Genomic DNA, 55,411 nt, shown 5'->3' with positions numbered 1-55,411 from the left:
GATGGAAAGCGCGCCCGCGTGGCTAATAAGTCCCGAAAAGGGACATGTAGCCAGGGAAAGCGCGCATGCGAGGCCAACAAGTCCCGAAAAGGGACCTGTAGCCAGGAAAAGCGCGCCCGCGAGGCCGACAAGTCCCAAAAAGGGACCTGTAGCCAGGAAAAGCTCGCGTGCGGGCGAAACAAGTCCTCAAAAGGGACTTGTAGCCAGGAAAAGCTCGCGTGCGGGCGAAACAAGTCCTCAAAAGGGACTTGTAGCCAGGAAAAGCGCGCCCGCGGGCCAAACAAGTCCCGAAAAGGGACTTGCAGCAAGGAAAAGTGCGCATGCGGGCGAAACAAGTCCTCAAAAGGGACTTGTAGCCAGGAAAAGCGCGCATGCGGGCCAAACAAGCCCGAAAAGGGACTTGCACATCAATCCGGGACACACCTTGCCAGCCCTGGCCCGCTTGTCTAGATTCGCCCCTTATGCTCTAGGCGGTTGAACAATGAAAAACGGTAACTTTTCAATGCCGACCGATCTCGCGTAAGTAAACAATTGTCCCTTGTGGTGGATCTCATGGTCGACCATGTTGCCTAGCCAGACGGAGCCCGGGGCCACAAAGCCGTTAAAATCCAGCGGTTGCTCCAATTGGGCTTCCGTCAGTTCAGCAAAGCCTTTTTCCGTAGCATTGGTTGAGGCTTGAACGATCTCCCGGATATCGCTGATCGATTCGAAGCTTGTCGGGAACGTTGGCGGGGAGAAGGCCCCATGCTTGATCGATTGCAGGAACATATCGGAAGATGCAGCCATGTGGACTATCAATTTCCCTAATGTCATAGCATTCGGCCAAGGCTTATATTCCAGATGCTCGTCCCGTATTTCTTCAAGCAGCTGCTGCAGCACACCCCGATGGCGGAGCCATCGCTTTAACTGTTGTTCAGTTTCCATGTACATAAAAAGTCCCTCCTCATAATCGTCACAGTAGATTCGAACTGCTTCTGGTATTAACCTTGTTTGTCATATGGCCTGACTATGGCGCATGGGTGTAGTGGAGCAATAGTAAGTAAATTCGATAGTATGCATGAATATCCTTTATCTAGGCATGCTTAATAAGCATATAAAAGTGAAATGTCGAAAGGATGATTCCCCATCCTTGCCTGGACCTCGTTTTCTAGTTCAACTTAGCCCAATGGAAAATCATGAAAAATAACTGTTGCAATCGGACATTCTTTCGCATATACTGATTTCAGTTAGTAATTGGTCAATCAATAATAAAAATTAAAAATTAACTTCTGAAAGGAGTGATTCCGTATGCCGCGCGAAGCCTCCGCGAACCGACGTCAGGATATTGTTGCAGCAGCAATCGAGGTGTTTGCAGAGATCGGCTATTATCGTGCGACAACCGCACAGGTTGCCGAACGTGCAGCCATATCGCAGCCTTACGTGTACCGTTTTTTTACCAAGGAATCGCTGCTGGTTGAAGCGCTGGCCGTATCTTGGAAGCGGATTGTTCATGCCTTCCGTCAGGTGATTGATTCGGCACCGTCCCAGGAGCTCGAAGAGGGATTGATCCGTGCTTACGAGGAGATCATGCTTGCTCATCGTAGTGAAATCTTACTGCAGATGCAGGCACAGACGATCTCGGATGCACCTGTTCGAGCAGCGATGCAGCAGGGAATGGGAGAGGTAAAGGAGCTGGTGGAGAATGCCTTCATCCATGCCGGATTTCAGGATGCGGATGTGAGAGTCTCCAATTTCCTTGCAAGGGGAATGCTCTGTAATGCCGCAATGGCCATGGACATGCCGAGCATCATGCCGAAGCGTTAGGGGTTGCCGATGGCAGCGGGAGATGGTAAAGGTGAGTGCAGCCCAGCACTTTACACCATGGAGGCATCAAAGCATCGAGCCGTAAGGTCTGCCATAGTTGCTTGAGAGCAAGCTACATTCGCCGGGAATGCGCGCCCCGTACAGTGAGAGCACCAAGCTACGTTCGCCGGAAATGCGCGCCCCGTACAGTGAGAGCACCAAGCTACATTCACCGGGAATGCGCGCCCCGTACAGTGAGAGCACCAAGCTACGTTCGCCGGGAATGCGCGCCCCGTACAGTGAGAGCACCAAGCTACGTTCGCCGGGAATGCACACCCTGTACAGTGGGAGCACCAAGCTACATTCGCCGGGAATGCACACCCTGTACAGTGGGAGCACCAAGCTACATTCACGGGGATGCGCGCCCCGAACAGTGAGAGCACCAAGCTACGTCCACCGGGAATGCACACCCTGTACAGTGAGAGCACCAATCTTGCCTCGCCGCGACTGCCTGCCCCTTACCGGGAGGGGCGCCCCCGGATTGCCGCAACAGCTTATCGGAGAGCACAGCTAACGGCAGGTCACGTCTGCCCCACTGTAGTGTAAGAGCTCTGATTTTCCAGTCATTTGGAGTTAGGCATTATTTTTTTGAACATTAGTAATTGGTCAATCAATAACAAAAAACAAAGGAGATGTTTGATTATGAAAAAGGCGATTGTTCTGGGTGCAACGGGCGGAGTAGGAAATCCGCTGATGCCGAATTGGTGAGAAGAGGGATCGAAACGATTGCCTTCGGCAGATCGATGACCAAGTTAAATGCACTTGCCGAGGAGATTGGCAGCTCCCCATTGTTGAAGCTCCGGACCGGGGATGCCTTTAAACCGGAGGACATCGTTCATGCGGCCGAAGGGGCGGATGTCATTTTTCACAGCGCAAATATTCCGTATCACGAGATGGAATCACGGCTGCTTCCACTCGGGGAATCCGTAATGCAGGCCGCCCAGCGGATGAACGCAAGAGTAGTTGTCGTGGACGGCATATATCCCTATGGGCGACGCAGAATGGAGAAAGCGACGGAGGAGCACCCGAAAATGCCCCATACCCGAAAAGGCAAAACCAGGCTTGCCTATGAGGAGCTTCTGTTTTCGTCACGTTGGAAACCCCGCACCCGCCCGTTGATCGCCCGGTTACCGGATTATTACGGCCCCTCGGCTCAAGCATCTTATCTATCCGTGACGATGGAGGCTATCGCAGCAGGTAAGCCTACGGCCTTCATCGGAAATATGACGGTTCCCCGCGAATATGTCTACTTGCCGGATGCGGCCCGGATGATTTTGGATATCGCCGTTCAGGAGGAGGCTTACGGGCAAAACTGGCACATTCCCGGTCCTGGCGTCATCTCAGGTCGTGACTTGGTACGCATCGCTCAGGAGGCAAGCGGAAGCCGCAAAGCCGTCATACCGCTGGGACGCATCGGGTTATCCCTGATCGGCCTGTTCAATCCCGTAATGAAGGAGGTCGTGGAGATGCTGTATCTTACGGAAGAGCCGCTCGTGCTGAGCGGGGAAAAATACGAGCGTCTCATCGGACCGTTATCCTGGACGCCGCATGAAAAAGCGATTAAGGAGACCATTCAGAGGTTGATGAAGAAGCAGGGCGTGTGAACGGATTGTTCAAATAGCAAGCGTACAAGATACGCGCAACGTCTGCCCATTATTTTTTACTAATAGTAATTGGTCAATCAATAATACCTAATAAGGAGGTGATTCGATGGCCAAACTTCAATTGAAGTTTGTGGACGGCGTACTGGCCGTCATCATTCTGGTGTCAATGCTTAGCTGGTGGGATTAGTAAACGAGCTTTAAAGCGCATTGCTACAAATCATTGTTAGGGAGGTTTGGATCTATGAATGAAGGTTTACGTTCGGCCTGGGCATCGAAGCATACGCTTTGGCTCGGAATTGCCGCGGTCTTGTTGGTACTGTTCTCCATATGGGATTAGCGAAAAAAGCTTGCACGCTGGCCGAAAGGGCTGGCGTGTTTTTTTTTCAAAAATATTTAAATTCCATCCATCAGTTGCATTCGCTCAAACGTTATATTAACAAGAAAGACAAAACGGAAGATACGAGGTCGGCTATGGACGTAAATGATCTGTACGAAAATTTGAAGGAGGATGTCCGGCGCTACGCCCGGTCGGTCGCAAAGCACGCGTACGAAGCCGACGATCTGGTGCAGGATGCCTTCATCAAGGCGATGAAGGAGCCGCAGCTGGCACAGTGGCCGCTCCACAAGCAGAAGGCTTGGTTCTTCAGGGTCATCAAAAATCGGTTGATCGACATTACCCGGCGGGAAAAACGGCTGCTCCCCTGGGATGATGATCTGGATGCTACCTTGTTATCCGTGCCAGACCTCGAGATGGAGACCACGGAATGGCTGGGCCGCTTGCCCCAGTCCCAAAGCGATATTGTGTTTAAGCGCTACTGGCTCGGCATGTCCAGTCAGGAGATCGGGGACCAGCTTGGATTGCCGGCCGCCACGATCCGTTACAAGCTGCAGGCCGCCATCAAGAAATTAAGAACCTATTGGGAGGAAGATATGAAATGAGCAGAATCATTGGCAATGTGGGGATGCTGGATCTTACGGAGGCAACAGAGGAAAGCGTGAAAAGCATTGAACGGATCGACAATGTGGGCATGGTGCTGTACCGGGCGGAGACCGCCCATCTTCTGGCGCTGCTCACGAACGCCGGCAACATCGGCAAAACGCTGGAAATCCCCAGAGGCTACCGCTTTTTTAAAGGCACTTTGAGATTGAACGCCGAGTATTTTAGGCAGAAGCAGCCGGAGAATGTATTTACGTATGGCACGGTGGTCATAGATCAGGATGTAACCCTTGAAGCTTTTGAGCATAGCGGGCTGCACATGGTAGTGAGGGGCGAGGTGTATGTTCCAAAACATTTGGAGGGAGCCATAACCGCATCGCTGCTTAAAATGGAGGGAGCGGAAGCGAGCATCCAAGCCTATCAATCCGAGCTTCGGTTTGAGTCCGGGAAATTCCGTCTGACCAGCGCGTATTTGTCTTCGCTCAAGGAGCCCCGGTACTTGGTCGTGAATGGCGTCCTTGAATTGGAGAAGGATCTGGACATGGAACAATTCGCCGACCGGATTGAAAAGATCCATGTGAACGGCATCGCGATGATCCATGAGGAGCAGAGCCCCTATTTTTATGACAAAATGCAGTCGATCAACGGTCAGGTAAAGGTAATTCCTGCAGGGTTCGAGCATGTAACGAAAACGCTGAGACTGAACGCCCGAACGATTCGCCGATTTGCCGACCGTAAATTATATACCAAGCACCCCATTGTGCTTGATGCTGACGTGACAAGGGAGGCGTTCAGCCGCGCCATCGCCGGGATTCAATCGACCTCGATGGTGATCTGCAGCGAAGACATTGAGGATCTGGTCTGGGAACGCTGTCCGGACGTGAATACGGAGATCGTCAGCTATGAGCAGGCATTCGTATTCGTGGAAGGAGAGGAAGTATGGTCGAAGGACCAATTGCTTGCTTTAAAGGAGCCGGCCAGCTTCATTGTAGACGGAACATTGATCCTCGAAGACGACGTTACGGAGGATGTATTGGAGGCCAAGCTGCGTTCCTTGGATCTGTTCGGGAAAGTGATGGTCGCGGAAAAAAGAATTAAAGGTGTTTTATACCCTTACCTTCGGAGCATGAGCGGCAGTATTATAGTGAAGGGGACGGAGGAGAAGTTTGCAGGTATCGGTAATGTCGGAATGTTGTCGCTATAAAAGAAAAGAGGAAGGTAAAAATGAATATCAATAATGAAGATATTGCCAACCAGCATGTGAACGATCTCCGCCAGGAACTCGAACGATGCAGGTTGGCTCAACAAACGAAAGCCACCCGTAATGAAGCTGCAGATGCTGCCGCAGGCGGCGCGAAGACTGCAGGCAAATGGAAGGCTTTGCTGGATACCATCATGATGATGGGAAGACGATTACTATAATTAAAGTGCGTGTTCAAAAAGTCGGTTTTTCAGCACCGAGAAGGTTGGATGAAGGTAGGGACTGAGGAGCGGAGCGTACGTTTTGGGTACGTGCGCACCGGAAGGCCCGGCTGAATTCAAGATTCGATGCCGAGTTACTTCTTGACGCACTTCGTGATCAAAAGACGATTTTTTGAACAACCTCTTAAAGTCATCCATTGGATGGATCGCCGGTGCCAAGAAAGTGGCACCGGCGATTTTTAATTAGGGGGAGGCTGGACGCAGGCAACAGGCAAGGGCTAAGTAACGGCGCGAGCATTGGACTTGGAGACCTGGCACGCATAGCTACGAGAATCAAGCGTTGCGTTCATTCATTCGCTCATACAGAAAATCAACCACATGCTTGACTTCCATCGTTTCGCTGCAGCCGTGCTGTTCCACGCCCAGCTTCATCTGCAGCAGACAACCCGGATTGCTGGTCAGCAGGTATCTGGCTCCGGTGGCGTTGACGTTCTCCATCTTATGCTCCAGGATTTGACCCGCCATTTCCGGCTGCGTCACATTGTATATGCCTGCCGAGCCGCAGCAGCGGTCCGCTTCCCTCATCTCTTGGAAGCTGACGTTGGGCACCTGGCTTATGAGCTGCCTTGGTGCCGCCCCGCTGCGCATCACATTCCGCAAATGGCAGGAGTCCTGATAGGTCACAACGACAGGCTCGGTGGACGTCGCGGATTCACTGAATGCAGGCAGTCTGCCATGCTCCACGAGCAGCTTGCTGATGTCCACGACCCGGCTGGCGAACCAGGCGGCTTGTTCCTTCCAAGTCTCATCCTCATGAAGCAGATGGTCATACTCCACCAACAGGGCACCGCAGCCGCCGGCATTGGATACGATATAATCCACATCCAGCTCCTTGAACACCCTCACGTTGATCCTCGCCATATCTCTTGCCAGCTCCAGCTCGCCGCTGTGGGCATGGAGTGCGCCGCAGCAAACCTGCTCCGGCGGTATAACAACCTCGAAGCCCGCCTTCGACAGCAGCTTTACGGTATTGACGTTGGTGCCGGCGAACATGACATCCATGATGCAGCCTCTGAATAAAGCGACGCGAGCGATCGGAGTGCCTTTAGCCGGATACACCGTTCCCAGCTGTTCGACGACGCCATCCGCGGTGGCGTCCGGCAGAATCCGCTCCATGTCCCGCAGATGCTTGGGGAAGAGGCGCATGACGCCGGTTCCTCTCGCCACGCGCTGCAAGCCGGATTTTTGGTAAAATTTCAGCGTTCTTCCCAGCGTCTTCAGACGTTTGCGGTGCGGGAAGACGCCCTTGAAGAACAGCTTGCGCATTCCCTTCACAGGAATGGAATGCACCGGATGATCCTCAATGGCGTCTCGGGCCTGCTCAATGAGCTGACCGTATTTCACATCTGCCGGACATACCGGCTCGCAGGCTCGGCAGCCCAGGCAATGGTTCATCTGATCGCGGAAGCGATCATCCGGCTCCATCAGCCCGTCGGCCACGGCCTTCATTAAGGCAATGCGCCCGCGGGGAGATTCGGGCTCTACGCCCGTTTCCCTGAATGTAGGGCAGGCCGGGAGGCAAAACCCGCAGCGCATGCAGTTGGTCAATTGATCGTAATCGAGCTTTTCGAGCAAGGTACGGGCCAGGGGATTGGTATGGTTGATCTGGGGCTTTTTCCCGATATTCGCTTGGCTAGTCATGATGAATTACCACCCTTTTTCGTGATTCTTTGGCAAACACCTTGCCTGGATTCAACAAATTATCGGGATCGAATACCTGCTTGATCCCTTTCATGAGCGAGACGCCGGAAGCGCCGATCTTCCACTCAAGGAATGGTGCCTTCACCATGCCCACGCCGTGCTCGCCGGTAATGGTGCCGCCAAGCTCAAGGGCCGCCGCGAAAATCTCTTCAAAGGCTTGCTCCACCCGGTGAATTTCCTCCGCATCCCGGGCATCGGTCGTTGCCGTAGGATGCAGGTTGCCGTCGCCGGCATGGCCGAAGGTGGCAATCGTCACATTATACTTGGCTGAAATGTCATTGATCCGGCGGACCATATCGGCGATTTTGGACCGGGGAACAGTCGCGTCCTCCAGAATCGTGGTCGGACGAAGCCGCGCCAGCGCCGTAAAGGCGCTTCTTCGCGCTGTCAACAGCCGCTCCGCCTCTTCCCGGGTGGCAGCCACCTGAATGCTGTCGGCTTGCTCGCGCATGCAAATTTGGCGGATCTGCTCAATGTCCCTGGTTACAGTCTCGGGGTCACCGTCCTGCTCGATCAACAGGATCGCCTCCATGTCCAGCGGAAGGCCAAGCTTGGCAAAATCATCGACGACGCGGATCGTCGGATTATCCATGAATTCCAGCGTCGCCGGAATAATCTTGGATTCGATAATGGCGGAAACCGTCCGGGCCGCTCCGTATAGATCGCGGTACATGGCGAGCATCGTCATTTTGCTCTTCGGCGGGGGAATCAGCTTCAAGGTCGCTTCGGTAATAATCGCAAGCGTGCCTTCCGAGCCGACCAGCAGCTTGGTCAAATCATATCCCGCTACATCCTTCATCAGCTTTCCGCCGGTACGAATGATTTCGCCGCTGGCGAGCACGGCCTCGAGCCCGATCACATAATCCTTCGTCGTGCCGTATTTCAAACCGCGCAGACCGCCCGAGCATTCGGCGATATTGCCGCCGATCGTCGAGATGCGCATGCTGCTTGGGTCCGGGGGATAGAACAAGCCCAAGGATTCAATATGTTGAATGAAGTCGGCCGTAATGATCCCGGGCTGAACGGTGGCCGTCAAATTTTCCAGATCCAGCTCCAGAATTCGGTTCATCCGGTGCATCACCATGACGACGCCGCCTTGAATCGGAACGGTTCCTCCGCAGAGATTGGAGCCTGAGCCTCTGGACACGAGCGGGACTTTATAGGCTGATAACGCCTTCATAATGGCGGAAACCTGCTCCGTGTTGGCAGGATAGATTACAGCGTCAGGCAAAGCCTGCAGCATCGGAGTGCCGTCATAGGAATGCGCGATAAGCGCCTCTTGATCATCCCGGAAGTGGGCATCGCCAACGATGGAGCGAAGCTGTGCGGCGAGAGACGGGTCTAACATAAACGAGTTCCCTCCTAATTGATCAGGTCATCTGATGACTTTTGTTTTATTATATGACATGATTATAGTAATGAATAGTACAAAAAATGAGCAGGAGGCAAACGGACCATGCGAACGATCAAAGTGGAGAACCAGAAGGGGCATGAAATTGTGGGGGAGCATCTGCTTCAGCAGATCCGGGAGGGGCATCTCAAGCCGGGCCAGAAGCTCCCCTCCGTCGTTGAATTAGCGGCCGCATATGGCGTAGGAAGATCCACGATCCGTGAGGCGGTCAGCGCCCTCAAGGCCATGGGATGGGTCGATGTGCGTCAGGGAGGCGGGACATATGTGAAGACGGTTCTTCCCAGCGAGCCCCGAAGCGGCGCCGACTTATTGTTCCAAGGGGCCGAGTCCCTTATTGAGCTGCTTGAAGTCCGCAAGGTGTTGGAGTCCGGTACCGCCTCATTGGCTGCTGAACGGAGGACGGAGCAGGATCTTGTCCGAATGCGCGATGCCCTTTCGCAGATGGAGCATGGGCTGAAAGTAAACGATACGGGGGAAGGCGAGAGGGCGGATGTCGCTTTTCATATGGCGATTGCGGCAGCGTCAGGCAACACGCTGCTGATTCAGCTGATGGAGTCGCTATCCGACCGTTTAACGGACACCATTCAGAAGTCCAGGGAGCTGTGGTTCTACAAGGAACAATCAACCGCCGCCCGGTTATTGACGGAGCACCAAATGATATTTGATGCGATTGAGCGGCAGGATCAGGAGCAGGCCGGTGAGAGAATCGCAGCACATCTGACCAAGGTGGAGCAGGTGCTTCGATCAGGGCTGGCGTCGGAAAGCGGCAGACTGCCGGATTAACGCGTACATGGCTGAGGGAGGGGGAAGAACTCGATTTTTTTGCTGCCCTTGTACCCAAGGTAACCTGCAATCGACTTAAGGATGAGCCTTACACTTTACTTCGGGTCAGTGCCGCTTGGCACTGGCTTATTTCATTTTATTGTGCGGTCCGGTTTTCTACCTATCGTTAAAAAAAATTGACTTAACGGAGAGTTGTTCGCTATTATTTTACCTAACGATAGTTAAAAAAAGGTGGGCAACCAATGAAGAAACGTGATATGACTTCACAGCAGTTGATTGAAGCGGCCCTGCATTTATTTGCGCAGCACGGCATCGAGAAGACCAGCCTTGCAATGATCGCAGCGGCGGTAGGCATGACGAAGCCTTCGATTTATTATCATTTTGCTTCGAAGGATGAACTCATCGAGCGGGTCTTCGAATACATGTTCAGTGACTACCATTTCGACCATTACTTCTCGGTTTCGGAGCTGACTGCGGAGAATTTCGTCTTGAAGCTGTACGAGGGCGGGCTGCGTATGTTTCCAGAGGATGAGGAGCATTTTGCTCCGGTCTTCCGATTGTTGAACGAATTCATGCTGACTGCCGGCCGAAACGGACACTATGGCGAGCGAGTCATCGCCATGCAGCGGGAATTTCTGGACGGATTCGAGAAGGTCATGCAGCGGGGAGCCGAGTTAGGCGTAATCGAACCCGAGAACGTGACGGTTAAGGCCCATTTGCTGGCACTTCTCATTGACAATATCACCAGCTACATGATGATGGGCATGAAGCTGCCGTATCAGGAGTTATGGAAGGAAGCCGTCAACAGCGTCTTCCGGAAAGGGGAGGATCGTATTGGATAAACGAACGGAATGGACGGAGCTTGGATTATCGACAGTGGATAAAATGCTGATATGGGCGATTCCGCCGGTGCTTGGGGGCGTGCTCGGCTGGTTCCTTCCTGTCATCGCGGAATGGGCGTCCAGCCTGCCATGGGTGCCATTCCAGGGGCCGCTGGAGCTGGTTGCTTCGCTGCATGGACCGTGGGTTGCGCTGATTACGGCACTGCTCGGGCTCCTTGCGGGCATGTGGCTTTCCCATGCGGCCATACGTGAGAGCCTCCACGTACGAATATCCGACCGGGAACTGCAGCTATCCGTGAATGGTGCAGAGGCTAGTTACGCAAGAGAAGACATATTCGCCGCCTTCCTGGATGGCAAGGAGCTCGTCCTTGTCGGTCAGCAGGGTCAGGAGCTGTATAGACAGAAGATTGAAGGGAAAGCACGGCTGTTCACGGAGGAGTTTCTAAGGCACGGCTACCCGTGGCGGGAAGGAGATCCGTATGCGGATGAATACCGCAGGTGGGTCGCAAATTCCCCGGAATTGACCGCAGCCATGAACGCCCTGTTCGAGGCGAGGGAGAAGGCACTGCGAGAGGATGACAAGGATGATGCAGACGATCTGCGTCGGGAGCTCTCAAAGCTCGGGGTAACGGTCCGTGACGAAGGAAAGCGGCAGTACTGGCGTCTGCATGGATCGCGGCTTTAACGACTGTAGCGACCGTAATGGCAGCAACCTGCTCTTCCACTCTCAAACAAATGAACCCCTTCCATCTGACAAAAAGACACCCTACACCGCTCTCGCAAACAATTTTCCCTCTTGAGATAAGACATCCGGCGGTCCTTTCCTTCAAAGAGAAGCTTTACAATGAAAGCGATACCTCGAAAGCGATACCTCACTCGAAGGAGATGTCTTATGAATTTTGATCTGAATATCGTGCCTTTCAGCCGAAGAGAGTCCTTCTTGGCGATCTCCCTCCTGCCCGAGGCTAAGGAGCGGAGAAAGGGGCTTTACCTGCGTACAGTCCGCGGAGGAGACGACAAGTTTGGCGAGGCCTTTCTGATTGAGCTGCTGGACCGGAACAACGAGCCGGTTTCTTTTGACCCTATTGCATCACCCGAAAAACTCAGGCTGGAGACCACGCATTGGGCTGGCCACGCAGATATTTGCATATCCGACTCCCGGACCGTCAGGTTCCGGTCGAAAGGATGCGGTATACGCCTCACCTTTTTTCCCGCCGCATATGATTATGCTTATGAGACGGATCCGGACCGCTGGGAAGTGAACAGCTTTACCCATGGCTGCCGCTTTATGCTGACAAGGCTTGCGGGACGCATGAGCATGGAGGTTGCATGGGATGAGATCAAGAGCTCGCGGGTAACCGCCGAATTTTCAGCGGATGAGGAGACCGACACGGCGGAATTTGCCGTGGAAGAGTTCATGACGGTAATGACGCCGCGCTCCGAATGGGAGAGCTTTGACGAGGCGGTGCGGCTCGTTCAGGAGGATTACGGCAGCTGGTTAAACCGCACCTTAACCGTCCCGGAGCGTTGGCAGGAAGCCAGAGAGCTCGCCGCCTATATCACCTGGTCCTGCCTGGTTCCCGCCGAAGGCTGCCTGACCCGCCCGGCGATGTATATGTCAAAGAACTGGATGACCAACATTTGGAGCTGGGACAACTGCTTTAATGCAATGGCCTTGGTGCGGCATAACCCGAAGCTGGCGTGGGACCAGTTTATGATCTTTTTCGACCGGCAGGATGAGAGCGGGCTGATTCCGGACTTCGTGAATGATAAATACGAGCTCTGGAACTGCAACAAGCCGCCGATTCACGGATGGACGCTGTCTTGGATGATGCGGCGCACCGATTTCATACAAGAGGAGCAGCTGCGCGAGGTGTACGGACCGCTCTCCAAATGGACGCAGTGGTGGTTCACGTACCGGGATCATGACGGCGACGGCATTCCCCAGTACAACCACGGCAACGATTCGGGCTGGGATAACAGCACGGCGTTCAATAACGGGATCCCTGTGGAAAGCCCCGACCTCTCGTCCTATCTGATTATTCAGATGGAGGTGCTGGCCGAAATCGCCGGCCTTCTCGGGTTGCCGGAGGAAGCTGCCGCATGGAAGCAGAAAGCGGACGATACGCTTGAGCGCATGCTCTGTCATTTTTGGAGGGATGGAAGGTTCACGGCCTGCCGTTCAGGCACGCATGAGGTGTCGGAAGGCGACAGCCTGCTGCTGTTCGTCCCGATCCTGCTGGGCAAGCGGCTGCCGGAGCATATCCGTGCCGCGCTGCTTGCGGGACTTCGGGATGAGACCCGGTTCCTGACCTGGAACGGCTGGGCGACGGAGAGCGTCAGCAGCCGTTATTATAAGCCGGACGGATACTGGCGCGGGCCGATCTGGGCTCCCTCGACCATGCTGCTTGTCGAAGGCGTTGCGGCAGCCGGCGATCAGGAGCTGGCGGCGGAGGTGGCCCACCGGTTCTGCCGAATGCTGAGCAGCAGCGGCATGGCAGAGAATTTTGACGCCCTGACCGGAGCGGGGCTGAGAGACCGGGCGTTTACCTGGACCTCCAGCGTATTTTTGATACTTGGACATGAATACACGCGTTGACCGACCTTAGAGAAACACTTCTTCCCGGGCATTTTTTGCCTTGGGGGGAGGTGCTTTTTCCGTTTCCCCTGAGTTTTCCAGTTGGCGCCTAATTACAAGCCCTAGGTTGGGGTTTATAATGAAAGCGGTGTCAATGCCGCTGGGGCTGTGAATGCCTTCAGGCTTAAAGCTTGTTTTTGAAAAAAAAAAGACGAAAAGACAGCGGGGAGATCATAATGGGCTTTCAACGGACCAAAAAGGTAGCCGGGCGCATGTTCGCCGGCGCCTACCATAGCATACGAGCCAAGCTGCTCTCGTGGTTTTTAATCGTCACCCTGATCCCGTTGTTTTCGCTTGGCGCGTTGTCCTACTACCAGTCGGCCCGGATCATCAACTCCCAATTCGGAAAGTACGGAGATAATGCCGTCGCCCAGCTGGAACAGCAAACCAGCTCAACCTTGAGCCGGATGAAGCAGACGGCGGAAACAATCTACTCCTATCTGCTGGACCCGAGCCGGATGGGGATTGGAAACCAGGCACCTACCACCTACCGCGACATTTTGGAGAAGAATGATTTTGAATCCTTGCTGAAATCCCTTCGGACCCAGCTGACGGCCGGCATCTACATTATTACGACCTCGGGTTATTACTACGGGGAGAACAATCTGGACGTAGCCAAGCTTGACCGTATTCCCTTATGGCGGTCGAAGCCGAAGGCGTATGCCGGAACCTATTGGCTCGGCTTTTATCCGCAGGATCATTTCATCAAGAGCAGCGACAGCGGCAACCGAAGCGTCATCGGCCTGGCGGTTCCGATTCACCATCCGGACAAGTCCCAGGACGGCAGCATCATTCTCATCGAAGAGTATGCGGAAGAGCTGCTGCAGATGTTCCGGCAATTCGAGGAGGATACCCATGCCCATCTGCAGATCAGCTCGCCGGACGGTACGGTCATCTACGAGACGGATGCCGCTTACTCGCCCAAAGACAGCGATGTAACCTGGTCACGGACGCTCGCCGTCAATCAATGGACGCTCGAGGCCCGGATTCCGGCGAAAGCCTTCTATCGATCCTCAGGCATCATCCGGGCGAACACGATGACGGTTGCCATCTTGTCCTGCCTGCTCGCTTTCGGCATCGCCTACCTGTTCTCTTCGCGCTTCACCTCAAGGATCAGGACATTGAAGGATTCGATGCAGAAGGTCAGCTTCGGCAAGCTGGACACCCGCACGCCGATCGATGGCCGAGACGAGCTGGGCAGCCTGGATATGAGCTTCAACCGGATGGTTACGGGGATTCAGGAATTGATCGGCGAAGTGGAAAGAAGCGAGCGGCTGAAGAAGGAGGCGGAGCTGCGGGCATTTCACTATCAGATCAATCCCCATCTGCTGTTCAACACGCTCAACTCCATTCAGTGGAAAGCCAGGCTCGAGGGCGCCGAGGACATCCGCCTGATGCTGTATCATCTGACGATGGTGCTCGAGGGAAATCTTGATATCTCCCAGGAGCTGGTCACGCTTCGCAGGGAGCTGCGCATGATCGAGCATTTTCTTAAGGTCCAGGAAATCCGGTACGGGGAAGTATTTCGTTATCGCCTGGAATGTGACGATTCACTGCTTCCGTATTTGATTCCGCGGATGACGCTTCAGCCGTTATTTGAAAATATATTCTTCCACGCCTTCACGGACGGCGAAGGAGAGATCGATATGTCGATCAGGATGGACGGCGACGATCTGGTGCTAATGCTCCGGGATAACGGGGCAGGCATGAAGGAGGAGCAGCTGGCGAGGCTATTCTCGCCTGAAGTAAAACGCAAGGGACGGGGCGGGCTTGGCGTACGCAACGCCGATCAAAAATTCAAGCTGCATTTTGGCCCGCTGTACGGGCTCACGGTGTATTCCGTGAAGGGAGAAGGAACGACAATCACCATACGCTGGCCGAAAAAGGAGGAGTCTGACGATGTTGGAAACAGAGAAAATCAAGGTGCTGATTGCCGATGACGAGAGTATCGTGCGCAAGGGACTCCGCACAACGGTGGCTTGGGACCGCTTCGGGATGGAGGTTGTGGCGGACAGCCCTAACGGCCAGGCAGCCTGGGAAGCTTTCCTGGAGCATCGTCCCCAGGTCGTCATCACGGATATCGTCATGCCGGAGATGGACGGGATCGAGTTGTCCCGCAGGGTCAAGGAAGCAGCGCCGGAGACCAGAATCATTCTGCTCAGCTGCCATCGGGACTTCGAATATGCCCAAGAGGGGATGCGGCTCGGAGCCTCGGCCTATTTGTTGAAGACCGCCTTCGAGGATGAAGAGCTCGAGGCCCTGCTGGGCAAATTTCAGCGGGAGCTGTCTGAGACGGCAAGCTCTTCGCAGGATCAGGACGATCAGCTGTCCACGCATCTGTATGCTTGGCTTAATGGGCATAACGACAAATTCCTGGAGGTGCTGAGGAAGCTTTGGAGCGGCAGCTGGCGCATGAAAGGACAGCCTGCCGCGCTGTACCTGGTTAAGTCCGCCGGATGTGACAGCTCATGGGAGAGCCTTCTCCGGGAGCATGAAGCCGATGAGCCGGGACTGCACAGCGGCAAGCGGATTCGCTACGGGTCGGACAGCTGTTATTGGGTCGTTCCGGATGGGCTAAAGGACGGTATAGAGAGCCTGCTGATCGAGATGAAGAGCCGGTGCGGCAAGCTGACGTGGGATTCGCGGCGAGGCCTTGAGGACCTGGAGGATGTGCAGGATGCCTTTCAATCGCTGCATAAGGAAGCCGAATTGGAGCGGGTGTACGGACTTAGCGCGGAGCATTGGCCCGAACCGATTCTGCAAGCCGTTCATCTGCTGCATGCGTTTCCGTCGGCCGAATGGTCGGCGGCGGAGCTGGCCCAGAAGGTGGGATTAAGCCGCAGCCATTTTTCGATTTTGTTCAAAAAAACGGTTGGCGACAGCTTCATCGCTTTCCAATATAAGCGCAAGCTTCGTCTCGCTTACGGATTGCTGCGCGAAACCTCCTTAACCATGCAGGAAATCGCCGAGCGGACAGGTCTTGGGGACAGCAAATATTTCAGCAAATGGTTCAAGCGCTGCACCGGGAAGACGCCAAGCCAATACCGTACCGAACAAAAAGGGGAATCATCGTAAACAAACGAACACCGAGAATGACCATTTCGAACAAAAACACGATAAACTGCGAATCAGCGCACGTTTTGAACCGCTTTCATAGGAGTTATGATGAAAGCGGTTTAATTCATATTACCTCAACTCTTTAGGGGGAATCGACATGATGAAAAGAAGGTCATGGATGGTTATCGTATCCGTGATGGCGTTAACGGCATCCATGCTGGCCGGATGCGGCGGCAGAGGCACCGGTACGGCGAAGGAGCCGGACAATGGCTCGCAAGCCGGGGTTACAACGCTTCGGTTCGCAACTTGGGATACCGGCGATGCGCTGAAGATTGAACAGGATATCGCCAAAAAATTCGAGGAATCGCATCCCGGCACGAAGGTCCAGGTAGAGGCCTATGCAGACGGGTTCGATCAAAAGCTGGCAGCCGGCTTCGGCGCTGCAAACCCGCCGGACGTGATGTATATGTGGGATTTCCCGACGTATCATCAGTCGCTGGAGCCGCTGGACGATTACGCGTCCAAGGACAAGGATTTGATCATTGACGATTTTTACCAAGGCCTGTTCAACTACGGCAAGATCGGGGATAAGCTGTACGGGATCCCGGCCGGATTCACGACGCGGGTCGTGTATTACAACAAGAAGCTGTTCGATGAGGCGGGAATCGCATATCCGAACGACGGATGGACCTGGACTGACTTTCAGGACATTGCCAAGAGGCTGACGGACCCGTCCAAGAAGCAGTACGGCTTCGGCGTACGTGCGGAGAACGACACGTATGACCTGCAAGGCCTGGTATGGAGCAACGGAGGCTCATTCATATCGGAGGACGGCACGACGATTGAAGGCTATATGAACAGCAAAGAGACGGCGGAAGCCATTCAGATGCTGGGTGATATGCTGAAGAACGGTACCGCCGTGCTTGCCGGTGGCAAGGGACAGCAGAGCGGGGAGGACATCTTCAAGGCCGGAAAGATCGCGATGTGGGAGAGCGGAATATGGCCGCTCGAATCGTTCAGGGAAGCCGGAATCGATGTGGGCACCGTCGAGATGCCGGCCTTCCCGGGCAAGCCGGTCAAGGGGGTTCTTGCCGAATCGGCGCTGTCGATTGCGAAGGACTCCAAGCATAAGGATCTGGCCTGGGAGTTCATCAAGTTCTATGTGTCCGATGAAGCGATCAAAATGCGCGTGGCCGACCTTCCGGTCCGGGCAAGCGTCGTCAATGAGCTGAAGAAGGATCAGGATCCGCTCTACAAGCCGTATTACACGATGCTGGAGCGTTCGGACAATACGCCGGCCTTCCTGCTCAACCCGAAATGGAACGAAGTCAACCGCCAGCTGTCGGCAGCCGTGGAGTCCGTCATGTTCGGCAGCGATGCACAAGAGGCTCTGAACCAAGCGGTGAAGGACAGCGAACGCTATTTGAAATAAACGATAGAAAGAAGGCTCGCTACTATGGCCCGGATCAATGTGCTTAACCCGCAGCAGCAGACAGCGGCCCCGAAGCGGCTTGGACGAAAACGATGGGGTGGGGCAGCGCCCTACCTCTTCATTTTTCCATGGATATTCGGCTTCCTGGTCTTCACGCTGGGCCCGCTGTTGTTCTCTCTTGTTATTTCCTTTTTTGACTGGCCGATCGTCGGTCAAGTCACCTTCGTCGGCTTCGACAATTACGTGGAGATGTTCTCGGATGATCCGCTGTTCTGGAAATCCCTGATGATTACGCTGAAATTTGCGGCTTTATTCGTGCCGCTGAACATTATCGTCGCCTTGGGACTGGCGATGCTGCTGAACCAGAAGGTAAAAGGCAGCGCCTTCTTCCGAACCGCCTTCTACCTGCCGTCGGTCATTTCCGGCGTGGCCCTCGCCATGATCTGGTCATGGGTTTACAGCGGGGATTACGGGATCCTGAATTACTTCTTGTCGGTATTCGGCATTGAGGGCCCGGACTGGCTGAACGATACGAAATGGTCCCTCGTCGCGATGGTGATCGCAAGCCTGTGGGGCCAGGGCTCGATGATGCTTATTTTTCTCGCGGGGCTCAAAGGCATCCCGAAGGACTTGTACGAGTCGGCTTCCATTGATGGAGCCGGCAAGATCAGACAGTTTTTCAATGTGACCGTTCCGATGATTACGCCGACGCTGCTGTTTAACCTGATCACGTCCATCATCGCCGCCTTCCAGCAGCTGACGCTGGCGCTCCTGTTAACGGGCGGGGGGCCGCTGAAATCCACCTTTTTCTATGCGATGTACATGTACGAGAATGCGTTCAAATACTTCAAAATGGGCTACTCCGCAGCGAATGCGTGGTTCATGTTCCTGATCGTCCTGACGCTTACGTTCCTTGTGTTCAAGTCCTCGGAGGCTTGGGTGTTCTATGAGGGCGAGATGAAGAAGGCAAAACCGAAGCATGTCAAACGCCGGGCTGCCGGCAGAGAGGGGCATTGACGCATGAGAAAAGTAATCACGTACACGCTGCTTGTATTCTGCTCCCTGCTGTTCGTTGCGCCCCTGTTCTGGGCCGTAACGACCGCACTAAAGTCCCCGCAGGAGCTGTATCTGTTTCCACCGAAATGGCTGCCGTCCGTTTGGCGGTTCAGCAATTTCGCGGAGGCCTGGAGCATCCAGCCGTTTAACCTGTTTTTGAAAAATACGGTGATCGTGACGCTGCTGTCCACGCTCGGGCAGCTCATCTCCTGCACGCTGGTGGCGTACGGGTTCGCCCGGTTCCAATTCAAGGGACGTGATGCGCTGTTCCTGATCGTGCTTGCAACCATGATGATCCCCTGGGAAGTGACCATGATCCCGCAGTATATGGAGTTCAACTACCTGGGGTGGATCAATACGCTTAAGCCGCTGATCGTCCCCTCCTGGTTCGGCTCCGCGTATTTCATCTTCCTGCTGCGGCAGTTCATCATGACCTTGCCAAGAGAGCTTGACGAGGCGGCCACGATTGACGGTGCGGGAAAAATGACGGTTCTGGCGAGGATCATCGTGCCGCTCATGGGACCGTCGCTGATCTTAGTTGCGGTGTTTCATATGATGAGCTGCTGGAATGATTACCTGGGCCCGCTCATCTTCCTGAATGATCAGACCAAATATACGTTGACGCTGGGCCTGTCCCAGTTCAGGGGCATGCATGGCGTCGACATGCAGTCCATCATGGCCATTACATGCCTGATCTCCATTCCGCCGCTTGCCGTATTTTTCTTCGCCCAGCGGTATATCGTCGGCGGAATCGCGACGACGGGGATCAAAGGCTAGATCAGATGACAGCAACGATAAAGCAATATGGAAAGGATGGAGAGAATAGCATGAAAGTCAGACCGATTGACCGGGATTGGGATAATCTTGGCGTGCTGGAGCGAAACCGCTCCAAGAGCCGGGCCTATTTCATCCCGTTTACGGATGCCGAGGAAGCGCTCCGCTATGACAGGGGCAGCTCGGCATGGTACAAGTCGCTGAACGGCATGTGGAAATTTCATTATGCGGAGGAGCCGGAGGCGGCTCCTGAAGATTTTTATTTAACCGAGTATAACGTTTCGGATTGGGACGATATTCCCGTACCGGGACATTGGCAGCTGCAGGGCTACGGCCATCCGCATTATACGGATCTGTATTATCCGTTCCCGGTGGATCCGCCGCATGTGCCGGATGCGAACCCGACCGGCAGTTATGTCCGGGAATTTGAGATCCCCGGCGATTGGGACGGCAGGAGGATCAGCGTCAAGTTCGACGGCGTGGACAGTGCGTTTCATGTATGGCTCAACGGGTCGTTTATCGGCTACAGCCAAGGAAGCCGGCTGACCTCCGAGTTCGATCTGACGCCCTATGTGACGACCGGGGTGAACCGGATGGCCGTCCGCGTATATCAGTGGTCCGATGGAAGCTATCTGGAGGATCAGGATATGTGGTGGATGAGCGGCATTTTCAGGGATGTGTACCTGGTCGCGGAGCCTGCAGCTCTTCGCATCGCCGATTTCCGCGTGATCACCGAGCTTGATGCGGAGTACCGGCAAGCCAAGCTGAACGTCCTCCTGGAGCTGGAGGGGACGGAGGACGGCTCGGTCCAGCTGCAGCTGTTGAACGGGAACGGCACCGAGGTTGGCGCAATCGGGAAGGAAATCGCCCGCTCCTCCTCGGCGGAGCTTGAAATCGAGGTGATCAACCCGGCCCTGTGGAGTGCGGAGTCCCCGGCTTTATATCATCTGGTCATGACCTTGAAGGATTCAAAAGGGCAGTCTCTGGAGACCATTGCGCAGCGCGTCGGCTTCAGGACCGTTGAAGTCAAGGACGGCCAGCTCATGGTGAATGGCCGGCCGATCCTGCTCAAAGGAGTCAACCGCCATGATCATCACCCGGATACCGGCCGGACCGTGACGATGTCAACGATGCTCGAGGACATTCAGATGATGAAGCAGCACAACATCAATGCCGTGCGGACGGCGCATTACCCGAATGACCCGCGGTTCTACGATCTGTGCGACGAGTACGGGCTGTACGTCATGGAAGAGGCTGATCTGGAGACCCACGGCTTCGAGCTGCTCGGCAATATTTCGCGTCTAAGCGATGATCCGGCGTGGAAGGAGGCTTATGTGGACCGTGTCCGCCGGATGGTGGAGCGGGATAAGAACCATCCTAGCGTGCTGTTCTGGTCCCTCGGCAACGAATCCGGCTTCGGCTGCAATTTCCGCGCGATGGCGGACTGGTGCCGGGAGCATGACACCACGAGGTTGATCCATTATGAGGAGGACCGGGAAGCCGAGGTGTGCGATGTTGTGAGCACGATGTATTCCTCCGTTGAGAAGATGGAGGGGTTCGGTCAACTGGAGGGGCATCCCAAGCCGCATATTCTGTGCGAATATGCCCACGCCATGGGCAACGGACCCGGCGGACTGCGCCCTTATTTTGACACCTTTGAAAGGTATCCCCGTCTTGCGGGAGGGTTCGTGTGGGAGTGGATCGACCATGGGTTGACGAGAACGACGGAAGACGGCAGGAAGGATTATGCGTACGGCGGAGATTACGGCGACGTGCCGAATAACGGCAACTTTGTCATCGACGGATTGGTGCGTCCGGACCGAACGCCTTCGCCGGGACTTCTCGAGTATAAGAAGGTGATTGAACCGATTCGCGTTACCATGCCGCAAGCCGGCACGCTGCTCGTCATGAACCGGTACGATTTCATTACGCTAGAGCATCTGCAGGCCCATTACCGGATCTTGGCCGATGGCGAGCTTGTCCGCAGCGGGGTGCTGGAGCTGCCGCTTATCGAAGCGGGCGAGAGCGCGGAGCTGCGTCTTCCCGTGAGCCTCGAGGAAGCGGCGGCCGTGGTGAATCCTTATGCGGAGCTGTGGCTAGAGGTCTCCTTCCATCTGGCTGCAGACTGCCGATGGGCGGAGCGCGGGCACGAGGTGGCTTGGTCCCAATTCCAGCTGCGGGCAGCAACGGTACCCGAATTCCGGCCTACGGATACGGCTGGACGGGGGGAGCTGCGGATCATTGAAGAGAAGCGCAAGCTCAAGGCGGCGATGGACGGCATCGAGCTGTCGCTGAATTCCTCCCGGCCGGGGTTTGAAAGCTTGTCCGTGAGCGGCAAGCTGCTTACGCTTGACGGTCCGCGGCTGAATTTCTGGCGGCCGCCGATCGACAACGACATGTACGTGCTGGCGGATTGGCGGAAGGCCCATCTGGACCTGCTCACCGAGCGGGTCGACCATTTCGAATGGAAGCGACCGGATTCTGCTTCGATTCAAGCCCGCTGGGTCTCCCGAATCGCGCCGCCGGTGTACGATTGGGGGTTCCGTTGCGAAACCGTCTATACGATCACCTCAGGCGGCTTGATCATCATGAATATCAAGGGCGAGCCGATCGGTACGCCGCCATCCATGCTGCCGAAGATCGGGCTGCAAATGAAGCTTGCGGCAGATATGGAGCATGTCCGCTGGTATGGACGGGGTCCGGGCGAAAGCTATCCGGACAGCAAGGAGGCAGGGCGTTTCGGTACGTACCGCAGCACGGTGGAAGGCTTGTTTACGCCGTACATTTATCCGCAAGAGAACGGGAACCGCGCGGATGTCCGCTGGATTTCCATCGCGGATGGCGCAGGCCTTGGCCTGCTTGCCGCTTCCGAGTCTGCCCTGAATTTCAGCGCGAGCCGGTATTCCGACTCTGATGTGGAATATGCCAAACATGCCAGCGACCTAATGCCGAGCGAATATATTACGTTCAACCTGGATTACCGCCAGAACGGGCTCGGAAGCAACAGCTGCGGTCCGGCGCAGGCTCCGGAGCATACGGTTAAGCCGGAACCGTTCGAGTTCCGAATTCTGCTGCAGGCATACACCTCGGAGGATACCGATCCGGGGACGCTCTCCCGGCGGATGCGTTCGGAAGCAAAGCTTTACAGCTGATCCTGGTTTTTGCTCATATTCATATCGTTTCGGATATTCCGACAGAAGGGGAATCACATGTCCTTTTACATCAAAGACCTGCTGCAGCTGTCTACCGGCGTACGCCGGTTCCTTATAAGCGAAGCCTTGTACGGCATAGGCATCGGTCTTTACACGCTGGTTCTGAATTTGCATTTGCTCTTCCGGGGGCTGAGGGAGGATCAGATCGGCGCGCTGGTATCGATGGGCATTCTGATCATGGGGATCCTCGCCATTCCGGTCTCTCTGCTCGCGAATCGGACGGGAAGAAAAAAACTGCTGGTTACCGGCGTGTTCTTTATCGCCGCAGGAAATGTGCTGTTTGCCGTCAGCGATCAATTGCTCTGGTTCTATGCCGCCCAGATTCTCGTGTCGACCGGGCTGACGCTCGTCGAAACCACGGAGATTCAGCTTCTCTTCCATTATTGCCGTTCCCGCAAGGAGGAAGCCCGCGCCTTCTCCCTGATGTTTGCCGTGTTTACGGCCTTTACGGGTCTCGGCACGCTGGTGGCTGGATATATCGCGGAGGGGGCAGAAGGAAGTCGAGGCTATGAAGCCTCCCTTCTCCTCACCGGGCTGGTTCTCGTGATTCATGGAGCCGTTCGGGCGTTCTGGCTGCCGGCCGAGCGTGTGGGCAGGGAGGAGGAAGCGCCGGGCCGTCCGCTTTCCGAAGGGGCATCCAAGCTAACGGCTCCTATTCTTTCCGGGACCTTATGGCTGTTTGCCGTGTTCATGGCCCTCTTGGGAGGGTGTATCGCGATGACGGGCTCCTTCCTGAATGTGATCGTGAAATTCCGGCTGGACTGGATGGATGATCAAGTATCGCTCATCTTGGCCGTCGGTGCCATTCTGCTCTTTATCTGCTCTCTAATGACGCCTTACGTCATGGAGCGGTTCGGTTATCATACGGCGATCGTTTCCGTATTTATCGTCAATATTCTGCTGTTCTCGGCTTTGTATACGGTACTTCCCGTATGGCTGTTCGTCGTCCTGTTCCTGCTGCGGGGCGGCGGCGTAACGATGCTGTCCAATCTGCTTGACAGCCTGCTGATGTCCGCGTTTAACGAACAGGAACGGAATCTATATGCCGGCATGCGGTCGGTATTTCGGAGCTTGGGATCTTCCGGGGCAACCTTTGTCTCGGGATTGATTCTGGCCAGGCAGGATTATCAGCTTCCCTTCCTTGCCACGGCCGGGGCGCTGCTGATATGCGGTCTGTATTATGTGTTGTGGATACGTCCGGTCTTGTCGAGGCGATTGGGCGGCAGCATAGAAACGTAAAATGTAACCCCGGTTGCTGGCTGGATTTCAGCGCGACCGGGGTGAAGTTTTATGCGGAGATTTCCGGTGGAGGATCCGGAGAGTGTCCGCGGAGCCTAGACAGAGTATCCGCAGAGTATCAGCAGAGTATCAGCAGAGTATCAGCAGAGTTATCAGCAGAGTTATCAGCAGAGCATCCGCGGTGCATCCACAGAGTATCCGCAGGGAATCCGCAGTATAACGGCAGAATAACATCAGAATTACACCAGAATACAAGGATAAAGGCAGCGCTTTTATTTTAGTCCCGAAAAGTCCTCAAATAGGTTGACATGAAAAATTGGAACATGTTTAAATAGAAGAAGTGTTAGCACTCTATGCGATGGAGTGCTAAAATCCTGATTCATAACGGAAAGGGGACCTCTTCTCATGGCGAAAAAACAGTTTAAAGCGGAATCCAAGCGTCTGCTTGAGATGATGATCAATTCCATCTATACGCAGCGCGAAATATTCCTGCGCGAGCTGATCTCGAATGCAAGCGACGCTATCGATAAAATCTACTACAAGGCGCTGACGGACGATCAACTGGTGTTCAATAAAGACGATTATTTCATTAAGATTACGCCGAACAAAGCGGACCGTACGTTGACCATTACCGATACGGGGATCGGCATGACGAAGGAAGAGCTGGAGAACAATCTGGGCGTCATCGCGAAGAGCGGATCGCTCGCGTTCAAGAACGAAATTGAAGCGAAGGACGGGCATAACATCATCGGCCAGTTCGGTGTCGGTTTCTATTCGGCATTCATGGTCGCCGACGTCGTAACGGTAACCAGCCGGGCGCTTGGCAGCGACGAGGCCTATCAGTGGGAATCCAAAGGCGCGGACGGCTATACGATTACTCCGGCCGAGAAAGATACAGTTGGTACGGAGATTGTGCTCAAGATTAAACCGAACACCGAAGAAGATCAATATGACGAGTTTCTGGAAGAGTACCGCCTGCGGGCGATCATCAAGAAATACTCCGACTTCATCCGTTATCCGATCAAGATGGACGTCAAGACGCAGCGGCCGAAGGAAGGCGCGGACAACGAATTCGAAGAGGTTCAGGAGGAACAGACCCTCAACAGCATGGTGCCGATCTGGCGCAAGAACAAGGGCGAGCTGACCGACGCGGACTACGAGAACTTTTATAACGAGAAGCGTTACGGCTTCGACAAGCCGCTGAAGCATATCCATGTGAAGGCGGACGGCGCGGTCGTGTACAACGCGATTCTGTTCATCCCTGAGCATACGCCGTTTGATTATTACACGAAGGAATATGAGAAAGGGCTGGAGCTGTACTCGAACGGCGTGCTTATTATGGAAAAATGCGGCGATCTGCTGCCGGATTACTTCAGCTTCGTGAAGGGGATGGTCGATTCGGAGGACCTCTCGCTCAACATCTCCCGCGAAATGCTGCAGCATGACCGTCAGCTGACGCTCATTGCGAAGAACATCAAGAATAAGATCAAGAGTGCGCTGCAGAGCATGCTCAAGGATGAGCGCGAGAAATACGAGACGTTCTATCAGTCATTTGGCCGCGGCCTGAAATTTGGCGTTTATAACGATTACGGCATGCACAAGGACGATCTGCAAGACCTGCTGCTGTTCACCTCCTCGAAAGAGAAGAAGCTGGTTACCCTGGATGAATATGTGTCCAGAATGCCGGAGGATCAGAAGTATATTTACTATGCTGCTGGCGATTCGATTGACCGCCTCGAGAAGCTGCCGCAGACGGAAATGGTGCTGGATAAAGGCTATGAAATTCTGTACTTTACCGACGATGTGGATGAGTTCGCCATCAAGATGCTGATGAAGTATAAGGAGAAGGAATTCAAATCCGTGTCGAGCGGCGATCTCGGAATTGAATCCGATGCGGACAAGAAGGAGAACGAAGCGGAGGAGAACGACAACAAGGAGCTGTTCTCCGCGATGGAAGGCATTTTGGCAGGCAAAGTAAAATCCGTCAAGGCTTCCAAGCGCCTGAAATCCCATCCGGTCTGCTTGTCCGCGGAAGGCGAAGTGTCCATCGAGATGGAGAAAATCCTCAAGGCGATGCCGAACGGGCAGGACGTGAAAGCCGATAAGGTCCTTGAGATCAACACGGGCCACGAGGTGTTCCAAGCCTTGAAGACGCATAAGGATGATCAGGATAAGCTGGCGCTTTACACGAACCTGCTGTACAACCAGGCGCTGCTCATCGAAGGGCTGCCGATTGCCGATCCGGTAGAGTTTACGAACGACATCTGCAAAATTATGGTGTAACAGCGGCGATCTCCGTTCATGGGGGAAGCTAACAAAATAAAAACGAAAGACCCGATCAGCTGGCGATAACCGCCGGGCTGGCCGGGTCTTTTTCGTTACGGATAATTTTCCTTAAGCGAGATGCTAGCGCAAGCGCAGCTTTGCTGATCGCGGGTCCATATTCGCCTCTCCTGCTTATTCCGCGCGCTCTACCGGTGTTCCGGCTGAGCTTACTAAGACAGCATCGGTTCTGAGCAATCTTTTCACAAACAGCGCAAATATGACAAGCGACACCACGACGGAGACAGAGGCGATCGCGAATAGCAGCGGATACCCGGTTTGCTCCGATATCCAGCCAAGGATAATGGCCCCAAGGCCGATGCCGAGATCAAACGCAGTCATAAAGGAAGCGTTAGCAGCGCCCCGCCGGTCCTCGGGAGCGATTCGCAGGGTTGCCGCTTGCAGTGCAGGCTGCGCCGAGCCGAATCCGATCCCGTAGAGGATGGCGGCGGCGATCAGACCGACGAGGCTATCGGAAAGGCTGAGGAGAAGCAGCGACAGCGCCGTTATAATGAGGGATGGTATGATGACGGCGGCTTCGCCGAAGCGGTCCGACAGCTTTCCGGCCAGTGGACGGATCAAGGTCAGCGCAATGGCATAAACCAGAAAGAAGGTTCCCGGATTGACGCTGATGGATGCAGCGAATAGTGGAAGGAAGGTCGTAATTCCTCCATAAGCCACGGCGAGAAAAAAGATAGCGGCCGTTACCGGCAGAACCGACGGTTCGATCAGCCGAATCCGCCCGGCCGAGGGCTTCGGTTGAAAGGGGACCTTGGTCATAAACGCGAGCACCCATGCAGCTAAGGAAAGTCCGGCGGCAACAAGGAACAGGGTGTGGAAAGAGTCGCCGGAGGCAAGCGCGGTGCCGAGCATCGGACCGATCGCCATCGCAACCGTCATGGCCATGCCGTACCAGCCCATTCCCTCGCCCCGTCGCGAGGCAGGAATCAAATCCGTGATGGCGGTCCCCACGGACGTCGTGGCAAATGCCCAGCTTACACCATGCACCATCCGGAGGGCGAGCAGCAGCAGAATGCCGCCGACCCAGTCATACGAGACCATGGAAATGACGAACAATAACAGTCCCCACACATAAAAGGGCCTTCTACCGTGACGGTCGACGAGAGCTCCCACGAACGGGCGGAAGACGACCGCCGACAAGGTGAACAGCCCTGCAGCAAGGCCTACCTGGGATTCGCTGCCCCCCAAATGCTTGATATACAGCGGCATCGTGGGAAGCAGCAGGTAAAAGCCCGTAAACAGAAACAGCATGCCAACCGTCATTTGAATAAACGGCTTGGTCCATAAACGCTCCACTCTCAATTCCTCCTTTATCATCCTTGATTAGGTAAGCTTATTCCGGTTCCGACGCGAGACGCTCGATTTCAGCTCTTACCCATTCGATATCGGCTGATCCGATCCGTTTCCGGTGATCCAGCACGCGCAGGAGCTGCGTCCGCTGTTTCTCGGGCTCCGGTTTATAGAACATCAGCTCTGCCTCGAAATCGCTGACATGCTTGAGATTTGTTTCAAGGTACTTCAAATACTGGTTAAGACATTCGAGCCGGACCGATTTCGGGACATAACGGAAGTACACCATCTTGTAATGGAGCAGCTCTGTTGTATCCGCTCCGTATTCCAGCGGCTTCTCCATCAGCTCTAAAAACCGACTTCTTCCCGCGTCGGTGATTTGATATATTTTGCGAGGCCGTTTACCTGTTGGGACTTCATCCATGGTAAGGTGGATCCAGCCGTTCTCCACCATTCGGGATAGCAGCGGGTACAGCGTACCGGAACTGATCTGCCGATAGGGGCCGCCGGCATTTTTAAGGATTTCCTGAAGCATGTAGCCATGCTTCTCACCCGTCATCAATTCGCCTAACACAAATAGTTCGTACATGAGCACCTCCCAAATATGTCGTATCGATATAAATATATATCGATACGACATATTAATCAAGCCGAAAAGCGGCTCACGTTTCTAAATTATAGACAAGACTCCTATAACGAAACGGAACATGGCGGCACAGGGAACCCCTCACCGCCATGTTCCAGCCATTAAGCTGCATGCCTCTTCATTTCGTAGCGCTTAACTAGAGTCATTTACTTGCATGCCTCTCCATTTCAAAGCGCTGACTAGAGCCGCTTGAATTGCGTTACGAGCTGCCCGTGTTCTTCCTCACCGGCTCCTCTTCGCGGCTGTTCATGCGCCCGGTATACTCCAGATGCTGAAACCCCCAACTGCACATATCGGTAAGCACCGTTCCCAGCGTCTTTCCATGCTCCGAGATCGAGTATTCCACTTTAGGCGGAATCTCGGGATAGACCGTTCGCACAACGAGCCCATCCTGCTCCAACTCCCGCAGCTGGTTGGTCAGCATGCCCTGGGTGACACCCGGAAGCAGCCGCCGCAGCTCTCCGAAGCGCTTGGTTCCGTCTTGAAGCAGAATAAACAGGATCAGCGGCTTCCACTTTCCGCCGATCAACTGCAGGGTTGTCAATATCCCGGCCGTTTCATGCGGTTGATGCTCAAATCTGTTCATATCCCTTCACTCCCCCCTTTTGTTAACCCCATTGAATCATTCCGCGATCTATAGGTTGAACGATGGAATACCGGTTAAGCCAGCTGAGTGGCAACCATGCTGACTGTTTAGATCCCTCCCGGCATCGCCGTTCGTTTTAGAAATCTCGATGATTGTAATGTAGCACAATATCCGTTTTAGACCCAGTACGATTCTAAAATGTACTTAGTACGGTTTATCGTACCATGAGGGAGGAAGGGAAGCCGCGAATCATATGGATAGGACAAGAGAAAGGACGGCCCGCCGAGGGCTCGTCTTTTTGTTGTGCGCAAAAAAGTAAAATTCGTTCCAAAATACTCATTTCTATTTCTTATATGCTGCAGACGGCTTTTTTACAATGAAGATACAACATTTCTATCGCCATATTCGAAAAGGGCTTTCGAATTACGCTTTGCCAAGCATTAACGCCAGGAGGAGAGAAATATGAAACGAACAAAGAATTCCGTGAGGCTCAGCATGGTCGCGAGGGAGCGAATCGCCGGTTATTTATTTGTGGCTCCTTTAATGTTGGGACTGCTGGTTCTGACGCTCATTCCCGTAATCGGGTCTTTGCTGCTCAGCTTTACGAATTGGAACTTTGTTGCCGGCATGGGTGCCATGAAATTCGCCGGCTTTGATAATTTTGTCAGATTGGTTCATGACAGCGCATTCGTGAAGAGCCTGGTCAACAATCTTATTTTTATCATTACGGTACCGATTACCATGATCATTGCGCTAGTGCTTGCTGTACTCATTGATAAGCATGTATACCTGAAGGATGCCTTCAAGGTTATTTACTTTCTTCCTTATATTTCGAGCATCGTTGCGGTGGCTATGGTCTGGCAGGTCTTATTCCACCCTTCGCTCGGGCCTGTAAACAAGACGCTCATGTCGCTAGGGATCGACAATCCCCCGAAATGGCTTGCGGACATCGACTTTGCACTGCCGTCCTTGATGATGATTCAGGTGTGGATTCTTCTCGGATACAACATCATTATTTACATCGCTGGCTTGCAATCGATTCCGAAGGACCTATACGAAGCGGCTGAGATCGATGGGGCAAATGCATGGGTGAAATTCCGCAGCATCACGCTGCCGTGCATATCGCCAACCACCTTTTTCCTGCTGGTGACCGGGATCATCGGAACCTTCAAAATTTTCGACCTGATTCAGGTGCTTACCCAGGGAGGTCCGGCTAATTCCACAACCGTCATTGTGTATGAATTGTATGACACGGCCTTCAACCAGCTGAAGACAGGCTACGCTTCAAGCATGGCGATGATTTTATTCCTGATCTGTCTGCTTATTACCGGCGCGCAGATGCTGGCCCAGAAGAAATGGGTCAACTATTAAGACGACTTGGCAAGAAAGGAGATTGACATGAGAATCAGTATTTCAAAAGCCTTCTGGACCGTCATCATGGCCTTAATCGGCATTCTGTTCATTCTTCCGTTTGTGTGGATGCTGTCCACTTCCTTCAAGCCGGAGGCGGACGTATTCAAATTCCCGATCGAATGGATTCCGAAGCACTGGAATGCAATCGAGAATTTCCGGACCGTATGGAGCGGGCAATTTGTCCGTTACTATTGGAACTCCATCTATATCACGATCGCAACGACGGTCATTAATGTTTTTGTGTGCGCGTTGGCCGCTTACGGCTTCTCCAAGCTCCGATTCTGGGGCAGAGACGCGATGTTCGTTCTGGTCCTGGCCTTGTACATGGTGCCGCCGCAGGCCTCCCTGGTACCGCAGTTTCTATTGTTCAACTGGATGCAGCTGATTGATACCCATGCCGGCCTCATCCTGCTGAACAGCTTCAGCATTATCGGGGCCTTCATGTTAAAGCAATTTTTCATGGGCGTGCATGATGAATACATCGAATCCGGAAAAATGGACGGGGCGGGGTACTTTCGAACTTTTTGGCAAATTGCCCTCCCGCTGATCCGTCCCGGCGTCGCGACGTACGCCATTCTCCGGTTTATCTGGACGTGGAACGATTACCAGTATCCGCTGATCTTCCTAAAGTCCAAAGAGCTGTTTACGATTCAGCTCGGCATTCGGCTGTTCGGGGATCAATACGGCGATGTCTATTCCTTGATGATGGCCGGTGCCGTATCCGCCATACTCCCGCTGCTGATCATTTTCGCCATTGGCCAGAAGCAGGTTATTGAGGGCATCTCCCTTGGGGGAGTGAAAGGATGATAAAGTCAAAATCGTTTGGCTTCCGTAAAAAATGGCGCCTACGCCAGAAGCTTACGCATGATAGGATGGATCCTGTAAGCACTTACAAATGTTGATGACAACCTGAAAAAACCTGTTACTATTAGAGGAGGGTCTATATGAAAATCAAAAAAATACCATCGCTATTGCTAAGTCTGTCTCTTGCCTTGGCGGTTACAGCTTGCGGAGGCGGAGGCGGGGGCAGCACTTCAGAGTCTGGCCAAGCCAAGAACGAACCGGGCAAGGAGGCTGCGCCCGAACAGATCGTACTCAAATTAAGCACGTGGCAGACAGACGCAAAAGCGCAGTGGAGCAAGATCATACCGGAATTCGAGAAGAAGCATCCGAACATTAAGGTGGAGCTGGATCTTCTGAACGAGAAAGGAGACTCGGTTGCTGCCATGCAGAAGCTTGATCTGATGGCGGCCTCAAACGACCAGCTGGACATCGTGGAGCTTCCATATACGAATTATTCGCAAAGGGCGGATATCGGACTGTTCGAGCCGCTAGATAGCTACATTGAGAAGGACGGCTATAAATACGAGGATGAATATCTGGTAGATACCAAGGTAAATGGCAAAATTTACGCGCTTCCTTCTTCCATGCAGCGGTGGTTCGTGATTATGAACAAGGCCATGCTGGAGGAAGCCGGATTACCGGTCCCTACCGATTGGACTTGGGCGGAATTCGAGGAATATGCGAAGAAGCTGACCAAGGGGGACGGCGCGGAGAAACGCTATGGCGCTTATCTGCATAATTGGCCGGATTACTTCCAGCTGCAGCTCATGAGCAAGCCTTCCGATAATACCTTCCTCAAGAGCGACGGCACATCCAATGCGAAGGATCCCCTGCTGAAGGCGAATCTGGAAATGATGAAACGAATGATGTATGAGGATAAGAGCGTCAACCCGTACGAAGATATCATTTCCCAAAAGCTTGCCTATCGTAATCAATACTTCAACGGACTTGCGGCAATGCTTCCTATGGGAGACTGGATGGTTGCGGAATCCGGCGGAACCGAAGCGATTCCGGCGACATTCGTGACAGCCTTTGCTCCGCTTCCTAAACTCGAAGGGGAAAGCAAGCATTACTCCCCGGTGCAGCCGACATATATGGCAGTGGCTGCAAAGTCCAAGAATAAGGAAGCAGCTTACCAGTTCGTCAGATGGTATACATCCGAAGGGCTCGAAATCGGAGGCAGAGTATTCTCCGGCTGGGCTAAATCCGATACGGATAAGCTTGTGGACACCATTGTCAACTCCTCGATCGATCCTTCGAAGATCGATATAGAATCGTTGAAATACACCATCAACAACACTATACCGGGATCCGCCCCGGTACCTGTTAAATATGCCGATGAGGCGAAGAACGTCGTGATTCCGGAGGCGGAGCTGTACATTCTCAATAATCAGGACCTCGATCAGACGATTGACAGCATCGATCAGAAAATTACCGAGGTCGTAAACAATAATCAAAACTAATCCGTTATAAACGTACGGAAGATGGATGCTTCATTTACTAGAAATATAGATCATGGGCAGGGGAAAACTTCAGGTTTTTCCCTATTCCAATTCAATCCGATTTGAGGCGTCGTTTTTGTGATGATACCAAGGTTCTCGTTACGCAAAAAGCTGATTTGGTCGGCATTGGTATGCTTTCTCCTTCCGCTTGGCGGAATCTACTTACTGACAAACTATTTAACTAAGGATCTGCTGCTCGAACGGGCGGTTGTCAGCTCTGAGGATGCGCTGCGAGCAGTCCAGTCGGATGTGAACGGCGTGCTCGATCAGACGCTGGAGCTGTCGAACATCGTCCTCTCGAATACCGAAATCAGGCAGCAGATCACAGCCAGGCAGAATCGCAAGCTTAAGGAAGGGAACCTGGTGAATTACAGCAGGCTCGTTCGGCTGCTTGATGAGCTGTTCCGGCAGCATGACGAATACTATGTCACCATATTAGGAAAAAACGATGTTACATATACCAATTACTCTCACAGCGATTTCGATCCCAAGCAGCTGTATAAGCAGCCGTGGTTTGAACAGCTGAATCAACTTCCGTCCTTCTCAACCTATTGGGTCGGGCTGCAGGAGAACAGCTTCAATCCCCTGCAAAAACAAAGCTCCCACATCATAACCATAGGGCGCCCGATTCGGACGTCGGCCGGCAGTGTCATTGGTTATGTCATCATCAGCGTGAATGAGCGCAAAATTCGAAGCCACCTAATCCAGCGGGCAAATTCGGATCAGGAGATGATGCTGCTAAGCGAGGAGGGGATGGTCATTTCCCATTCAGACCCTTCCTTGATCGGAAGTCAAGTAGCATGGTGGAACAGGGACGAACAGTCATCGACAGTCGAAATGAACGGTCAGGAATATGTGTATGCCGAGCAGCCGATCCGCGCGAATTCCTGGCGTCTGGTTAGTTTAATCCCGTTATCCTCGGCCGTATCGAAGCACAAACAGATTCTATTAATCAGTTTTGGATTACAGGTGTTTTTCTTTACATTATTTTGTGTGCTGCTAACGGTGCTGATTGCGACATTCACGAAGCCAATCCGGGATTTAAGCCGCTTTATTACCCATATCGGCCGGGGAAGGCTGGATATGCGCTCGGGTATTAGAGGCAATCATGAGGTGTCCCTCCTGGCACGGACGATTGATCATATGCTGGATCGGATCGAATCCATGATCGAGCAGATTACGATTGAACAATCCAAGAAGCGCAAGGCGGAGCTGGAAATGCTGCAGGCACAAATTAATCCGCACTTTATGTTTAACCTCCTGAATTCGATCAGGCTTAACATTCTGATTCGGGGCGATCAGGAAAATGCCGAACTAATCGCTTCGCTGTCTTCACTGCTCAGGATGACCATTAACCGCGATAATGAGTTCATTCCGCTTCGCGAAGAGGTGGAGACCGTCCAGCATTATATCCGGCTCATGAATTTTCGCCATGCGAATCAGGTTCGACTGCGTATTGATTACGAGCCGGGCTGTGAGGGGGCCCTTGTTCCCCGGTTCATGATTCAGCCGTTCATTGAAAACGCGATTATTCATGGATTTGAGCAGTATGCCGGAGACATCTTTATTACGGCGGCACAGGTCCGTGACAATGCTTCGAATCAATTGCGCATATCTGTACGGGACAACGGGGTAGGCATGAATGAATCCAAGCTGCATGAGCTGCGCGCCAAGGTGATGAGCACACAGGAGCCTGCAGCATCTGCCAGGAAAGGTTTTTCCGGAATCGGCGTGCACAATGTGTTTCAGCGGCTGCGCCTAATCTACGGAGCGGACATTCAGCTGGAGATCGACAGCGAGCAGGACTTAGGAACAACCATCACGTTAATATTTCCATTCGAGATGGAGCGAGGTGAACAGGGTGCTGACAGCAATACTGGTGGATGATGATTATCCGGTAGTACGTTACTTGTCTCAAAGTATTTCATGGAAGGATCTTGGTATCGAATTGATCGGCTGTTATTCGAATGGCTTGGAGGCATGGGAGGATGCGCAGCAGCGCCTGCCCGACATCGTCATAACGGATATCGGAATGCCCAAAATGAATGGCTTGGAGATGCTGGAGAAATTCAGCAAGGTCAATCCCCGGTTTAGAGCCGTTATCCTATCCTGCCACAATGAGTTTCATTACGCACAGCAAGCCATGAAATTAAAGGTAAGCGATTATATTCTTAAAGAAAGCTTGAAGGTTGAGCAGCTGCAGGATGTGCTTCACAACCTGTCCGTTGATCTGAACGAGGAGAAGAAACAGGCGTCGGAAGTCATAAAGTATATGCAGAAGGATGCGCTGAACCGGTCGGCGCTCAAAGAAAAGCTGCTGAAGGATACGCTGTACCAGTCGTCTTGGACGAAGGAGGCATGGCTCAAGCACGCCCGGTTGAACGGAATTGTCCTGGATGCCAGATATTACTTGCCTGTGATCGTATCCATCGACCGGATATCGGAGGTGTCCCGGGCTCGCAATATGTATGATTACACCATCGCTTTTGCCGTCGAAAATATCCTGCAGGAAGTGCTGGACACCATGCACCGCAGCGTTATTTTTCATCACAATAGTTGCGAACTGGTGGTGTGGATCTGCTGCGAGGACCCTGTCAAGGAACAGCAGCTGCTGCATTACTCTTTGCAGAATGCCATAAGCGCCGTCCAACAATATTTGAAAATATCGATCACCTGTCTGCTGGGAAGGGAAGCGTCCGGGCCTACCGAGCTGCGGGCAGTGCTGATGCCTATGATGAAGGAGCTGAACCATCGGTTTTATTTAGAGGAAGCGAGAGTCCATCGTTTCAAGAAATCCTCCTTTGCGGATGGAGATATGTACGCGGAGTATGCTGCATTTTTCTCGAGAATGAATGACGCTCTGGCGCTGAACCGCTCGGAAAGCTTGGAAGGAATGCTTAACGAATGGGCGAAATGGGTGAAGAAGAGCCGGTTTCATCCCGCAGACGTCAAAGAATGGGTGCTTCAGCTTCTCATGGATTTGCAAATGAAGACGAAGGTCACGCTGCAGGTCCAGCAGAGCATTTCCGAAGAGAAGCTGTATGACGCCGTGAACGGCATTCATACGATGGAGCATTTGCTCAGCTGGATCAGGCATTATTTGAAGGAGCTCTCCCGCAAATTAAGCGTATTGTCAATTCAATCGAAACGGCCCGAAGTGATCCGGGCCCAGCAGTACGTCATACAGCATGTGACCGAGAAAGTGACCCTTGAGGAAATCGCGGGATACTTGAATCTGAATGCCAGCTATTTCAGCCGCCTGTTCAAGCGTGAAACCAACCAGAATTTCATCGAATATGTCAATATGGTCAAGCTGGAGAAGGCCAAACAATTATTACAGAAATCCAATAAATCAATTGAAGAAATATCGGATTATTTGGGCTATGCGAATAAGAGCTATTTTATCAAATTGTTCAAACGGGAATACGGAAAGACACCCAGCGAATATATGTCATGGAACTAATCCTGGTCCATGAGTCAGAGAGGAAGCGATAGCTTGCGGCAGAATGGTAGTGCAGCATATAACGCATTTCGTACGAAAGCCGATGTGAGGCAGGCGGTTACGGATATGCTGGAGCCGTTGAAACGGCGATTTACGCCGGGATGCGCTGGTCTTCAGCTTGGAGATACGGCTGCCGAATACAATGAGGCGATTGCTCTCATGGAGGCTTTCGCAAGGCCGTTATGGGGGCTGGTTCCCCATGCCGGCGGGGGAGGCGAATCAGATCTATGGCCTCTCTATCTGAAGGGGATCGTTAACGGAACCGACCCGGAACACGAGGAATACTGGGGGGCCTTTGCAACCAAGGACCAGCGAATGGTCGAGCAGGCCGTGCTGGGGCTTGGGCTGGCACTTGCGCCGCATAAACTTTGGCACCCGCTGAACGAGCGCGAGCAGGAAAACCTGTATGGTTGGTTGAATCAAATTAACTTGGTGGATCGTTCGAATCCGAATAATTGGCTGATGTTCACGGTTCTTGTGAATATCGGGTTCAAGAAGGTAGGAATGCCATATAACCAGGCCATCATGGATGAGTACCTGGATACGATAGAGTCCTATTATCTGGGGGATGGCTGGTATTCCGACGGCAAGACGGATCAGCGGGATTATTACATTCCTTTTGCCATGCATTTCTACACGCTGATCTACGCCAAACTGATGGAAGATGATGATCCGGTGCGCGCCAAGGTTTACCGGGAGCGGGCGAAGATATTTGCCGAGCAGTTCATCTATTGGTTTGCTGAGAATGGAAGCAGCATTCCTTTTGGACGCAGTCAGACCTACCGCTTCGCTCAAGTCTCCTTCTGGTGCGCGCTCGTATATGCCGGCGTCGAGCCGTTTTCGCTGGGGGTCATGAAAGGGATTATTATGCGCCATTTGCGGTGGTGGCTCGCCCAGCCGATCTTTACGACGGACGGTTTGCTTAGCATAGGCTACGCTTACCCTAATCTGATCATGGCAGAGAGCTATAATGCTCCCGGATCTCCTTACTGGGCGTTTAAAACCTTTCTCATTCTGGATTTGCCGGATGACCATCCATTCTGGTCGGTGGAGGAGGAACCCCTCCCCAGCTTGGAGCCGATCTCCGTTCAGCCACACGCTCGCATGATGATTTGCCGTCCGGAGGATGATGGACATGCTGTTGCTCTGGCATCAGGGCAAATGGCGAATTTCACTATGGCACACAGCGCAGCCAAATACTCAAAATTTGCTTACTCCACGCGCTTTGGCTTCAGCGTTCCCAAAGGCTATTACGGCTTGACGGAAGGGGCCTTCGATTCCATGCTTGCCCTGAGTGAGCGGGATGAGCATTATCGTGTGCGGCGTTACTGCGAGGAGTTTCAGGTTGAACAACAGTTTGTGTATTCGAGATGGCTGCCTTGGCACGACGTCGAGGTACGGACATGGCTTATTCCTGCAGGGCTGTGGCATGTGCGGATTCACCGCATTCATACGGGCCGCAGACTGACGGCGGCCGAAGGCGGATTCGCAGTGGGGAGGATGACCGGCTTGACCGGAAGCGAACCGGACGCCATCCGGACGGCAGCGGATCGAATTGCAGCGATTATGCCTGGAGGCATTAGCGGCATCGTCAATTTGCAAGGATATGACGGCGCGATGATGGTCTATCCGGAAGCCAATACGAATTTGCTGAAGCCGCGAACGATGATCCCTACGCTGATCGCGGAGCTTGAACCGGGGGACAGCTTCCTGATTTCTGCGGTATTCGGCGCTTCGAGCTCTGAAAGGAACGAAAGCGTTCTCAAACATCCGCCAAAGGTAGAACAGACGCCTGGAGGAACGATCAAGATCACCGAAGCTCTCTCCAGGAGCGTTATTGTTGAAATCAAGACAGAATAATCGGCAAAGGGGAGAGTAAAATGTGGAAGTTTGCGATTGAGGACGCCCTCGTCAAAATCAAACAGAATATTCAAAAACACCCTGGAAAATTACCACACATCATCGAAGGACAGCGCTATGATTGGGGTGAGAACAACGACTGGATCGAGGGCTTCTATACCGGCATGATGTGGCTCGCCTATGAATTTGGTCAGGATCCGTTCTATAAAGAAGCAGCCGAGTCCTATTTAGCCAACTTCAAGCATCGTCTGGACCATCATATCGAGCTGGACCACCATGATATCGGATTTTTATACTCACTGTCCGCGGTTGCACAGTGGCGTGTAACCGGGAATACAGCTGCGCGCGAGCTTGCGCTCCAAGCAGCCGATGCCTTATTAGCGCGGTGGAGGCCTAAGATCGGGGTTATTCAGGCATGGGGGAAAGAGGACGATCCCGAAAATGGGGGGCGGATCATTATCGACTGTCTGCTGAATCTCCCGCTTCTGTTCTGGGCGCATGAGCAGACAGGTGATGCTAAGTATTATGATGTAGCAATGAAGCATGCTCTTAAGAGCCAGAAGTTTCTGGTACGGGGGGACGGTTCTTCCTATCATACCTTCTACTTCGACACCGACAATGGAAATGCGCTCCGTGGAGGCACCCACCAGGGCTACCGGGACGGATCGACGTGGACCCGGGGCCAGGCATGGGGGATTTACGGTTTTGCCCTTGCATACAGATATACGAAGCATGCCGATTTCTTGTCAACGTCAAAGCGCATGGCCCGTTATTTTATCGATCGTCTGCCGGAGGATGCGGTCGTTTACTGGGATTTCGATGTTCCGGTCGAGGATGGCACACCGCGCGACAGCTCGGCCTCGGCGATTACGGCGTGCGGACTGCTTGAGCTGCTGGAGCTGATAGGAAACAGCGATCCCGATCGGGCTCTGTTTGAAGATGCGCTGAATCGCAGCATGAAATCACTCGTTGAGCGCTATGCCACGACCGATTTGCCGGACGCGGAAGGGCTGCTGAAGCATGGCTCCTATCACGTAAGGGGGGACCGGGCCCCGGACGATTATATGATTTGGGGCGATTATTATTATCTGGAAGCCCTTGTCCGGCTTGAGCGTGGAATCAAAGGCTATTGGTATGAAACATAAGATGGCGTTATAAGGTTCTAAACCTCTGACAGCTTTTAGCTGCAGAGGTTTTTTTACGATATGCGAGGGCAAGGCAAAGGGATGAACCAACAAGTAAAAATCGTACGGTATCCGTCAAATATGTTCATTATATCCACGCTTGAAGCCCGACTATAATAAGGGTGGCAATAAAATGAAAGCGATTTCAGTTTAAGGAGGAGATTCTGTTGGTAATAAAGAGGCCTGCCAGGACGGGAATGCTGCTCGTCTTCCTGCTGGTTGTGGTCACCGGACTTTCCGTCACCGTGATCTGGAGCCATGCGGCTCAGTCATCAGAGGATCCTGTTGTATTTACGATTAATGATGAACCCGTGACGGCTGAAGAGTTTCGATTTTTTTTGCAGCAGAACAAAGCTTTAACCGTCAGTGATTTCAAACGCAAATATCGTGCGGATTACCATGCGGATTTCTGGACCTCCTCCTACCAAGGACAGAATCCACTGGACTACGCCAAACAGAAAACGATCGAGGATTTGAAAAAAATAAAGATCGAGCAAATGCTGATGAAACGGTACGGGATCATCGAAGATTCGTCCTTTGCCTCCTTTTTGAAGCAGCTCGAAGCGGAGAATAAGGACAGGCAGCAGAATATTCGCAATAAGCAGCCGATTTACGGTCTTCAGAAGTATGGGGCCGAGCCATTTTATTCGTATCTCCACAGCATGAACTATCAAGCTCTAATCGATGACCTGGTCAAGAAGAATAAGGCTGCGCTTACGGATGCAGAGCTGAAGCCATTGTATGACGAGATTAAATCGGACGATTTTCATCTAGGCTATTCTTTTGATTACGAAATCATCTCGGCGGAAAGCCCGCGACCGTTGGAGCAGCTGCGGGATCAACTCTTATCGCGGCCTGGCAGTGTCCAGGAATCTATCGTTCCATTAGGGTTTTCGAAGGATATCGCCGTTCGGCGGGACACGCTGGACATGGATACAAAGTCCAAAGACGATGATGGGGCACAAGAGCTGCAGGAGATGTTCATGACCATGCAGCCCGGGGAGTTTACCGGCATTCTACGTGATCATAACGGCCCGATGATGCTAAGGCTTCTCGAAACCGAGGACAAGGGCTACGTGCCTTATGAGCAAGCGAGAACTTCCTTGGTTCAGATATATATGGAGAGGCAGCTGGAGCAGCTCGTTGAAGACCAACTGCGTCAAGCAACGATGGAGATCGACGAGGAGGTGCTTAAGACGATTTCGTTCTCGAATTAGATCATAAGAACAGGAGGGTGTTAAAAAATGAAGCTTGGTAAAATAAAGCCGATTCGAAGGCTGTTTGCCGTTTGTCTCAGCATGCTGTTAGGGTTCTCCCTGGCAACAACCGGTTTAACAGGCGGGCAGGCCAATGCTGCCGCTAACCCTAATGATGAAGTGGTTCATTCCCTAACAGATGGTGCGGTACCTCAAGCAGCTGTCGGCACAACCTATTATGTCAGTGTAGACGGGAATGATGCGGATGACGGAAGGTCGGAAGATCATGCGTGGGCAAGCCTTGAGAAAGTAAACAGCATGAAATTTGCTCCGGGTGACCGTGTCTTATTCAAAGCAGGGGACGTATGGAATGGCTCGCTTAAGCTTCGGGGAATCTCGGGTACCGAAGATGCTCCAATCGTATTCAGCAGCTATGGTGATATCGAGCAACTCGGCCGTCCTGTAATTAACGGAAATGGAACAACCACAACGGAAATTTCAAAGATCATACTTAATTATAAAGGGGTAGCCGACAAGACGATGTCAGCCACCATCGATGTCGTGGACGGAAGCTATCTCGAGTTTTCCAACTTTGAGCTGACCAACTACAACCCGAACGTCGTTTCCCAGCGCGCAGGCATCAATATTCGTACGGCTTCCACCACGGTAACGGAATGGGAGGCGAACCCCCATAAGGGAATCGTCATCAAGAATAACTATATCCATGATGTGGACGGGAATCCGAAGGGGTGGAAGATCGGCAGCGGAGGCATCCTGATCCTTGGCAATATTTCGGATGTTCTGGTTGAAGGCAATATTGTAAAGCGGGTGGATATCGAAGGCATCCGTAACGCCGGGCTGTATAAGGAAGGCGATGTCAAAGCCAACTTCCCAAGGGTTTTTGAAAATATTATTTTCAGAAATAACTACGTGGAAGAGGTTCAAGGCGATGGCTTTGTCATGAGCAATGTCGGCACGAATGGAAGAATGGAGTACAACACCGTAGTCAAGCATTCCGCAAAAAACGTGGGGAATGTCAATTATGCCGGTCTTTGGGTCATCGGCGTCAAGGATATGGTGATGCAATTCAACGAAGTATATGGCGGCATCTACGGGTACAATGACGGTCAAGCCTTTGACGTCGATATGTTCTGTGAGGGGACGTTGTATCAATACAACTACAGTCACAGTAATCGAGGCGGCTTTATTCTTTTTATGGACGGCTCCACCAATTCCGTCGCCCGGTATAATATCAGCGTAAACGATGGCGACGGCAGATATTTGCTGCATTATTTGCCGACAAGGGAAGCGTACGCGCCGCTTATTCATAACAATACGTTCTTCACGGATGCGAATATTTCGACCAAAATCTTTAATGCCTCCGGTAAATACGCCAAATTGTATAATAATATTTTCTATACGAAAGCGGATACGCCGATGGGGGCAAGCACGTTTTCCGGCGGTGAGATCAAGCATAATGTGTTCTATCCCGGGACGAATATCAAAGATACCGACTTTCCTGGTGCAGCTGTAGAAGATAATATCTTCGAAAGCCCGAAATTGGCCAGACCCGGCGAAGAGCCGAAGGATATTATTGATGCAGGAGCCGGTTTTTTCGATGTTGAGCAATTGAATGGATATAAGCTGTTACCGGGATCGCCGGCTATTAATGCAGGGACGGATATTCGGAATCTCACTCCCTCTGTGTGGGCTCCGGCAGATAAGGATTTCTTCAACAACCCGATAACGGATGGCTCCATTGATATCGGCGCTCACGAATATTCGAACGACGAACCGGATCATCAGGTTCCCGAGGTCTTGCCGGTATCGATGAGTTTAAATTATGAGAAACTGGACCTGTACGCGCAGCAGGCAGGCAAAACATTAACCGCCCAGTTCGAACCGAAGGACACCTGGTTCAAAGGAGTCAAGTGGTCAAGCAGCGACAGCCAGGTCGCAGCGGTAAGTCCGAATGGGTTCATTACACCCGTTCGTCCCGGTGAAGCCATCATCCGGGCTGAAAGCACGGTTCATCCGGCTATCTATGCTGAGGCCCATCTAACCGTGCATGCTGCATCAAGCATTGAATCATATCAGGTCGCTGCGGATTCACTCGAGTTATCCGAATCCAATCCATCCGTTCAGCTGCGAATGGATGGCATAACCGAGGACGGAGTTGTGATGGAGCATGCGCCTTATTATCGCGTTCGATATGAGGCGGATCCGAAATCGTTCAACATTGATCCGGACACCGGCATTTTGACTGCAATCGGCGACCTTTCCGGCATGGATTCAGTCGAGGTTAAGGCCGAGGTACAGGAATATCAGGATCTTCAATACTCCCAGAGCTTTGAAGCCGGGTGGGGGGACTTCATGCCGGAGACCGGAACCGAGATTACGACAGGAGCGATCTCCGATAAAGTTGCCTATCAAGGCGAGCGCAGTGCGCTGTTTGTTACCGGGAACGGCAGCAATGCGATCCAGAAGCTGTTCGGGACCAAGCAGCAAGGAATTGTAACGATCATGATGTACGATGACGGCTCCAAATCCGGAAACACGCGGGTTGTAGCCCATGTCGGCAACGCGAGAACCACTTTGCTCGCAGGAATGGGCGTGCTTTACGATGGCAGTAGCTATGGGTCGCAGGATTATTATTCCGTACGGGCAAGCAGCTCCTCAACCGCTTGGGAGGCAACCCAAGTGAAACGCAGCAAGGGCTGGCATGAGTTGAAATGGGACTACACTTCAGGCACAGATTTAAAGATGTACATTGACGGGCAATTGGTAAAAACGACGAGTGCCATAAAAGATTTTGACCGGATCGTACTCGGCTTCTTATGGGATTCGGCGAATGGCCGTACCTTCGCTTTCGATAACATCAAGTACGCTTTAACCGATGAGAAGATTACGAAGTCTGCTGCTCTGCTTACTTTGTCCGTCAAGCAAAAAGCGGATAAGGCGGCATTAGAGCAGGCCATAACCGTTGCGCAGAGCGTCTATGATTCTGCAGTAGAAGGAGATGAACCGGGCCAGTATCCTGAAGGCTCGAAGCTTTGCTTGTATGAGGCGATCGAAGCTGCCGAACAGGCGCTGAGTAAAGAGGATTTAACGCAAGCGGAGATCGATGCGGCTGTGATCGCACTTCAGGAGGCGGTAAAGGCATTCCAATCCTCGGTGATCGTCGATCCGTCCGTACCGGCGGATAAGCGTGAATTGAATGAAGCCATTACGGTTGCGAAAGCGGTCTACGCCGAGGCCGTAGAAGGAAGTGCGCCGGGGGAATATCCGCTGGGAGCAAAGCAGAAGCTCCATTTAGCCATTGAGGCTGCTGAAGCCGTCATGGAACGCGAGGATGTCACGCAAGGAGAAATTCAAGCAGCCGTTACGGCTTTAATTGCGGCTGTCGCCGAATTCAAGGCAAGCGTTATTCCAGGCAGTGAAGCACCGCCTAGCTGGACGGAAGGGAGACTCGTAGCGGAGAAAGTATCGCCATCGAGCGTCACCCTGCATTGGTCCGGTACCATTAAAGCCGATCAGGTGGATAAGTTTATAATCTATCAAAATGGTGCAGAACGAGTGACCGTGACCGGATCCGTATACCGGTACGAGGCTGCCGGATTAAGTCCGAATACGCCATACACATTCAAGATTGAAGCCGGCGATTCGAATGGACAATGGAGCACCGACGGTCCTGAAATATCCGTAACGACAGCAGCCGCCGTCGTCGATCCGGGCGCTGGAGGCGGCTCTTCGGATGGCGGGCCATCAACGCCTATGCCAGCCCCTTCTGTGCCGAATACGGGCGGACAGGAAGACGGCAAGGATGCGGAGGGAGATGACGGGGAAGAGGTCGTGAAACCAACACCTCCGAAGCCAGGGATAAGCCTTACCGATCTTTATGGACACTGGGCTGAGTCTGCGATCCGGAAAGCTGTTGAGCTAGGGTGGGCTCGGGGATATGCGGATAAGACCTTCCGGCCGAACGCCAACATTACTCGTGCGGAGTTTGCCGTGTTGTTGGGAAGGGCCTTGGATTTGGATCAGCAGGAGGCTTCGGCAGACCTCAAGGATATGAACCGGATTCCTGTCTGGGCTAGACCGTATGTGGCTGGGGCCGTCAAGGCCGGAATCATTCAAGGGTATAGGGATCATACCTTCCGGCCGTCGCAGGAAATTACCCGACTCGAGATGGCTGTCATGATCGCAAGAGCGAAGGGGGTGCCATTGGATTCCACGGCGAGCGTTCCATTTGCCGATGCAGAGCTAATCCCTGCTTGGGCTAAGCCGTATTTGGCTGCAGCTTACGACGCGAAGCTGATTCAAGGAAGAGGAGGCGGCATGTTTGCCCCGCACCAGCCTGCGACCCGGGCTGAATCCGTTCACTTGATCGTTGCTATGCTGAGCGAGTAATAGAGGGGATGCCTAAATGTATTTTGAAGGGGCTAACGGCTAAAACTTTAAATTTTGCATTGTAAAGGGGCTGGCCCATAAGTAAATCCGCTGCTTGATGACAGCCCCACAATCAAAAAGCATATCAAAACAAGGGATGGTGCTGCTTCGGATGTTATCCGTGAGCCGCCATCTTTTGTTTATCGATCATGCGGAGCACCCCACAAGGTACGAAAAACCTGACCATGTACGAAAAAAGAGCGTACTTTTCAAACATCCCGATCGGAACGATAATGAGGGTGTCTACAACATCAAACCGAATGGAGAGAGAACGCATGAATATATTGGTTGTTGCTGCTCACCCGAATTTGGAGAATTCCCGCGCGAACCGGGCACTGCTTGATGCAATCCAAGGAATCGAAAATGTGCATGTCCACGATCTGTATAAGGAATATCCGAATTGGCATATTGATGTAAAGCGGGAGCAGGAGCTCCTGCTCGGATACGAGCGGATCGTATTCCAGTTTCCGTTCTATTGGTACAGCTGCCCGCCGCTTTTGAAAAAATGGTTCGATGATGTATTGGTTCACGGATGGGCATTCGGCCCGGACGGCAATCATCTGAAGGATAAGGAGTTTTTGGTTGCCACGACGGTAGGCGGCTCGGAGAACGGGTACCGTGCAGGCGGGGATAACTGGTTTACGGTCAGTGAGCTGCTGCGGCCGATGCAGGCCACGTTGACCCGCTGCAAGGGGAAATTCCTCCCGCCTTATGCTATGTATGATGCGGACCGGCTGACGCCTCAGCAATTTCCGGAGCAGGCAGAACGTTATGCAGAGCATATCCAGGCCGGGGTCAAGCAGCTGGCGCGCTAAACATTCACTTGCCTGCCACAACGCCAATGAGGGATGATATGGTAATGGGTCGGCGGGCAGCTTCTTGGACTGCTTGCCGCCGACATTTCCCGCTTCGTGCCCGCGCCGCACGAGCGAAAGGGGACGAAGCGCCTGATTGGGGGAATGACGATGCAGATCGATGAACCGGTCCACCTTGAACCTTATGACGAGAGCTGGAGGGAATTGTACCTGTCGGAGCGTGAGCGCCTGCTGCGTTCCGTCGGCGAGTTAACGAAGGCCATTGAGCATTTCGGAAGCACATCCGTGCCGGGAATGAAGGCCAAGCCGATCATCGATATATTGGTGGGTGTAGAGGACCCGTCCGCTGCAGCGGATGAGATCATCCGGCGTCTGAACGGCATCGGATACGAGCAGCTGGGTGAAGCCGGTATTCCCGGAAGGCGATATTTTCGCCAAAGAGGCCTCCATGATTACAATGTGCACGTCGTTCAATATCGAGGGGAGCTTTGGAACAACAACCTGCTGCTCCGCGATTATTTGAGGGAGCATCCCGAGGAAGCGCAGCGCTACAGCGACATGAAGAAGCACATTCTTGAACGCGGTGCGCAGACCTTGTTATCCTACTCGGATCAGAAGCAAACATTTGTGAGCGGACTGCTGGAGCGGGCAGCAGCATGGGACGGAGCTTAACGAAAATATTTATCCCTGCTTTATTGGGCCGGGCCCTGCGTCATGGTCTTGCTCTGCTTTCGGAATTCCGACGGGGTAAGGCCATGCACCTTTTTAAACGTTTTGCTGAAGTGGACATAGTCCGAGTACCCGACGCGATATGCGGCCTCCTGCGCGGACAAGCCGCCTTGTGCGAGCAGCTCCTTCGCTTTCTCCATCCGTACCTGCGTTACATACTTGACGAAATTCATATTGGTCTCGTTCTTGAAGGTCCGGCTTAAGTAGGTCACCGACATCCCGAGCGAGTCGGCCACCTCCTGCAAGGACAGATCCTCCGCCGCATAATTCTCCTCGATATAACGCTTGGCTTTCACGATATTGTGATGCGCTCCGAGATTCCGCATGCCTTTTATCCAATAGATGGTCTCGCTTATGCTCTTAAGAAGACGCTGTCTGCAGGCTTCCTTGTCATCGTCCTGAGCGATGTCCGGGGTGTGCAAGCCGTTCCTAAGCTCCCCGTCCGGCAGCTTTAATCCACGCTCCTCCAGCATTAGCAGCAATTCCTGCATAAGCATTCGAACATAGCGCGGCAAACTGACATCTGCCGGTCCGCCTGTTTCGAAATGGGCGATCATGTCGCCGGCGAGCGCCAAGGCTTCGCGCTCCTGCGCCGACCAGAGCAGGTCGACGAGCTGTGCCTTCGACCGCTGCTGGGCAAGCGTCCAAGCGGTCTGACGGGAGAAGCGCTCCACCCGGCGATCCAGCTCTTCGCAGGCCTTCACCAGCGCCGCATGGAACTGGGCAGGATCGACCGGCTTCAGCAGAAAATCGGATACCCCGCAGCGCATCGCCTGCCGGGCATACTCGAAATTGTCGTGACCCGACAGAATCAGGATAAACGTATGCTTGCGGCTCTCTCTAACCCTGCGGATGAACTCCAGTCCATCCATTTCGGGCATGCAAATATCCGTCACGATAATATCGGGCGAGGTCTCTTCCATCAATTTCAGCGCTTCGGCGCCATCCTCCGCTTCAGCCACCACTTCAATCCCAAGACCCGACATCTCCGTCAGTTTTCTTAGGCTCAAATGAATCGCATATTCGTCATCGATGATCATCAATTTGTACATGCCGAAGCCTCCTCGTCAGCAGTATAGGGAAGACGGATTTCGAAGATGGTTCCTTCGTCCGGCGCCGAATGGATCAGCTGCAGCCCATATCCGGAGCCGAAGGTAAGCGCGAGCCGTTCATGAACGTTCAGGAGGCCGATGCCGCTCGTAGCTTCCCCTTGTGGTTCCTCGGCATGCAGATCTCCTCCCGGATACACCGCCGATTGTAGAGCCCGCCGAATCCGGGCCAGCTTCTCCGGCGGCATGCCGTTGCCTTCATCGCGGATGACGATGACGAAGCAGCTGCTCTCGGCCCGCGCGCTGATGCCGATATACCGAGGCTTCCTGCCGCGATATCCGTGAATGAACACATTCTCGACGATCGGCTGCAGCGTCAGTCTGACGGCCTGGACCCGGGTGACAAAGCGTTCATCGACATCCAGCTCGACTTCAAGCTTGCGGAAGCGGGCTTGCTGAAGCTCCAGATAGGCCTGGATATGCGCAATTTCCTCTCGGAGCAGGACGATGGATCCGGCGTGGCTAATATTGTAACGGAACATATGGGCAAGCGCGCGCGTCATGCGGCTGATCTCCATATGATTGTCCGCGATGGCGTAAGAGTTGATGATTTCCAAGGAATTGTACAGAAAATGCGGGTTGATGTGGGATTGCATCGACCGCAGCGCGGACTCCTTCTGTTTGATAATCAGCTCGCGCTCTTTGAGCTGCGAGGTATGAACCTCCCGGATCAGACGCTTGAGCTCATCCGTCATTCGGTAAAAGCTATGGAAAACAGCGCGCATTTCATTGTTCCGGAATGAATGCGTCTTGGCAGGCAGAACAAAGTCACCCTTCTCCACTCGGGCCATCAGCTTCTGCAGCATCACAAGCGGCCGTGTCAACGACAAGGAAAAGCCCCCAACAAGAGCCAGCGAGATGCCGATGAGTACGGCCGCCGCCGCCAAAGAATAATTCCGCTGCGTGATCAGATTGCCGATCAGGCTGCTCAGCGGAAGATCGGCAACGACGGTCCAGCCGGCAATCCGCGATTGCTCATGGATCACCATCTTTTCTGCCGGAGAGGCCGGATCCTGGTGGCGAAAGAAGGAGGAGCTGCTGCGGCTCTCCAAGCGTCTCAGCAGACTTTCTTCGACCTCGGTTCCGATGAGGCTGGAATCGGGATGATAGATGATTTGCCCTTCGCTTCCCATAATCCAGACGTTGAAGCTGCCCAGGGAATCATTGGTGCAGATCGCTCCGATCTGCTGCAGATTGAGATCAACAACCAGCAGGCCCTTGTACAGAAAGGACGAGTTGTCATAGAGCTTCCGGGCAATCGTCAGGGACGGTGTGGGTCCAACCTTGCTTAGCCCCAGGATCTGAAAGTCGCTCAGCTGATCCATCCGGGAGAGATAGGACAGATTGCGTTTGCGGATATCCGTCATATTGAGCAGTCCGGGAGCCTGTTCGTAATCGGTGATCTGCCGTTTGTTGCTGGCAACCAGCGAGATGCCGATGATATCGGATCGGCCGTAGATCATCTGGGCGAACAGATCGTCTTCGACCTTCTTGGCGAGCTGGAAGTACTGGTAGGGAGTTAAGGGCTGGGCCGACAGAAATTGTTGAATCTGCGGATTATGGATGAAAGGATACGTAGAATTCTCCAGATTGTTGATATAGGAATCCAGCGACACGTTGGTCTGCTCGATGATGCGTTTATTCGTGTCGACGGCAAACTTCTCGATGGCTTCGGTGGAGGACTGGTACCAGAAGCTGCCAAGCAGAAAGAATGGAAGACCGATGAATACAATAATCAATACGAACAGTCGCTGGTTGATGGTCAGATTGCCAAAGGACATCCGCTGCTTGTTCATCTATGGATCCGCCTTCCTTCAGTTATGGAGTGTGGATTGTAAGGAACATTGTAGCAAAAAAACACAAGTTGTAAATAAAAGAACAGCAGTCGGGAGCAAGAATACACAAGTCAGTCAAGAAAGCACATGGGCCGCCGCCGGGATATTCATTACAATGCTAGTAATCCATACGAATATGAAGACAGGGGGTTAATCGATCGTGAAAAAAAGAAAAGGCTTGTACAGCTGGCTTGCCGCTTTGCTGCTTGTAACCGTGTTTGCAAGCGGTTGCAGCGGAGGAAGTCAACAGGATGGCGGAGCAGCCTCTCCTCCCAAGGAAGAAGACGGCGGGAAGCAGGTAGAGATTTTGCTGGGCTACTACTCCAGCGACAGCTCTGACACCAAGATGAAGGAGCTGATCGACCGGTTCGAGGAGCAGCATCCGAATATTAAGGTGAAGACGCAGAGCGCGCCGTACGGCCAGTTCTATCAGAAGCTCGACACCCAGATTGCGGCCGGTCAGGCACCGGACGTATGGCTCTCGGACGGCGTCTATGTGATGAAATACGCGCAGCGCGGCGCGGCTAAAGATCTGACGGACTGGATCGTCCGCGATCTGAAGGCCGAGGAATATTACGGTCTGGATTTCAACAAGGACGCCGAGGGCCGTTATTGGGGCGTGCCCCAGGGCATCCAGGTCGGCGTGCTGTTCTACAACAAGGATCTGTTCGATAAGGCAGGCGTCGATTATCCTTCCGAGGATTGGACCTGGGAGGATCTGAAGGCGACGGCAGCCAAGCTGACGGTCGATGCTGCAGGGAAAACGGCCGAGGATGCCGGCTTCGATCCGGCAAGTGTCAATCAATTCGGCCTGACGTTCTTCAGTATTACCGAGGGCTGGTTCTCGGTAATGAAGTCGTATGGCGGCGGAGTTCTTGACGAGAAGGCCGAGAATTCGATCGTCAACACGCCGGAGAACAAACAGGCTTTTGAATGGATGGTAGACGGCATGCAGCGCGGGATTATTACGGACCCGGTGGATTTGAAGAGCTTCCAGAGCAATACGGCCGTATTTCCGAGCGGATCGGCAGCGATGCGGATCGGCATTTACGCAAGGGTGCAGGCGGCGAACGAGGCAGGGCTGAACTATGACGTGACCCTGCTGCCGAAGGGTCCCGACGGCAAACGGGTATCTCCGGTGATCGCGAACTCCTGGGTCATCAACCAGAAGTCGAGTGACGAGAAAGCGGAAGCCGCCTGGGAATGGATCAAATACTGGGCGACCGAGGACGAGGTGCAGAAGCAGTGGACGGAGCTTGGCGAAGCGGTGCCGGTCAAGAAATCCGTTGCGCAGTCGGATGTGTTCCTGAAAGCGGGCGAGCAGCCGGCGAACCGCAAGGCGTTCCTCGACAGCCTTGAATTCGCGCAGACGCTGGACAATAACGCCGTATGGGAGGAATGGGTCGGCAAATTCAACGAGAACGCGGAGCGGGCATTCCTGGGAGACGCGACGATTGATCAGGCATTGACCGATGCCGATGCGGCGGTTCAAGCGGTGCTGGACGATTTTTATAAAAAATAATGCAAGATCTGCTCAAGAAAGGCGGGAGCGACTATGGACAACACGCTGATCGATAAGACAAAGCCAAAAGCCGAGCTTCTACCGCACGGCAAACCCGCCCGAAAACGGACCTGGGATCATGAAGGACGATGGGGGCTGCTGATGGCATCCCCCTATATTCTCCACTTCATCGTGTTTGTGGCGGGGCCGCTCGCGGCATCGCTGTACTTCAGCTTCTCCGATTACGACATGCTGAACCCGCCTGAGTGGACGGGGCTCGATAATTTCCGCCGGATGGCGGACGATCCGATGTTCTGGCGTTCGCTGTGGAACACGCTCTATTTCACCGTGCTGTTCGTGCCGCTCCAGACCTTCCTGGCCCTGGTGCTGGCGGTTGCTCTGAATCAGCGCCTGAAGGGGCTGAAATGGTTCCGCATGGCGCATTTTATACCGGTCATCTCTTCCTGGACCGTCATTCTGTATGTCGCGGACGCGGTATTCAATCCGCGCTTCGGTCTGGCGAACATGCTGCTGCAGAAGCTGGGCCTCGCCGGTCAAGGCTGGCTGCAGGACCCGAAGCTGACAATCCCGCTCCTCGTGATGATCGCGGTATGGAAGGGGATCGGCTACATCATGGTCATTTATTTGGCCGGCTTACAGAGCGTTCCAGGCGACTTGTATGAGGCGTCCGAGATCGACGGGGCGGGGGCGCTCCGCAAATTCCGGTACATTACGATTCCTTTGATCTCGCCAACCACCTTCCTTGTCTTGATCATGAGCACGATCTCTACCTTCCAGGCATTTGAGCAGATCTACGTCCTGACGGGAAGAGGGGATATCAGCGCGGCCGGAGGACCGAACCATTCCAGTCTGGTGCTCATGCTGTATCTGTACCGCGAAGGCTTCACGTTTATGCGGATGGGCTATGCTTCCGCGATTGCGTGGGTGCTGTTCATGATCCTGTTCCTGCTGACGCTGATCCAGCTGCGGGGCCAGAAGAAGTGGGTGCATTACGAATGACAAAGGAAATCTTGTGTGTCAATACGGAAGATGCTTCGGCGATTGGTTTGCGGTGGAAGGGTATATTTTACGGAGGGAAAGAAAAGGGTTATGGGGCTTCGAGCCGTGGAGTTCCTTGGTTCGGCCTCCTCGGCGAGGATCGTCAGGCAGTCAGCTGGTGCAGGAAGGAGGGGCTCGCATGAAATATAAGCTGCTAGGACGAAGCATTGCTTACCTGTTGATCGGGATAAGCTCGCTTGTGATGCTGGTGCCGTTCGCGACGGCATTGATGAACTCGCTCAAGACCTATCGGGAATACACGACCGTTCCGCCCCGATGGATCCCCGAAGTATTCCAATGGTCGAACTATGCGGCTGTATTTAAGCTCGGAAATATCGGCGGCTATACGATGAACAGCGTGATCGTGGCGGGCTTGTCGGTTGCGGGGGCGCTGCTGTCGTGCTCGATGGTAGGGTATGCGTTCGCCCGGCTCCGTTTTCCGCTGAAAAGCGCGCTGTTCGTCATGGTGCTCGGCACGATGATGATTCCCGCGGTCGTGATCATCATTCCGCACTTTATGATTTTTAATGAGCTGAACATGCTGGATACGCTGACTCCCTTGTGGGTGATTGAGTGGCTGGCCCAGCCGTTCGGAATATTTCTCATGCGGCAGGCTTTCATGAATATACCTAAAGAGTACGAGGAAGCGGCGAAGATGGAGGGCTGCAATCCGTTTCAGATTTACTGGCGGATCTTTATCCCGATGGCCAGGCCTACGCTGGCGACGCTGGCGATCTTCACCTTCATGGGCAAGTGGAATGAAATTTTGACGCCGGTCATTTACTTGACATCCAATGAGAAATACACGTTGCCGATCGGGATTCTGTCGCTGTCCGGACAATGGACGGGAAATGAGCAGCTGATGATTGCCGCGGCGCTGGTCAGTCTGGTGCCGATTCTGCTGGTGTTCCTGTTCGCGGAAAAATATTTCGTGCAGAATCACAATATGGCCGGAATCAAATAACGGTCCCGCCAGAGGCATTGCCTTTGGCGGCGGCCGCCGGAAGGGAAGGATCTACAATGAGGATAGCCGCGTTCAGCGGTTCGCTGATCGATTACGATTTGAAGGAAGCGATGGCGGTCAGTGCTTCGCTTGGTTTTGACGGCATCGAAATTGCCTGCCGGGAGCCGCATCTGCATCCGGACATGCCGCTTATGCAGGTCCGGGAAATCAAGAGCGCCGCCGAGGATCACGGCCTTGCGATCCCCGCCTTGGCAGGCTACATGGGTCATTTCTCAACAGCTCAAGCTGAGGCTTGCGCAGCGGAATACGACCGCTTCATGGAGCTGCTGGAGCGCTCCGTGCTGCTGGAGTCGGATATGATCCGGGTGTTCCCCGGGGGGCCGAACGCTTTTCTGGCCGAGCCGGAGCACTATGAGAAGGCGGCCTATTGGATCCGGCGCTGCGCGGACGAAGCGAGGAAGGCGGGGAAGCGGATCGCGCTGGAAATCCACAATCTCTCGCTGGTGGAGACAGTAGACAGTGCGCTTCACCTGTCGGATCTGGTCGGCCGGGACAATGTCGGATTCATTCACGATGCAGGCAATATGTACATTACGGATACCGGGTACGGCGAGGAATCGGTCAGGCGGCTCGGAAGCCGGCTGTTCCACGTCCATATCAAGGATGAGAAGCGGATCGCGAGCGCCGTGGCTCCGGGAACGTTTAAAAATTTGACCCGGCACGGAGAGGAAAGCTTTCTGCAGTGCCGTCTCGGCGAAGGCGAGGTCGACCACGGCGGTTTGCTCCGCGGGCTTAAGGAAAGCGGCTATGATGGCTGGCTTACGCTGGAATGCGCGGCTCCGTACCCGCCGATCGAGCGGCTGGCCTGGGATATGAAGATGCTGCGAACATGGCTTCGGGCTGTGGAGGTGTAAGGAATGACGGATCGAATCAAATATGGCATTATCGGATGTCAGCACGCCCACATCGGCATGTTTATCGAAGAGATGCAGCGGCTCGGGTATCCATGTGCCGGTGTTTACGAACCGGATAACACGAAACTGGCCCGCGAGGTGGCAGAAAGGTTCGGCCTTGCGATCACGTCGGATCGGAGGTCTCTGCTGGAAGATGATGATGTCCGGATCATCGGCTGTGCGGCGGTCAACAACGAGAAGATCGATGTGATCGAGCTGTGCGAGAGCTACGGGAAGCATGTAATGATCGACAAGCCGGCGGTAACGAGCCGCGAGGGTCTCCGCCGTCTGCAGGCGGTGATGGGGCGGGGAAGGATTGAGATTGGCATGATGCTCACCGAACGCTTTCGCCCTTCGCTGCATACGGCACGGAAGCTGGTTATGGCCGGGGAGCTGGGGGAGATTGTCCACATCTCGATGCGGAAGCCCCACCGGCTGAACCCCGCTAACCGTCCGGCATGGCATTTTGACAAGCAGAAATCGGGCGGCATCATCAACGACCTCCTCGTTCACGATTTTGATCTGCTGCGCTGGCTGACCGGCAGGGAAGTGGAGGCGGTATCCGGTTATATGGCCAAAAGCATTCTGCCGGAGCACCCGAGCTTCTACGACACGGCAGCCGTCCATGCGGTCATGGAGGGCGGCATCACCGCAGAGCTGTATGCCGATTGGCACACGCCGGCGGGCAGCTGGACCTGGGGGGACGGCCGGATCTTCATCACCGGCACGATCGGCACGGCAGAGATCCGGCTGGAGGGCGATCCGCTGCTCCAGAGCCGGGAAACGGTGCTCCTAACGGATGCGGAACAGCTTCGGCTGCTCGAGCTGGAGGCTCCGCCGAAGCTGCTGGCACAGGATTTCCTGGACCGCATTCGGGGAGGATCTGGACAGATCTCCCACCGTGATATTTATAAAGCTTCGGAGGGCACGATTGAAGCAGACGAAGCCGCCCGTGTCATCGTCCGAAGCACGCTGGAAACCGGGCACAACCAATATCGATAGAGCGGGGTGTATTCGAATGGAACAAAGACCGATACGATTCGGCATCATTGGCTGTGGAATTATTGCGGATATTCATGCACAGTGCATCGAAAGCACGGATGAAGCGGAGCTGGCAGCCGTGTTCGATACGAAGCCTGAGTCGGCTGCAGCATTCGTGGAGAAATACGGAGGGGACGTCTGTGGGAGCTTAGAGGAGCTGCTGGCCCGCCCCGACGTGGAAGCGGTATGTATCTGCACGCCGAGCGGGCTGCATGCGGACCAGACGGTGCTCGCCGCGAAGGCGGGCAAGCACGTGCTGGTGGAGAAGCCGATGGCAATCCGGCTGGAGGATGCGGAGCGCATGATCGAGGCTTGCCATGAGGCCGGGGTGCGGCTTGCGACGGTTTTTCCAAGAAGGATGTCCCCGCAGGCGAATTACGCCCGGCAGCTGATCCAGGAGGGACGTCTTGGCAAGCTCAGCCTGTGCTCGGCCTATGTGATGCTGTATCGGGACCAGGCTTATTATGACAGCGCTGGTTGGCGCGGAACCTGGGCGATGGACGGCGGCGGTGCGATGATGAATCAGGGCATTCACACGGTGGATCTGCTGCAGTGGCTTGCCGGCCCGGTGACCTCCCTAT

41 protein-coding genes and 1 pseudogene (1 of these 42 cut by a window edge) are annotated in these 55,411 nt (G+C 53.6%); 34 read left to right on the top strand and 8 right to left on the bottom strand.

Features of this window, described 5'->3' with window-relative positions; genetic code table 11:
- Positions 1-459: 459 nt before the first annotated feature.
- A complete protein-coding gene (locus NST44_RS30265) occupies positions 460-930 on the bottom strand; it encodes a DinB family protein (RefSeq protein WP_028405782.1) in 471 nt (156 codons plus the stop codon).
- Positions 931-1,287: 357 nt separating this feature from the next.
- Between NST44_RS30265 and NST44_RS30260 the strand changes: the two genes are divergently transcribed.
- From NST44_RS30260 to NST44_RS30240, 5 genes and pseudogenes are all read left to right on the top strand, one after another.
- A complete protein-coding gene (locus NST44_RS30260; RefSeq protein WP_007131493.1) occupies positions 1,288-1,803 on the top strand; it encodes a TetR/AcrR family transcriptional regulator in 516 nt (171 codons plus the stop codon).
- 681 nt (positions 1,804-2,484) lie between these two features.
- Positions 2,485-3,446 (top strand): annotated as a pseudogene (locus NST44_RS30255) (NAD-dependent epimerase/dehydratase family protein).
- Positions 3,447-3,917: 471 nt separating this feature from the next.
- On the top strand, positions 3,918-4,385 hold the full coding sequence (locus NST44_RS30250) for an RNA polymerase sigma factor (protein ID WP_340901389.1): 468 nt from the start codon (positions 3,918-3,920) through the stop codon (positions 4,383-4,385).
- On the top strand, positions 4,382-5,587 hold the full coding sequence (locus NST44_RS30245) for a hypothetical protein (RefSeq protein ID WP_340901388.1): 1,206 nt from the start codon (positions 4,382-4,384) through the stop codon (positions 5,585-5,587). The genes NST44_RS30250 and NST44_RS30245 overlap by 4 nt, the downstream gene beginning before the upstream one ends.
- Before the next feature lie 20 nt (positions 5,588-5,607).
- Positions 5,608-5,805 carry a hypothetical protein gene (locus NST44_RS30240; protein ID WP_340901387.1) on the top strand — a complete coding sequence of 66 codons (198 nt, stop codon included), beginning with the start codon at positions 5,608-5,610 and terminating at the stop codon, positions 5,803-5,805.
- Between the two features lie 333 nt (positions 5,806-6,138).
- Here the strand turns inward: NST44_RS30240 and NST44_RS30235 are convergent, their stop codons facing one another.
- Positions 6,139-7,506, bottom strand: a complete 1,368-nt coding sequence (locus NST44_RS30235) for a (Fe-S)-binding protein (protein WP_340901386.1) — start codon at positions 7,504-7,506, stop codon at positions 6,139-6,141.
- Positions 7,499-8,914: an FAD-binding oxidoreductase gene (locus tag NST44_RS30230; RefSeq protein WP_028405787.1), complete on the bottom strand. Its 1,416-nt coding sequence runs from the start codon at positions 8,912-8,914 to the stop codon at positions 7,499-7,501. Before NST44_RS30230 ends, NST44_RS30235 begins: the two co-directional genes overlap by 8 nt.
- A gap of 108 nt (positions 8,915-9,022) precedes the next feature.
- Between NST44_RS30230 and NST44_RS30225 the strand changes: the two genes are divergently transcribed.
- The 12 genes from NST44_RS30225 (at position 9,023) to htpG (ending at position 26,293) form a co-directional block, all read left to right on the top strand.
- On the top strand, positions 9,023-9,760 hold the full coding sequence (locus NST44_RS30225; protein ID WP_340901385.1) for a FadR/GntR family transcriptional regulator: 738 nt from the start codon (positions 9,023-9,025) through the stop codon (positions 9,758-9,760).
- Positions 9,761-10,002: 242 nt separating this feature from the next.
- The gene (locus NST44_RS30220) at positions 10,003-10,602 is read left to right on the top strand and encodes a TetR/AcrR family transcriptional regulator (protein ID WP_340901384.1); all 600 of its coding nucleotides are present in this window, start codon (positions 10,003-10,005) and stop codon (positions 10,600-10,602) included.
- Entirely contained in the window at positions 10,595-11,287 is a 693-nt protein-coding gene (locus NST44_RS30215; RefSeq protein WP_340901383.1) for a YqeB family protein, read from the top strand. Before NST44_RS30220 ends, NST44_RS30215 begins: the two co-directional genes overlap by 8 nt.
- A gap of 207 nt (positions 11,288-11,494) precedes the next feature.
- A complete protein-coding gene (locus NST44_RS30210) occupies positions 11,495-13,201 on the top strand; it encodes an amylo-alpha-1,6-glucosidase (protein WP_340901382.1) in 1,707 nt (568 codons plus the stop codon).
- 215 nt (positions 13,202-13,416) lie between these two features.
- Positions 13,417-15,180, top strand: coding sequence for a cache domain-containing sensor histidine kinase (locus NST44_RS30205; protein WP_340901381.1), 1,764 nt, complete (start codon positions 13,417-13,419; stop codon positions 15,178-15,180).
- Complete coding sequence (locus tag NST44_RS30200; RefSeq protein WP_144871221.1) at positions 15,140-16,315, top strand: response regulator; 1,176 nt, start codon at positions 15,140-15,142, stop codon at positions 16,313-16,315. The genes NST44_RS30205 and NST44_RS30200 overlap by 41 nt, the downstream gene beginning before the upstream one ends.
- A gap of 139 nt (positions 16,316-16,454) precedes the next feature.
- The gene (locus NST44_RS30195; protein ID WP_340901380.1) at positions 16,455-17,729 is read left to right on the top strand and encodes an ABC transporter substrate-binding protein; all 1,275 of its coding nucleotides are present in this window, start codon (positions 16,455-16,457) and stop codon (positions 17,727-17,729) included.
- Between the two features lie 24 nt (positions 17,730-17,753).
- A complete protein-coding gene (locus NST44_RS30190) occupies positions 17,754-18,746 on the top strand; it encodes an ABC transporter permease subunit (protein WP_144871225.1) in 993 nt (330 codons plus the stop codon).
- 3 nt (positions 18,747-18,749) lie between these two features.
- Entirely contained in the window at positions 18,750-19,562 is an 813-nt protein-coding gene (locus NST44_RS30185; protein WP_340901379.1) for a carbohydrate ABC transporter permease, read from the top strand.
- A gap of 50 nt (positions 19,563-19,612) precedes the next feature.
- Positions 19,613-22,711 (top strand): glycoside hydrolase family 2 TIM barrel-domain containing protein, encoded by a 3,099-nt coding sequence (locus NST44_RS30180; protein ID WP_340901378.1) that lies wholly within the window; start codon positions 19,613-19,615, stop codon positions 22,709-22,711.
- A 57-nt stretch (positions 22,712-22,768) separates the two neighbouring features.
- Positions 22,769-24,010: an MFS transporter gene (locus NST44_RS30175; protein ID WP_251536671.1), complete on the top strand. Its 1,242-nt coding sequence runs from the start codon at positions 22,769-22,771 to the stop codon at positions 24,008-24,010.
- A gap of 405 nt (positions 24,011-24,415) precedes the next feature.
- Positions 24,416-26,293 carry a molecular chaperone HtpG gene (gene htpG / locus NST44_RS30170; protein WP_007131513.1) on the top strand — a complete coding sequence of 626 codons (1,878 nt, stop codon included), beginning with the start codon at positions 24,416-24,418 and terminating at the stop codon, positions 26,291-26,293.
- Positions 26,294-26,467: 174 nt separating this feature from the next.
- Here the strand turns inward: htpG and NST44_RS30165 are convergent, their stop codons facing one another.
- The 3 genes from NST44_RS30165 to NST44_RS30155 all read right to left on the bottom strand — a co-directional run bounded on the left by NST44_RS30165 (position 26,468) and on the right by NST44_RS30155 (position 28,875).
- Positions 26,468-27,649, bottom strand: coding sequence for an MFS transporter (locus tag NST44_RS30165; RefSeq protein ID WP_007131514.1), 1,182 nt, complete (start codon positions 27,647-27,649; stop codon positions 26,468-26,470).
- A 37-nt stretch (positions 27,650-27,686) separates the two neighbouring features.
- A complete protein-coding gene (locus tag NST44_RS30160; RefSeq protein WP_007131515.1) occupies positions 27,687-28,232 on the bottom strand; it encodes a PadR family transcriptional regulator in 546 nt (181 codons plus the stop codon).
- Positions 28,233-28,488: 256 nt separating this feature from the next.
- Entirely contained in the window at positions 28,489-28,875 is a 387-nt protein-coding gene (locus NST44_RS30155) for a winged helix-turn-helix transcriptional regulator (protein ID WP_007131516.1), read from the bottom strand.
- A gap of 462 nt (positions 28,876-29,337) precedes the next feature.
- Here NST44_RS30155 and NST44_RS30150 point away from each other — a divergent pair, with 462 nt between their 5' ends.
- From NST44_RS30150 to NST44_RS30100, 11 genes are all read left to right on the top strand, one after another.
- Complete coding sequence (locus tag NST44_RS30150; protein ID WP_007131517.1) at positions 29,338-30,246, top strand: carbohydrate ABC transporter permease; 909 nt, start codon at positions 29,338-29,340, stop codon at positions 30,244-30,246.
- Positions 30,247-30,273: 27 nt separating this feature from the next.
- The gene (locus NST44_RS30145) at positions 30,274-31,095 is read left to right on the top strand and encodes a carbohydrate ABC transporter permease (RefSeq protein ID WP_007131518.1); all 822 of its coding nucleotides are present in this window, start codon (positions 30,274-30,276) and stop codon (positions 31,093-31,095) included.
- A 137-nt stretch (positions 31,096-31,232) separates the two neighbouring features.
- Positions 31,233-32,594 (top strand): ABC transporter substrate-binding protein, encoded by a 1,362-nt coding sequence (locus NST44_RS30140; RefSeq protein WP_340901377.1) that lies wholly within the window; start codon positions 31,233-31,235, stop codon positions 32,592-32,594.
- 120 nt (positions 32,595-32,714) lie between these two features.
- Complete coding sequence (locus NST44_RS30135; protein ID WP_340901467.1) at positions 32,715-34,520, top strand: sensor histidine kinase; 1,806 nt, start codon at positions 32,715-32,717, stop codon at positions 34,518-34,520.
- Entirely contained in the window at positions 34,495-36,096 is a 1,602-nt protein-coding gene (locus NST44_RS30130; protein WP_340901376.1) for a response regulator transcription factor, read from the top strand. The genes NST44_RS30135 and NST44_RS30130 overlap by 26 nt, the downstream gene beginning before the upstream one ends.
- Positions 36,097-36,129: 33 nt before the next feature.
- Positions 36,130-37,995 carry a DUF2264 domain-containing protein gene (locus NST44_RS30125; protein ID WP_340901375.1) on the top strand — a complete coding sequence of 622 codons (1,866 nt, stop codon included), beginning with the start codon at positions 36,130-36,132 and terminating at the stop codon, positions 37,993-37,995.
- A gap of 20 nt (positions 37,996-38,015) precedes the next feature.
- Positions 38,016-39,140 carry a glycoside hydrolase family 88 protein gene (locus NST44_RS30120; RefSeq protein WP_007131523.1) on the top strand — a complete coding sequence of 375 codons (1,125 nt, stop codon included), beginning with the start codon at positions 38,016-38,018 and terminating at the stop codon, positions 39,138-39,140.
- A gap of 206 nt (positions 39,141-39,346) precedes the next feature.
- Positions 39,347-40,396, top strand: a complete 1,050-nt coding sequence (locus tag NST44_RS30115) for a peptidylprolyl isomerase (RefSeq protein WP_340901374.1) — start codon at positions 39,347-39,349, stop codon at positions 40,394-40,396.
- A 27-nt stretch (positions 40,397-40,423) separates the two neighbouring features.
- Positions 40,424-44,785 carry an S-layer homology domain-containing protein gene (locus NST44_RS30110; RefSeq protein ID WP_340901373.1) on the top strand — a complete coding sequence of 1,454 codons (4,362 nt, stop codon included), beginning with the start codon at positions 40,424-40,426 and terminating at the stop codon, positions 44,783-44,785.
- 314 nt (positions 44,786-45,099) lie between these two features.
- Positions 45,100-45,639, top strand: a complete 540-nt coding sequence (locus NST44_RS30105; protein ID WP_340901372.1) for an NAD(P)H-dependent oxidoreductase — start codon at positions 45,100-45,102, stop codon at positions 45,637-45,639.
- Positions 45,640-45,789: 150 nt separating this feature from the next.
- The gene (locus tag NST44_RS30100; protein WP_340901371.1) at positions 45,790-46,311 is read left to right on the top strand and encodes a GrpB family protein; all 522 of its coding nucleotides are present in this window, start codon (positions 45,790-45,792) and stop codon (positions 46,309-46,311) included.
- A gap of 20 nt (positions 46,312-46,331) precedes the next feature.
- Here the strand turns inward: NST44_RS30100 and NST44_RS30095 are convergent, their stop codons facing one another.
- Both NST44_RS30095 and NST44_RS30090 read right to left on the bottom strand, forming a co-directional pair.
- Complete coding sequence (locus NST44_RS30095) at positions 46,332-47,420, bottom strand: response regulator transcription factor (RefSeq protein WP_007131530.1); 1,089 nt, start codon at positions 47,418-47,420, stop codon at positions 46,332-46,334.
- A complete protein-coding gene (locus tag NST44_RS30090; RefSeq protein WP_340901370.1) occupies positions 47,408-49,273 on the bottom strand; it encodes a sensor histidine kinase in 1,866 nt (621 codons plus the stop codon). Before NST44_RS30090 ends, NST44_RS30095 begins: the two co-directional genes overlap by 13 nt.
- Before the next feature lie 199 nt (positions 49,274-49,472).
- Here NST44_RS30090 and NST44_RS30085 point away from each other — a divergent pair, with 199 nt between their 5' ends.
- From NST44_RS30085 to NST44_RS30060, 6 genes are all read left to right on the top strand, one after another.
- A complete protein-coding gene (locus tag NST44_RS30085) occupies positions 49,473-50,834 on the top strand; it encodes an ABC transporter substrate-binding protein (protein ID WP_340901369.1) in 1,362 nt (453 codons plus the stop codon).
- A 33-nt stretch (positions 50,835-50,867) separates the two neighbouring features.
- Positions 50,868-51,833 carry a carbohydrate ABC transporter permease gene (locus NST44_RS30080; RefSeq protein ID WP_007131533.1) on the top strand — a complete coding sequence of 322 codons (966 nt, stop codon included), beginning with the start codon at positions 50,868-50,870 and terminating at the stop codon, positions 51,831-51,833.
- A 178-nt stretch (positions 51,834-52,011) separates the two neighbouring features.
- A complete protein-coding gene (locus NST44_RS30075) occupies positions 52,012-52,836 on the top strand; it encodes a carbohydrate ABC transporter permease (RefSeq protein WP_007131534.1) in 825 nt (274 codons plus the stop codon).
- A gap of 56 nt (positions 52,837-52,892) precedes the next feature.
- Positions 52,893-53,750, top strand: coding sequence for a sugar phosphate isomerase/epimerase family protein (locus NST44_RS30070; protein ID WP_340901368.1), 858 nt, complete (start codon positions 52,893-52,895; stop codon positions 53,748-53,750).
- A gap of 3 nt (positions 53,751-53,753) precedes the next feature.
- The gene (locus tag NST44_RS30065) at positions 53,754-54,791 is read left to right on the top strand and encodes a Gfo/Idh/MocA family protein (RefSeq protein WP_340901367.1); all 1,038 of its coding nucleotides are present in this window, start codon (positions 53,754-53,756) and stop codon (positions 54,789-54,791) included.
- 16 nt (positions 54,792-54,807) lie between these two features.
- Positions 54,808-55,411 carry the 5' portion of a Gfo/Idh/MocA family protein gene (locus tag NST44_RS30060; RefSeq protein ID WP_007131537.1) on the top strand. The gene runs 419 nt beyond the window's last position, so the window shows 604 of its 1,023 coding nt (coding positions 1-604); the start codon lies at positions 54,808-54,810; its stop codon lies off the right edge, out of view.

The sequence above is a fragment of the Paenibacillus sp. FSL W8-0919 genome (assembly GCF_038003785.1).
Classification (GTDB): domain Bacteria; phylum Bacillota; class Bacilli; order Paenibacillales; family Paenibacillaceae; genus Paenibacillus_AQ; species Paenibacillus_AQ lactis.
The sequence above is the reverse complement of the archived record's forward strand: the minus strand, read 5'-3'. Positions and strand labels throughout refer to the sequence as shown.

What these genes read in the sequence shown, in the direction of transcription:
- NST44_RS30075 (WP_007131534.1), top strand. Translation starts at nt 52,012, where the DNA reads ATGAAATATAAGCTGCTAGGACGAAGCATTGCTTACCTGTTGATCGGG.
- NST44_RS30210 (WP_340901382.1), top strand. Translation starts at nt 11,495, where the DNA reads ATGAATTTTGATCTGAATATCGTGCCTTTCAGCCGAAGAGAGTCCTTC.
- NST44_RS30140 (WP_340901377.1), top strand. Translation starts at nt 31,233, where the DNA reads ATGAAAATCAAAAAAATACCATCGCTATTGCTAAGTCTGTCTCTTGCC.
- NST44_RS30095 (WP_007131530.1), bottom strand. Translation starts at nt 47,420, where the DNA reads ATGTACAAATTGATGATCATCGATGACGAATATGCGATTCATTTGAGC.
- htpG (WP_007131513.1), top strand. Translation starts at nt 24,416, where the DNA reads ATGGCGAAAAAACAGTTTAAAGCGGAATCCAAGCGTCTGCTTGAGATG.
- NST44_RS30200 (WP_144871221.1), top strand. Translation starts at nt 15,140, where the DNA reads ATGTTGGAAACAGAGAAAATCAAGGTGCTGATTGCCGATGACGAGAGT.
- NST44_RS30070 (WP_340901368.1), top strand. Translation starts at nt 52,893, where the DNA reads ATGAGGATAGCCGCGTTCAGCGGTTCGCTGATCGATTACGATTTGAAG.
- NST44_RS30175 (WP_251536671.1), top strand. Translation starts at nt 22,769, where the DNA reads ATGTCCTTTTACATCAAAGACCTGCTGCAGCTGTCTACCGGCGTACGC.
- NST44_RS30250 (WP_340901389.1), top strand. Translation starts at nt 3,918, where the DNA reads ATGGACGTAAATGATCTGTACGAAAATTTGAAGGAGGATGTCCGGCGC.
- NST44_RS30160 (WP_007131515.1), bottom strand. Translation starts at nt 28,232, where the DNA reads ATGTACGAACTATTTGTGTTAGGCGAATTGATGACGGGTGAGAAGCAT.
- NST44_RS30265 (WP_028405782.1), bottom strand. Translation starts at nt 930, where the DNA reads ATGTACATGGAAACTGAACAACAGTTAAAGCGATGGCTCCGCCATCGG.
- NST44_RS30100 (WP_340901371.1), top strand. Translation starts at nt 45,790, where the DNA reads ATGCAGATCGATGAACCGGTCCACCTTGAACCTTATGACGAGAGCTGG.
- NST44_RS30225 (WP_340901385.1), top strand. Translation starts at nt 9,023, where the DNA reads ATGCGAACGATCAAAGTGGAGAACCAGAAGGGGCATGAAATTGTGGGG.
- NST44_RS30110 (WP_340901373.1), top strand. Translation starts at nt 40,424, where the DNA reads ATGAAGCTTGGTAAAATAAAGCCGATTCGAAGGCTGTTTGCCGTTTGT.
- NST44_RS30145 (WP_007131518.1), top strand. Translation starts at nt 30,274, where the DNA reads ATGAGAATCAGTATTTCAAAAGCCTTCTGGACCGTCATCATGGCCTTA.
- NST44_RS30235 (WP_340901386.1), bottom strand. Translation starts at nt 7,506, where the DNA reads ATGACTAGCCAAGCGAATATCGGGAAAAAGCCCCAGATCAACCATACC.
- NST44_RS30105 (WP_340901372.1), top strand. Translation starts at nt 45,100, where the DNA reads ATGAATATATTGGTTGTTGCTGCTCACCCGAATTTGGAGAATTCCCGC.
- NST44_RS30220 (WP_340901384.1), top strand. Translation starts at nt 10,003, where the DNA reads ATGAAGAAACGTGATATGACTTCACAGCAGTTGATTGAAGCGGCCCTG.
- NST44_RS30260 (WP_007131493.1), top strand. Translation starts at nt 1,288, where the DNA reads ATGCCGCGCGAAGCCTCCGCGAACCGACGTCAGGATATTGTTGCAGCA.
- NST44_RS30080 (WP_007131533.1), top strand. Translation starts at nt 50,868, where the DNA reads ATGGACAACACGCTGATCGATAAGACAAAGCCAAAAGCCGAGCTTCTA.
- NST44_RS30245 (WP_340901388.1), top strand. Translation starts at nt 4,382, where the DNA reads ATGAGCAGAATCATTGGCAATGTGGGGATGCTGGATCTTACGGAGGCA.
- NST44_RS30240 (WP_340901387.1), top strand. Translation starts at nt 5,608, where the DNA reads ATGAATATCAATAATGAAGATATTGCCAACCAGCATGTGAACGATCTC.
- NST44_RS30190 (WP_144871225.1), top strand. Translation starts at nt 17,754, where the DNA reads ATGGCCCGGATCAATGTGCTTAACCCGCAGCAGCAGACAGCGGCCCCG.
- NST44_RS30180 (WP_340901378.1), top strand. Translation starts at nt 19,613, where the DNA reads ATGAAAGTCAGACCGATTGACCGGGATTGGGATAATCTTGGCGTGCTG.
- NST44_RS30090 (WP_340901370.1), bottom strand. Translation starts at nt 49,273, where the DNA reads ATGAACAAGCAGCGGATGTCCTTTGGCAATCTGACCATCAACCAGCGA.
- NST44_RS30230 (WP_028405787.1), bottom strand. Translation starts at nt 8,914, where the DNA reads ATGTTAGACCCGTCTCTCGCCGCACAGCTTCGCTCCATCGTTGGCGAT.
- NST44_RS30155 (WP_007131516.1), bottom strand. Translation starts at nt 28,875, where the DNA reads ATGAACAGATTTGAGCATCAACCGCATGAAACGGCCGGGATATTGACA.
- NST44_RS30205 (WP_340901381.1), top strand. Translation starts at nt 13,417, where the DNA reads ATGGGCTTTCAACGGACCAAAAAGGTAGCCGGGCGCATGTTCGCCGGC.
- NST44_RS30185 (WP_340901379.1), top strand. Translation starts at nt 18,750, where the DNA reads ATGAGAAAAGTAATCACGTACACGCTGCTTGTATTCTGCTCCCTGCTG.
- NST44_RS30065 (WP_340901367.1), top strand. Translation starts at nt 53,754, where the DNA reads ATGACGGATCGAATCAAATATGGCATTATCGGATGTCAGCACGCCCAC.
- NST44_RS30120 (WP_007131523.1), top strand. Translation starts at nt 38,016, where the DNA reads ATGTGGAAGTTTGCGATTGAGGACGCCCTCGTCAAAATCAAACAGAAT.
- NST44_RS30195 (WP_340901380.1), top strand. Translation starts at nt 16,455, where the DNA reads ATGATGAAAAGAAGGTCATGGATGGTTATCGTATCCGTGATGGCGTTA.
- NST44_RS30150 (WP_007131517.1), top strand. Translation starts at nt 29,338, where the DNA reads ATGAAACGAACAAAGAATTCCGTGAGGCTCAGCATGGTCGCGAGGGAG.
- NST44_RS30135 (WP_340901467.1), top strand. Translation starts at nt 32,715, where the DNA reads ATGATACCAAGGTTCTCGTTACGCAAAAAGCTGATTTGGTCGGCATTG.